Raw genomic sequence first — 52,298 nt, forward strand, 5'->3', positions numbered from 1 at the left:
AAGGCACCGAAAATTAGCCAGACGGTAGAGTTACCAAACCCGCTCACCGCCCATTTAAAGGAGGCGCCCGCCAGCTTGAATTTCGGATCAGCCAGCTGTTCAGGGCTGAACAGCACCCACTGGCTGCACAGCGCAATGGCGACCACGCCGGTGAGACCGATCACCGCGCCCGGCAGCGGTTCGAAGATCAAACCGACGATCACGCCAACGAAGATAGCGAAATAGTGCCACGCGTAAGGAGGCAGGCCTTCCGGTACCGGAACAAACAGCAGCAGTACGGCGACGATGACGGGCAGTGCCATCATCAGCAGACGTTTTGCGTTTCCATTTGATGCCTGGTTCGCCACAGGGGGCGTTACAGCAGTTTTTGTATTCATAGTTTCACGTCTTAAGTTGTCAAAGATTCGGTCGTACTGAAAAACAAAATCACTTTCTTAAGTTTCTTTGCTTTTTTTAGTTATTAAAGGTGCGATTTTTTATTTTCAGTAATAGCAATTTAACGCTTTTATGGAGGCGCTAAATTAAAAATTGATGATGTTTTTATATTGCGCTTTTGGATGCCATAACTATTGATCGTGATCAAAAAAATAGAATTGCAGCGTTATTTTTATGCTTTTATTAATAACCACTCTGGCGTATGTGGGTATTCCCTTTTTTATTGGTTTATTTTATCATTTTTGTAACATTTTTATTTTCTGTGATTTTATATGTGTTTGTTTTGTTGGGTGTTTTTAGTTGTTTGGAAAAGTAGTTTTACCAATCATTCTTTAACGAATTTTAAATTATTGTGAATGGCTAAACGACATTTGCTAACACCAATGTGTTAATTGTGTTATTGCAGGGATTAAATAGTTTTTTAACTAACGTAATAACTTTAGAAAGTAAAAAAATCATTATATTAATATCATGACATCGGCAAATAACGACGAACTAAAAAATTAATCCGATAACGAATTCTTAATTTTAAAAAGTTTGGAGTTTCAATTATGAGCACTAACGAACGTATTCTTAGCCCCTTCACATTACCGAATGGCACTGAACTGAAAAACCGTTTGTTAATGGCCCCTATGACCACCTGCACCGGCTATTACGACGGCACCGTCACCAGCGAACTGGTGGAGTACTATCGTGCCCGTTCCGGAAGCATCGGCACCATCATTGTGGAGTGCTGCTTCGTCGACGATCTCGGTCTCGCCTTCCCGGGCGCGATCGGGATTGATAATGACGAGAAAATTGCCGGGCTGGCGAAAATCGCGGAGGCGATCAAATCCAAAGGATCTAAAGCCCTGCTGCAGATCTACCACGGCGGCCGCATGGTCGACCCGAAACTGATCGGTGGCCGTACGCCGGTTGGCCCAAGCGCTGTTGCCGCGCCGCGTGAGGGCGCAGCAACGCCAGTGGCACTGACTGGCGAAGAAGTCGAAGGCATGATCGGCAAGTTTGGTGAAGCGGTGCGCCGCGCCATCCAGGCCGGCTTCGACGGCGTGGAAATCCACGGGGCAAACACCTATCTGATTCAGCAGTTCTATTCGCCAAACTCTAACCAGCGCGATGACGAGTGGGGCGGCAGCCGCGACAACCGCGCGAAGTTCCCGCTGGCAGTACTGGATATCACCCACAAAATGGTGCGCCAGTACGCGGATGACGCCTTTATTATTGGCTACCGCTTCTCTCCTGAAGAGCTTGAAGTGCCGGGCATCCGCTTTGAAGACACCATGTACCTGCTGGAAAAACTGGCGGCTCGCGGCGTGGACTACCTCCACTTCTCCGTCGGCGCGACCCTGCGTCCTTCCATTGTTGACACCCAGGACCCGACGCCGCTGATCGAAAAATACTGCGCGATGCGTTCTGAAACGCTGGCTCAGGTACCGGTGATGGGCGTGGGCGGCGTGGTGAATGCCGCCGATGCCAATGAAGCGCTGGACCACGGTTACGACCTGATTGCCGTTGGCCGTGCCACCATCGCTTACCCGGACTGGACCGACCGCATCGCGGCCGGGGAAAACCTGGAGCTGTTTATGGACAGCACCCAGCGCGAGGCGCTGAACATTCCTGAGCCGCTCTGGCGCTTCTCGCTGGTGGAAGCGATGATCCGCGACATGAGCATGGGCGAATCGAAATTCAAACCGGGCATGTTTACTGAGAAGGTGCAGGACGACGCGAACGAGCTGGTGATTAACGTCAGTCTGGAAACGGACCGCATTGCAGACATCGAGCTGGCCTCTGGCCCGAGCGAAGACGTTGAGTTTGTCACCAGCTTTGAAGAGATCCGTACCCGCATTCTGGATGCCAACACCCCGCACGTGGATGCCATCACCGGCGCCACCAGCCAGAGCGAGGCGGTGAAGAAAGCGGTCTCTAAAGCGATGCTGAAATCCAGCAAAGCGCTGGCCGCGGAAGAGGGCGTTGACCCGAATGAAACCCGCAGCGTGGACGTGGTGGTTGTCGGCAGCGGCGGCGCCGGTCTGGCGGCGGCGATTCAGGCGCACGACGAAGGCGCGAGCGTGCTGATAGTTGAGAAAATGCCAACCATCGGTGGCAACACCATTAAAGCCTCTGCCGGGATGAACGCCGCAGAAACCCGCTTCCAGCGCGTGAAGGGCATTCAGGACAGCAAAGAGCTGTTCTACCAGGAAAGCCTGAAAGGTGGCGGCAACAAGAACAACCCGGAACTGCTGCACCGCTTCGTTGAGAACGCGCCGCAGGCAATTGAATGGCTGGCAACCCGCGGCATCATGCTGAACGACATCACCACCACCGGCGGGATGAGCATTGACCGTACCCACCGTCCAAAAGACGGCTCAGCGGTCGGCGGCTACCTGATCAGCGGCCTGGTGCGTAACGTCAACAAACGCAACATCGAGGTGATGCTGGATACCTCCGTCAGCGACATCCTCTTCGAAAACGGCGAAGTGACCGGCGTGCGCCTGACCACCGAAGAGAACGAAACCCTCACCGTGGCAGCGAAAAGCGTGATTGTCGCTACCGGTGGCTTCAGCGCTAACAGCCAGATGGTGGTGAAATACCGCCCTGACCTGGAAGGTTTCGTTACCACCAACCATAAAGGGGCGACCGGTGGCGGTATCGCGCTGCTGGAGCGCATCGGGGCAGGCACCGTGGATATGGGCGAAATTCAAATTCACCCAACCGTGGAGCAGAAAACCTCGTACCTGATTTCCGAATCCATCCGCGGGGGCGGGGCGATTCTGGTCAATCAGAAAGGGGAACGCTTCTACAACGAAATGTCGACCCGCGATAAAGTCTCGGCGTCAATCATCGCCCTGCCGGAGAAATACGCGTACATCGTCTTTGACGAGCATGTTCGCGCCAAAAACAAAGCCGCGGATGAGTACATCGCTAAAGGCTTCGTGACCAGCGCCAGCTCGCCAAAAGCGCTGGCGGAAGCGCTCGGCATGGATTACCACGCTTTCCTGGCGACCCTGGAACGTTACAACGGTTTCGTTGAAAAACAGCACGATGACGACTTTGGACGTACCACCGCGCTGCGTGCGCCAATCAATGAAGGGCCATTCTACGCCATTCAGATTGCACCGGGCGTGCACCACACCATGGGCGGCGTGACCATCAACACCGAAACCTGCGTGCTGGACAGCAACCACAACGTGCTACCAGGTGCGTTTGCGGCCGGTGAAGTGGTCGGCGGGATCCACGGCGGCAACCGTATCGGCGGTAACGCAGTGGCAGATATCATCATTTTTGGTACCCTTGCAGGACATCAGGCGGCTCTGCGTTCGAAAAAGATGTAAGGCACCTGCTTCCCAGGCCGGATACGCGCAGCGATATCCGGCATTTTCCCCGGCGGCGCGGAGCTTGCCGGGGCTACTTCTGAGGACTCCTGCCATGCCTGATAGCCATCGCGTTTACAGCTACTCCGCCGTTCTGATGGGCTCGCCCATCCTCCTGAAACTCTTCTCCCATGACGAAGCCCTCGCGTCCCGCGTGTTTCGTCTGATCAAACAGTACGAAGATCTGCTCACCGTTAACCGCGCGCACTCGCAGGTGATGGACATTAACCATGCGGCGGGCCAGCATCCGGTCACCGTCAGTCGGCCGGTGTTTGATCTGATCCGCTGTGCAAAAGCGGCAAGCCTGCTCAAGGACAGCGCCTTTAATCTGGCGATCGGTCCGCTGGTGAAGCGCTGGAAGATTGGCTTTCAGGGGGACAGTGTTCCGCCTGCCAATGAAATCGCGTCGCTGCTGGCGATAACCCGGCCCGAGGATGTTCTCCTTGATGAGGCCAGCAGCAGCGTGTTTCTGACCAGAGCGGGGATGGAGATCGATCTGGGGGCGATTGCCAAAGGCTATATCGCCGACCGGGTGCGGGATTACCTGCATAAAGAGGGCGCGGAGCTGGGGCTGATTAACCTCGGCGGCAACATTCAGACGTTAGGCTCGCCGGAAGGGGGTTGGAGCGTCGGGCTAAAAAAACCGTTCGCCGGAGATGCGCTGATCGGCACGATGATCGTTGAGAACGTGTCCGTCGTCACGTCGGGAACCTACGAGCGCTATTTTGAACAAGACGGCAAACGCTATCACCACATTCTTGATCCGCGCACCGGATATCCGCTGGACAACGAACTGGACAGCGTGACCATCATTTCCAAAGATTCCATCGACGGCGATATCTGGACCACGCTGATGTACGGCATGGGCGTGGAGAAGGGCTGTGCCGCGCTGCGTGCGCGCCCCGACATTGAGGCCATCTTTGTGACCAAAACAAAAGAAGTGGTGTTCTCTTCAGCACACCACTTCCGCTTTACCCTGCTGGATGATACCTACCGCGTTACTGACAGTATTGCTTGAGCAGGCCCGTTTGCTCCGGCTGGAGACGGTAGCGATACACCGGACGCCCGGTGGCGCCGTAGTGAATGCTGGTGAACAGAATATTGATTTGTGCCAGCCAGATCAGGTATTTGCGGCAGGACACGCGGGAAATATTGACCGCGTTTGCCAGATCGTCGGTGGAAAACTCCGTCTCCGGGTGAGCGTCAATCCACTGGCAAATCGTGCGCAGCGTTTGCGGCGTTAACCCTTTCGGCAGCTTTTTGCTGTCCGCCAGTTCCGGCGCCCCGCCGTGGATCAGCCGGTCGACGTCCGCCTGCTCGTAATACTGGTGCGACCCCATCAGGCTGTGCTTGGCCTTCCAGCCGTTCAGCGCCTCTTCAAAGCGCGGGAACTGGAACGGTTTAATCAGATAATCCACCACGCCGTAATGGATGGAGGTCTGGATCGTCGCGGCGTCGGCGGCCGAGGAGATCATGATCACGTCGATTGGGCGGCCGGATGCGCGAATCACGGGCAGCAGATCCAGCCCGTTATCCTGCTGCATATAGACATCCAGCAGCACCAGATCGACGGGCTGGCTGGGGTCATTAATGATGGCCTCGGCCTGGCTTAGCGTGGAGGCGACGCCGCAGCAGCTAAAGCCTTCAACACGGTTGACATACAGACGGTTGAGGTCGGCTACCATGGCGTCATCATCGACAATTAACACATTTATCACGCGATTTTCCTCTCGCTATCCCAGGGGATGTGAACAAAAAATTGGGTAAATACGCCGGGCTCAGACTCGACGGAGATATCGCCGCCAAGGTTCTGAATCTGCTGGCGAGCAAGGAACAGCCCAACGCCGCGGTTTTCACCTTTTGTTGAGAAGCCCTTTGTAAAAATAGACTCCAGCTGAGTGGGATCAATGCCGGGGCCATCGTCGCTGACTTCACAGCTGAGCCAGCCATTCTGATAATGCAGCAGCAGGCCGATCTCGCCCTCCTGCTGTCCTTCCATCGCGTCGAGCGCGTTTTCAATGAGGTTGCCCAGCGCGGTGATCAGCACCGCGACCTGCTCTTCACTTGCGGTATCCGGTATCTGGCTTTCATCCGCCAGCGTCAGGGTGACGCCCGCTTCTTTCGCCCGGTTGATTTTACCCAGCAGGAACCCGGCAACCACCGGGGATTTTACCTTGCTCTGTATCGTACCGATATCCGTCTGGTAATGATGTGCCGTCTGGAGAATGTACTCTTCCAGCTTGTCGTAGCGCTTAATATTCAGCAGGCCGAGTATCACATGCAGTTTATTCATAAACTCGTGGGTGTGGGCGCGCAGGGCATCAACGTAGTTAACCATGCCGTCCAGACGCTGCATCAGCTGGCTGACTTCCGTTTTATCACGGAAGGTGGTGATGGCGCCGATCACCCGATCCTGACTTTTCACGGGGACCATGTTGCACAGCAATAGCCGACCGTTGCAGCTGATCTCCTGATCCTGGCGTGCGACGCCCGTCTTCGAGACGTCACGAAGGCTGGCCAGCAGGGGCGCGCTGGTGTTTTCGGTCTGCTTGCCGGAGGGGAGAAGTAATATTTCTCTGGCGGTCTGATTAATCATCGTCACGCGCCCGTGTATATCAACGGCCAGAACACCCTCGCGAAGCGACTGCAGCATCGCCTGGCGCTGTTCGAACAGGGCGGAGATTTCGTAGGGTTCGAGCCCGAACAGAATGCGCTTCAGAACTCGCACCAGACCCCAAATCGCCATAGAACTCATAAAAATACTGAACAAAATGGTCCAGACGGCGTTTAGCCGCCCGCGAGCGATCTGCTCTTCAACCTTATTGAGGGAGATTCCGACGACCACCACGCCAATCTGCTCGTGCTGCGCGTCGTAGACGGGCGTAAAAACGCGCAGCGCTTCGGCGAGCGCGCCCCGGTTAACCGATACGTTCTCTTTGCCTTCCAGCGCGGGCGTTAAATCGTCACCGATAAAATGTAGCCCCAGCAGCGCCTCATTCGGGTGAGAGTAGCGGATCCCGCGCATATCAGTGACCACGGTGAACAGCAGATCGTTTCGCTTCGTCACCGCCTGGGCGATGGGCTGAATAATGTTCTCCTGCGGTGCCTGCATCAGGCCGCGCTGGATCTCGGGGCTGTCGGCGAGGGTGCGGGCAATGCCGAGCGCGGTGTCTTTGACATCATCGCGCGTTGCGCGGGTGATCTGCACCGAATAGAGCGCAAAAACCACCAGCAGAACTGAACCGATAATCGCGCACACCATCAGCGTGACCAGCGTATTGAGTTTCATGGGGCGCTTGCGCGTCGGAAGGAAAGGCTGCAAATCGCTCATCAATACTCCGCGATGATTAAGTAAGGGGGTAATTATCGCCGATGACGCGCTTTTCTTAAAGCCATGTAAAAGCGTGGATTTGGTCCTCTTTTCGTGACCCTCCTCGCATGTCATCTATATAAAACACTTTATAGTGTGTGGGTACTCATAATAAGGAGGCTGTTTATGAGCATTATGCTTACCGGTTCGGTCAAGGAAAGACGGCACGCCAGCACGATGAATATCGATAGATTGTCCACGCTGGACATGCTGAAAGTCATTCACCAGGATGATGCACTCATTTCTGCTGCTATCACCCCTTGTTTACAGACGATTGCCCGTGCGGTGGATAACGCTGCCGCGACCCTCAATCACGGTGGTCGCCTGGTCATTGTCGGGGCGGGGCCGTCTGGCCGTGTCGCGCAACAGGTTGCCGATGACTATGCGCCGGGCAAAACCCCTGTGATGGCCGTAACGGCACAAGAGGGGGAAGGGAGCTACGAGCGCGGCGTTTCCGACCTGCAGGCCATTAAATTTGGTGAACACGATATGATGCTGGCCGTGACCGTCAGCGGAAAAACGCCGTGGGTCTGGGGAGCGATGCGGCATGCATGGTCGCTGGGTTCGCCGGTCGCCGTGATTACCGGTGATGCGCAAAGTGAAGCCGCGCAGCTGGCGAGTATGGTTATAGCCCCCGAACTGGGTGCCGATGTGGTGGCCGGCTATCTCAACACCAAAGCGGGGATCGCGCAAAAAATGATCCTCTCGATGATCGCTACCGGGCTGGCCGTTCGAACCGGGCGCGTATACAGCAACCTGCGGGTGGATCTTGAGGCAAGCAACACCAAATGGGCCGAACGTCAAATCGCCATTGTAATGGAAGCGGGGGGATGCTCCCGGGCGGAGGCAAAAGCGGCGCTGGAGAGCTGTAACCATCACTGTAAAACAGCGGTATTGATGGTGCTGACAGGGCTGGATGCGTGGAAAGCTCATGAGCTGCTGGTGCAGAATAACGGGTTTATCCGCGTGGCGCTGCAGGAAGCGCCGTAATACGTACCGTTAAGAAATAAAAAAGGCCGCAGATGCGGCCTTTGATATTTTAGAGGTTAGAACTGGTAGGTCATGCCCACACCAACGATGTCGTCGGTGGAAATACCGTTGGCTTCGTAGAAGCTTTCATCGTTGTCCAGCATGTTGATTTTGTAGTCAACATAGGTAGAGAAGTTCTTATTGAAGCTGTAGGTCATACCCAGGTCGATGTAGTTAACCAGGTCCATGTCTCCATGCTGACCCTGAGGGTTACTGGCGTTGCCTGGATAGGTCATGTCCTTGCCCTTAGAGTAAACCCATGCAAGGGATGGACGCAGGCCGAAGTCGAACTGGTACTGTGCAACCGCTTCGAAGTTCTGAGTCTGATCCGCGATACCATAATCACCATAAGGCGTCATGTTGCGGGTTTCAGCGTACATCATCGCCAGATAGACGTTATTGGCGTCGTATTTCGCGCCGAGAGTCCACGCTTCAGCTGTTTTACCGCTCGCATAATGCGCGCTGTATTGGCCTGCCGCTTCCTGTTTGTTAGTACGGTCAGAAGAGGAATACGCCGCCCCCAGGCTCAGACCGGAGAGATCGCCAGAGAAGTCATAGGAGGTAGACATACCGAAGCCGTCACCGTTCTGGAAGCGTACATCTTTATGACCATTTTTCGTGCCTTCCTGGTCTTCTTGAGCAAACTGATCTTCATTTGCGCCCTGATACTGCAGCGCGATATTCAGACCCTCAACCAGACCGAAGAAATCACTATTACGGTAGGTAGCCAGACCGTTAGCACGGCCAGTCATAAAGTTATCAGTCCAGGTGTAGGAATCACCGCCAAATACAGGCAGCATATCGGTCCACGCTTCAACGTCGTACACGACGCCGTAATTACGGCCATAATCAAATGAACCGTATTCGCCAAATTTCAGGCCAGCGTATGCCAGACGGTTAAAGGATTTATCACCCGCGCCTTCGGTATCGTTAGCGTAGGTTTTATATTCCCACTGGCCGTAACCGGTCAGGTCGTTAGTGATCTGGGTTTCGCCTTTGAAACCAATCTGTACATAGGTTTCATCGCCGTCGTCGCCAGGGCTGTCAGAGAAGGTATGACGCGCGTCGACCTTGCCGTACAGGTCAACTTTGTTGCCGTCTTTGTTGTACATTTCAGCCGCATTTGCTGCGCCTGCCATTAATAACGCGGGTACAAGAATTGCCAGAACTTTTCTTTTCATTATATATTCCCTTTAAAGATAATTTATATGAATATATGTAATTACCCTCCGTAATTACAGGGTTGATACTATTCCAGGAGATGTGGTTTAGTTTCAAAAATAAATGTAATAAAATTCGATGTAATATTTCAAATTATTTCTATAAATCTCTTTATTTTTCCAGTGAATTAATTAATTGAATTTATAAGGTGTAATTATTATTAAATATTTCGCATTTCTATTTTTTAATTTATTTAATTTGGCTATGTTATAATTCATCCTCTTTTTAACAACAGGACATGACGATGGAACTGGCCCGGTGGCAGCATGGCTTTGAGCGCTGGCTCAAGGAAAATCATCAGAACGACGATACCGCACATGATATTTCGCATTTTCGACGGGTCTGGATGACGGCGCAAAAAATCATGGTTCACCACACGGTCGAGCCGCGGGTGATTCTGGCCGCATGCTATTTTCACGATATTGTCAGCCTGCCGAAAAATCATCCCGAACGCAGTCAGTCGTCAAGGCTCGCCGCGCGTAAGACGAGCGACATTCTGCGCCGCGACTTTCCGGACTTTCCGCCAGAGCATATTGCCGCCGTCGCGCACGCGATTGAGGCGCACAGCTTTAGCGCCGAAATCGCGCCGCAGAGTATGGAAGCCAAAATAGTGCAGGACGCTGACCGGCTGGAAGCGTTAGGTGCTATCGGCCTGGCGCGCGTTTTTGCCGTCTCGGGCGCGCTGGGCGTGCCGCTATTTGACGCGGACGATCCCTTTGCCGATGCGCGATCCCTCGACGATAGGGCATTTGCCCTCGACCATTTTCAGACCAAGCTGCTGCGTTTGCCTGATACAATGCAGACGGAAATGGGCCGCGAACTGGCACGTCACAATGCCGATTTCCTGATCCAGTTTATGGCGAAACTCAGCGCCGAATTACACGGCGACTGCCTCGGGCTGGATAGCCAGGTGCTGAGCCGCTTCCGTCGCAGTTTGCGCAACTGAACTGTGGTAATCTGTTCCCAGTCTTTACTCTCCGGTTAAAAGAATGCAGGAAAATCGAGCAGTGAAAGAGCCCGCGCCCGCGCAGGCTGAGAAATCAACGGCAACGGTGCAGGCCTTACTGCGCCAGCTGTTGGATATCTATGATGCTAAAACGCTGGCCAGTCTGCTGGTGGCGCACGGCGAAAGCCACTGGAGCCCGGCGATCCTTAAACGTCTGCTGACCAGCGAGCGAGCAGGGCGTCGCCTGAGTGAAGGCGAGTTTCGTTATCTGCAAAACCTGCTTCCGCGACCTTCTGCCGCGCACCCGAACTATGCCTTCCGGTTTATCGATCTGTTTGCCGGTATCGGTGGTATTCGGCACGGTTTTGAAGCTATCGGCGGACAGTGCGTATTTACCAGCGAGTGGAACAAGCACGCCGTGCGGACCTATAAGGCCAACTGGTACTGCGACCCGCACGAGCATCATTTCAACGCCGATATTCGCGATGTCACCCTGAGCCATAAAAGCGGCGTGAGCGATGAGGAGGCCGCCGAGCATATTCGTCAGACGATCCCCGCGCATGACGTGCTGCTGGCCGGCTTCCCGTGCCAGCCTTTTTCGCTGGCCGGCGTCTCCAAGAAGAATGCCCTCGGACGCGCCCACGGTTTCGCCTGCGATACGCAGGGAACGCTGTTTTTTGACGTGGCGCGCATTATTGACGCCCGTCGTCCAGCCATTTTTGTACTGGAAAACGTCAAAAACTTAAAAAGCCACGACGGCGGGAAAACCTTCCGCATTATCATGCAAACGCTGGATGAGCTGGGTTATGACGTGGCCGATTCAGAGGACATGGGCGCGGACGATCCTAAAATCATTGATGGGAAACATTTCCTGCCCCAGCATCGCGAACGTATCGTGCTGGTGGGTTTCCGCCGCGATCTCAATCTGAAGGGGGATTTCACCCTGCGGGATATTCCTTCTCTGTATCCCGAGCGCCGTCCTACCGTGGCCGACCTGCTGGAACCGGTCGTCGACGCGAAATTTATCCTGACCCCGGTGCTGTGGAAATACCTTTACCGCTATGCCAAGAAGCATCAGGCGAAAGGCAACGGCTTCGGTTTTGGGATGGTCAACCCGAACGATCCGCACAGCGTCACCCGCACGCTGTCTGCTCGCTACTATAAAGACGGCGCGGAAATCCTGATCGACAGAGGCTGGGACAAAGCGCTGGGTGAAAAAGATTTCGACGATCCGCACAACCAGCGTCATCGCCCACGGCGCTTAACGCCGCGGGAATGCGCCCGGTTGATGGGCTTTGAAACGCCGCAAGGCTACGGTTTCCGCATTCCGGTTTCAGACACCCAGGCGTACCGCCAGTTTGGTAACTCGGTCGTCGTTCCCGCGTTTGCGGCTGTCGCAAAACTGCTGGCTCCGCGCATCAGACAGGCGGTGGCGCTACGCCAGAGTGAGGCCGTCAATGACGGACGTTCACGATAAGGCCACGCGCAGTAAAAACATGCGTGCCATCGGCACGCGTGACACCGCCATTGAAAAGCGCCTGGCCGCGCTGCTGACGCAGGCAGGGTTTGACTTTCGCGTGCAGGATCCCGCCCTGGCGGGGCGTCCCGATTTCGTCCTCGACGCCTGGCAGTGCATCATCTTTACCCACGGCTGCTTCTGGCACCATCACGACTGCTACCTGTTTAAAGTCCCCGCGACGCGCACCGATTTCTGGCTGGATAAGATTGGCAAGAACGTCGAGCGTGACAAACGGGATCTTTCAATGCTTATTGCGCAGGGCTGGCGGGTGCTGATCGTCTGGGAGTGTGCGCTGAGAGGCAGACTAAAGCTGAACGATACCGATCTGCGCGAACGGCTGGAAGAGTGGATCTGCGGCGGCGGTCAGACCGCGCAGATCGACACGCAGGGTATTCACCTGCTTACGGTTTCTCCACCTCGCAAGGCGTGACCACCGGTTTTGCCGGCAGCAGATATTTGCCCAGCGTGACCAGCACGACGGCAAACACGATGATCCCAAGAGCAATCCATTCCACAGGCGAGAGCGTTTCTCCCCCCAGTCCCGTTCCGAGCAGCACGGCCACGACCGGGTTGACGTAGGCGTAGCTGGTGGCGACAGCCGGAGAGACGTTGCGGATCAGGAACATATAGGCGTTAATGGCGATGATAGAGCCAAACAGCGCCAGGTAGCCTACCGCGAGAAAGCCCGACAGGTCCGGCAGCGCGGTCAGCTTTTCTCCCGTCAGCGCCGAGACCAGCAGCAGGACAATCCCCGCGGCGAGCATCTCAATCGCACCGGCCATCATGCCGGTCGGCAGTTCGATACGTGACCCGTAGACGGAACCCAACGCCCAGCTCATCGAGCCGATCAGGATAATCACCGCGCCCCACGGATTCCCGCTCAGGTTGCCGCCGCTGTTGAGCAGAACAATGCCGGCCAGCCCAATCCCAATCCCCAGCCATTCCAGCTTGCGGGTGCGGATGCCGAAAAGACGGCTGAAGCAGAGGGTAAACAGCGGTACGGTGGCAACGACCACGGCGGCGATCCCGGACGGGACGTTCTGGTGCTCGGCAATCGTCACAAACCCGTTCCCCACTGCCAGCAGCAGCAGGCCGATCAGGGCGGCATTCAGCATCGGGCGCAGCGGGGGAAGCTTATGCCCGCGCAGCATCAGGAAGGCCAGCAGCAGGATACCCGCCGAAAGGAAGCGGATGCCCGCCATCATCAGCGGCGGCCAGCTTTCCACGCCGATGCGAATGACAAAGTAGGTTGAGCCCCAGATGATGTACAGCGAAAAGAGTGCCCCGATGAGCGGTAGTAATTGCCGGAAACGCATAATCCCTCACGACGAAATAAAAAGGTCGCTGATAGTAAACGCGAAAACTATCGCGCTGGCGAGCCCTTTAATTGTGTAGCTGATGTGAATTTTTTGTTGACGTAAGGTGCCTGTTTCCGGGTTTGCGCTTTTGCTCCATACTATTCACTTAATTACCAAAAAATGAAGGATTAAGATTTTGGCAGGAAGTAGCTTATTAACATTGCTGGATGATATAGCCACCCTACTGGACGACATTTCAGTGATGGGGAAACTGGCGGCGAAGAAAACCGCCGGCGTGCTGGGCGATGATTTATCGCTTAACGCGCAGCAGGTGAGTGGGGTGAGGGCAAACCGTGAACTGCCGGTGGTGTGGGGCGTGGCGAAAGGCTCCTTCCTGAACAAGGTGATTCTGGTGCCGCTGGCGCTGCTGATCAGCGCCTTTATCCCCTGGGCCATCACGCCGTTACTGATGATCGGTGGGGCATTTCTCTGCTTCGAGGGCGTGGAGAAGGTGCTGCACTCCTTTAGCGCGCGCAAGCAGAGCGATACGCCGGAGGTGCGCCAGCAGCGTCTTGAAGCGCTGGCCGCGCAGGATCCGAAAACCTTCGAGCGCGATAAGGTCAAAGGCGCCATTCGGACCGACTTTATTCTGTCTGCAGAAATCGTCGCGATTACGCTGGGGATTGTCTCTGACGCGCCGCTCCTGAATCAGGTCCTGATCCTCTCCGGCATCGCGATTCTGGTCACCGTGGGCGTGTACGGTCTGGTGGGACTGATCGTCAAGCTGGACGATATTGGCTACTGGCTGGAAGAAAAGTCGAGCGCGGTGGCAAGAGGTATCGGCAAAAGCCTGCTGGTGCTGGCGCCCTGGCTGATGAAGAGCTTGTCGGTGGTGGGCACGCTGGCGATGTTCCTCGTAGGCGGCGGAATTGTGGTTCACGGCATTGCGCCGCTGCACCATGCCATCGAACATTTCTCCTCCACGCAGGGGGCCGTTATCGCGGCGATTCTGCCCACGCTGCTGAACCTGGTGCTGGGCTTTATCATTGGCGCTATCGTCGTTGCGGCGGTTAAGCTGGTTGAGAAAATTCGCGGCACGTCGCACTAATTGTTACCGTCGGCAGGATGCAAAAAGACCATTCCTCGTCTAAATTGAAACAGTTTCACCCTGATACAGGAGGCAGGTATGGTCTTTTTGGTCAGTGATGAAGTTAAGCCTAAAAAGGGCGGCCCACGTATGATCGTCACTGGGTATTCCAGCGGAATGGTGGAATGCCGGTGGCACGATGGCTATAGCATCAAGCGGGAAGCATTCCGTGAAGATGAGCTTCAGCCGGGGGACGGGCAGCACAAACGGGACAAGGCTTAATCACATAACGCCCGGCTTTGCCGGGCGTTTTTATCTCAGGTTTCGGGTATAGAGCAGTAATCAGGGAGTGTGTGTGCAGCGCGATACCTTTGTTGTAAGACAAACTTTTTTGCAATGGCTGCATAAGCGTAGCAATCCGGGGCGGATTGTTAATCTCTGTTTTCTGATCGTTCTGGTGTTTTCCACGCTCCTGACCTGGCGTGAGGTGGTGGTGCTGGAAGAGGCGTACATCTCCAGCCAGCGCAACCATCTGGATACGGTGGCCAGTTCGCTGGACAGGCAGTTACAGAACAGCGTCGACAGGATGCTGTTATTCCGCCAGGGCATGCATGATGCAATCGAGACGCCGCTGGCCTTTGATGTCCTACAGGATGCGGTGTCACGCTTTAACACCGTCCGCATGCTCCCCACCTGGCAGCTCGCCGTTGATAAAAAGCGCACCCTTCCCATCAACGGGGTCTCGGATGCGTTCGTGGATAAAACCACGCTTCTGAACCGGGACGCTGAGCGCATCAGTCATGAAATTTCTGCCGCGCTCGAAGTGGGGTATCTGCTCAGGCTGGCGTCATCGAGAGCGCAAACGGAAGCGCGGGTGATCTACGTCTCCCGCGCCGGTTTTTTCCTTTCCACGGATACGCCGGATCGGGCGGGTGATATTACCGCCCGCTATTATAATCTGGTCACGCAGTCCTGGTTTACCCAGCAGTCAGAGCGTAACAACCGCGCCCGCGCCGTGCGCTGGTTTATCTCCACGCCTTCATCCTGGACCGGGGATGAACGCACGATCACCGCCAGCTTCCCCATCTATTTCGATCATTACTGGTACGGCGTCGTGGCGATGGATTTTACATTAGACACGATGCAGCGTTTGCTGACCGACGCGACGGAAGACCGGACGGAGGGGGAGTATCAGCTGTACGATACCCGCCTTAATATGATTGCTACCTCAGCCCACGCGGGAAGCCCGGTTAACCAGTTTGACGAACGCGAAACGGCGCAGATTGCCCAGGCGATTGAACATGATACCGGCGGCGGTATCCGCCTCGGGAGCCGGTTTATCACCTGGGAACGGCTCGATCACTTCGATGGCGTCGTCCTGCGGATCCACACCCTGCACGAAGGGGTGCAGGACGACTTCGGCAGTATCAGCATTGTGCTGGCGCTGCTGTGGGCGCTCTTTACCGCTATGCTGTTGATCTCGTGGCTGGTGATCCGTCGGATGGTGAGTAACATGTATACGCTTCAGCACTCGCTCCAGTGGCAGGCCTGGCACGATCCGCTGACCCGATTGAATAATCGCGGCGCGCTGTTCGACCGCGCAAAATTGCTGGCGGAAACCTGTCGTCAGCAGTCGCTGCCGTTCTCGGTGATTCAGATCGATCTCGACTATTTTAAAAACATCAACGACCGTTTCGGCCATCAGGCCGGTGATAAGGTGCTTTCCCATACGGCAGGCGTGATTGCCAGCGCGTTACGCAAGAATGACGTGGCCGGACGCGTCGGTGGCGAAGAGTTTTGTGTGGTTCTTCCCGGTCTTGGTCTGGAGGAGGCGAGAGGCGTCGCCGAACGCATTCGTTGCCGAATCAACAGTAAGGAGATCCTGGTGAAGAAGAGCACAACCCTGCGCATCAGCGCGTCACTGGGCGTCAGCAGCGCGGATGAAACGGGCAATTACGATTTTGAACAGCTGCAGTCCGTGGCGGACGCCCGGCTGTATCAGGCCAAGCAGAGCGGGCGTAACCGGGTCGTGTGGCGGGATCAGGACAGGAAATGATCCAGCCCCTCCTGCCAGCCCGCAGGCCCGGGCTGTTGGGTGTGATAGACCCGCGCGGGGTTATCGTCCCGTAGCGTGATGCCCTGGCGGTTAATCCCCTTGATCACCACCGCGAAGTCCATGCTGTCGAGCAGCGGCGCATCGTTGGGACCGTCGCCGAGCCCTAGCGTGGTGGGTTCTATGTCTTCCTGCTCGCGATACCGTTCAATCAGCCAGTTAACCGCCACGTCTTTACCGCAGCGGGCGTCCAGAATATGCCAGAAGCGCGCCCCCTGCAGGCATTGCAGGCCGCTGTGCGCCAGTTCCTCTTCAAACTGAAGCAAGTTCTCGTCGGTATCGCGCCAGATCAACGTGACGGAGGCTTCGTGCTTGCGGGCAAGCGTCGAACGGTAGCGCGTCAGTCCGGTCCACTCGCTAATAACGTGCTCATCCACATCGTCAAAGGTGGTGAATTTAAAGCCCGTCTGCAGGCGAATCTGCTCGATCCGCGGACGAATATCCCGGTGCGTCATCCCTCTAATCTGACGCTGGATATTGTCCCAGCGCACGTCAGGCTGAATCACCGCGCCGTTCTCGGCAATAAACGGCAGGCCTTCCAGCCCCAGATCATGCTGAATATCCAGCATCTCTGCCGCGGTTTTGCTGCTGCAGAGAATGATCGGAATCTGGTTATCCTGCAGCCTGTCCAGCCAGGGCATGGCGGGTTGCCAGTCATAGGTATGAATATCCAGCAACGAGCCATCCAGGTCGGAAAAAATCAGCAAGGTATCCCGCAGTGAAGGCATAGTGACTCCCGGTGACGGATGCGTTTCTCTCTAAGAAAATTCCTAAAAAATATCCGAATTGTTAACCGGAGAAATGAGAGTATTCCCTGGCAAACCCGCATTCGGCGTATGTTATTGCTCATAACCAAAAGCATTATGTTAAAAATATTATATTCATCCTAAGAATATATGCTTGTCAGACAAATTCGTTGGGGATAGTGTGGCATGTACATCAGATTTCCTGGTGTAACGAATTTTCAAGTGCTTCTTGCATAAGCAAGTTTTGATCCCGGTCATCCCCATGACCGGGATTTTTTTCGCCCTAACGATTGGCTTCCGACACGCTAAAGTCGTGAATATCGAGCTCGAAGGCCTCGGCCAGCTCGCGATAGGTGTGATAATCCCTTCCGTTGACAATGACGCGGTCCGAATTGTCGTCCGTGCGGCGCACTTCTGACTCGCTGATCTCATTGATGGCGGCCAGCAGGGCATCGACATCCACCTCGACTTCGCGCTTGATGGTATCGCTGTACTCTTTATCGGTCTTCATTGCGGGACTCCTCTTTCAACCTGCAAACGTGTCCAAGGTTAAGTATAGCCTGTGCATAAAAACGCCATTCACGCCGGGCGGCGATGTGCGTTTTTGCGTTTTGTTCTACACTGGCTCAAAACCAGAGGAGGAATGTATGAAGGTCAACGATCGGGTAACCGTTAAAACGGACGGTGGGCCGCGCCGCCCGGGTGTGGTGCTGGCAATTGAAGAGTTTAGCGAAGGTACAATGTACCTGGTATCACTGGAAGACTACCCGCTCGGCATTTGGTTTTTTAACGAACTGGGGCATCCGGACGGGATTTTTGTAGAGAAAGCAGACTAGCACGGCGTCGGGTAGCACATTGCGTGCCCGACACCCGCTGTAAAAGCAAAAATCTCTGGCCAGGCCAGAGATCAAAGGTAGGGTGCACAGGGTCTTTTCTTAAGCGACTAACGCATGTTGACGAAAATCCCGTTCGTCACATTATCGGTCAGGCGTACCACGTGGTAGATCACTTGCTTATTATGCGTTTTAATTTTCCGTTTAATATTTCCTTTGTGTGATGAAACGGTTTTCGCTTTAATATTCATCTGGTCGGAGATCTGAATAGTTCCTTGTCCCGCCATCCACATTCGCAGCATACTTGATTCAGTCCTGCTTAATGATAGGGTGGGTAAGTTAACCGCTCCTACATTTTTAACTTCTTTATTCAAATAATCACCCAAAATGTCATCCAGCGACTCGGGTTTAATCGATTTAGAACTGATCAATAAATTTTTACGGACCAACAAATACTCATCGAAATGGATATTCGCGATCGCCATAAAAACAATAAACAGGGTTTTTGGATGCTGATTAATGATTTGCTTAATGTGCTGACTGTTGGCTGGATCGTGAATGAAACAGTCCTCATTAATAAACACCACGCCTGGTTTTAGTTCGTCACAAGCGGCTGCGAGTTCGTCAACGGTGTGTGCATCGTTGATGTCTCTCTTTCTTACCCCTCTGCTTGCCAGGTACCCGGTTAACCCTAGCCGGGTGTAGCTGCATAAATCCATAATGATCGTTGACATGGCATACCCTCACTCAATGCGTAACGATAATTCACCATCTGCCTGAGAGCTCAAAACAGCCATACGGGATGGAAAAAAATAATAAACCTGTGAGCATGACAAAGACTTTCAGGCGGACTCACTATCCCGTAAAGTTACGTATAATTTGCCAGGAATCTTCTTAAAGTAAAGTAAATATTAAGTATTGTGAGGTGGTTAGAAACAATTAAACCGCGTCAGATATATCCTGGAAGATGTTTTTCGCGTTTTATTTTAGGAATATCCTCAGAAAGACAGTAACAACAGTGCGGGCTATTATTTACGTGGCAATTCGCTGACAATATCCGCTAACAGGTTGAATATCTCGCCGAATAAATGTTCACAGAAGGGAGCGATAAGTGGCATCAGTAATGACATTAATAAAATTCCGACCGTCAGCGTCAGCGGAAAACCAATGACAAACACCGAAAGCTGCGGTGCCATTCGGTTGAGTAAACCTAACGCCAGGTTGACGGTCAGCAGCAGGGTGATGATCGGCAGCGCCAGCATCAGCCCGTTGAGGAAGATCAGCCCCGCCGCGCGGGTGAGGGCCAGAAACGCATTGCTGTTCACCGGATTTTCGCCAATCGGCAGCGTATGGAACGTGTCCACCAGCATGGAGATAAGCCACAGATGGCCGTTGAACGACAGGAACAGCAGCATGGCGAGCAGATCGATAATGCGCGCCAGCACGGGCATGTTGAGATGACTGCCAGGGTCAACAAACGTGGCGAACGATAGCCCCATCTGCAGGCCAATCAGTTCCCCCGCGGTACGCACCGCGGCAAAGGCGAGCTGCATGGTAAAGCCAACGGCGACGCCAATCATCACCTGCTGCAGGGCCACCCATACCGCATTCGCCGAGAAGATCGGAATATCCACCGGCGGAAGAGACGGGGCGACGATAATGGAGATGATGATGCCCAGCCCCACTTTGACACGCTTGGGGATCGATTTCTCGCTGAGAATGGGGGCGGTGGAGATCAGCGCCATGATGCGCAGCATCGGCCAAAAATAGACGCCGAGCCACTGAACCCACTGGTCGCTGGTGAAGTGCAGCATCGTCAGGTCAGCCGATGATGTACGGCAGGTTGGTAAACAGGTTGCGCATATAGTCCAGCAGCAGGTTCAGCATCCACGGCCCGGCCACGATAATCGCCACGAACACGGCGATAATTTTCGGGATGAATGACAGCGTCATTTCGTTAATCTGCGTGGCGGCCTGGAGAATACTGATAATCAGACCGGTAACCAGCGCGACAAGCAGCAGCGGCGCGGCAACGGCAATCGCGATTTTCATCGCCTCCGTGCCCATCATCATGACCGATTCGGGTGTCATTGCCGTTCCTTAACTGTAGAAACTCTGCGCCAGCGAGCTGACCAGCAGCTGCCAGCCGTCGACCAGCACAAAGAGCATGATCTTAAAGGGCAGGGCGATGGTCGCGGGCGGCACCATCATCATCCCGAGCGCCATCAGGACGCTGGCGATCACCAGGTCAATAATCAGGAACGGAATAAAGATGGTAAAGCCAATCTGGAATGCGGTTTTCAGCTCGCTGGTCACATAGGCGGGCAGCAGAATACGCATGGGCACCGCTTCCGGTCCCTGCAGCTCGCCGGTGTTGGACAGGCGGGCAAAGAGGGCCAGATCGGCTTCACGCGTCTGACGCAGCATAAATTCCCGCAGCGGCTGCGCGCCTTTATCCAGCGCTTCCTGCATGGAGATTTTATCTTCGCTGAACGGCTGGTAGGCGTCGGTGTAAATCTTATCGATCACCGGCGACATAATGAAAAAGGTCAAAAACAGCGCCAGCCCGAGCAGAACCTGGTTTGGCGGAGCGGAAGGGGTGCCGAGCGCGTTTCGCAGCAGACCAAAAACGATGATGATGCGGGTGAAGCTGGTCATCATCAGCAGAATGGCCGGAATAAACGTCAGCGAGGTGATGAACACCAGCGTCTGAACCGGAAGCGACCAGCTTTGGCCACCGCCCGCGAGCGGGGTAGAAACCAGACCGGGCAGTTGCGCATAAACCGCGGGAGCAAACAGGCCAACGCCCGCAAGCGTCAGGGATAACAAACGGCGCATCAGGATCTCCCGGAACGCTTAAGCAAACTCTTCATGACGGACTGAAAATCCGCAGGGGCCTCTGCGCGCGCGTCCACCTCAACAGGGGCGGGCGGCAGTTTATGTAATACGTTGATGCTGGAGGCCGTGACGCCCAGGACCAGACGCGCGTCTTCCACCTCGACAATGACCACGCGTTCACGTGGCCCCAGCGTGCTGCTGGCACTGACTTTCAGGCCGCGGGTGCCGGCGGTTTTACCCGCCAGACCAAAGCGCTTCGCCAGCCAGGCGGCGATAAGAATAAAGGCAATAATACCGAACAACGCCCCGCTCACCTGGAGCAGAGGCGAGCCGGGGACGGCAGAAGGTTGCGATAGTGTTGCCTGGGTTTTCATGCTTAACGGCTCAGACGACGCATACGTTCAGACGGGGTAATGATGTCGGTGATGCGTACGCCGTATTTATCGGCAACCACCACTACCTCACCCTGGGCAATCAGATAACCGTTGATCAGAATATCCAGCGGTTCACCGGCCAGACCGTCAAGGGCGACCACGGAACCCTGCGTCAGGCGCAGCAGCTCTTTAATGGTCATCCGGGTGCGGCCCAGTTCAACGGTCAGCTTAACCGGGATGTCCATAATCAGGTCGATGTCCTGCAGCGTGCCGCTGACGTCACCGCCGCCGAGCTGCTGGAATACGGCATCCGCTGCGCTTTTGGCCGGGGTCGCTTTTTGCTCGTTTAACGCGTCAGCCCACAGATCGTCCAGTGCTCCGCTGTTTTCATCGGACGGATTGTTCATGTCACTCATTTGGGCTGTTCCTCATTCAGCGAATTCAAAATCGGGTTGATCAAGTGCTCAACGCGTAACGCATACTGACCGTTAATCGTGCCGTACTGGCTTGTCAGCACGGGGACACCATCCACATGGGCAATAATGCGGTCGGGTTTTTCTATCGGCAAAACATCACCGGGTTGTAATTTCAGGATCTGAGATAACCGCAGCGGGATATCGGCGAAGCTCGCCACCAGCTCAAGCTGCGAATGCTGGACCTGGCGGACCAGGTTTTCACGCCAGTTCTGGTCTTCGTTGCGGGAGTTCTCCAGCGGCGGGTTAACCAGCAGCTCGCGCAGCGGTTCGATCATGCTGAACGGCAGGCAGATGTTGAACTCACCGGTCAGGTTACCGATCTCCACGTGGAACGGCGTGTTAACGACGATATCGTTCGGGGAGGTGGTGATATTGGTAAATTTCACCTGCATCTCAGAACGGACGTACTCCACTTCCAGCGGGTTAATCGCTTTCCACGCGTCGCTGTAGGATTCCAGCGCCAGCTTCAGCATGCGGTTAATGACGCGCTGTTCGGTGTGGGTGAATTCGCGACCTTCTACTTTGGTCGGGAAACGCCCATCGCCGCCGAACAGGTTATCCACCGCGATGAACACCAGGCTTGGGGAAAACACCACCAGACCGGTGCCGCGCAGCGGCTTCAGATGAATCAGGTTAAGGTTGGTTGGCACCGGCAGGTTGCGGGCAAACTCGTGATACGGCTGAATGCGGATCGCACCGACCGTAATATCCGGGCTACGACGCAGCAGGTTAAACAGCCCCATACGGAACTGACGAGCAAAACGTTCGTTAATGATCTCCAGCGCCTGCAGACGTTCACGTACCACGCGACGCTGGGTATTCGGGTCATAGGGACGAATATCGCTATCGCCCCCAATACCCGGTTGCGGATCATCACTTTTATCGCTGTCGCCGTTGAGCAGCGCATCGATTTCTGCCTGAGAAAGAATACTGTCGCCCATGTCGTTACCGCAGAATGAAGGCTGTATACAGAACGTCAGTGACTTCCTGCTTAGGTTGGCCGTTTACCAGCGGGGTCGCCAGCGTTTGTTTAATGGCGTCGACCAGCTTTTGCTTACCCACATCGGTGGCCAGCGCCGAAGCGTCCTGACGAGAGAACAGCAGCAGAAGGCGGCTACGCACCTCCGGAAGATAATCATTCAGACGCGCGCGCGTGGCTTCATCCTTCAGGCGCAGCGTAATACCGACATACAGCACACGATCCGCGTCACCGAGGTTCACGGTGAAGGTGTCCAGAGGGAAAAATACCGGCGCCGGCGGTGGTGCAGGTTCGGCTTTGGCCGCAGCGGTCGAAGGTTCCTGCTGCATACGCCAGTAACTATAGCCCGCGGTAGCGCAGGCGGCGAGCGTGATCAACACCAGCAGCGGGATCCAGATGGAACGCTTACTTTTTTTGGTGATAGCGGAGTCAGTCATCTGATACGAGCTTCCTGTTTCGGTACAGCTTAATAAGGTGATTATCCCGTGTCCTGCTGTCGTCAAAGCGTGGAAAAGACGGGGATAATCACGCTACCTCTGGCGTTTAGGCGAAGATGTCTACGGCACTGTTACCGCGCGCGGCGGATTGCAGAGCGGCAGAGACAGGCAGTAACTCATCGCTCTCGTCATTAAAGCCGCCGGTGTTGCCGGAACGCGAAGCCTGGTGCTGCTGCTGGGATGAGGACTGCTGCTGCCCGGCAAAGCTCTCGCTGCTGACGCTGCTTTGCGCAAGCTGAATGCCGTTCTCCGCCAGTGAGGTTCGCAGGACCGGCAGCGCGGCTTCCAGCGCCGCACGGACATGGCTGTGCGCAGAAACCATCTGCAGCTGCGCCTGGTTATCATCCAGCTTAAGCGAAATTTGCACCTGACCCAGATCTTCCGGGTGCAGACGCAGCTCGGCCGTCTGCTGGCCCTGTTTAGTGAACAGGGTGATGTGCTGGCTTAGGGACTGCTGCCATTCATGCGTACCCAGAGGCTGGCTTAACACCGGCGCGGTGGCGACGGTGGCGGCCGTCTGACTGGTCGCATGGCTGGACATAATTGGTGCCAGGGTCGCCGTCGGTGAGGCTGAGGAGGAGGAACTGGCAAGCTCCTGCTTCTCTGCCGTTGCGGCCACGGCCGGCGTGGCCGGCGCGTTACCCGACAGGGCCGGGTCGCTGTTTTTCGCCTGGCTCTGATAAGGCGCAGCACTCTGGGCTTTATCATGGCTTCCCGGAAGCGCGTTCAGGGACGGCTGGCCCGCGCCGTTTTGCGTCAGCGCCGCTGAACTCAGCGTTGCGGTGGCGGACACACCGTCACTGCCTGCCGCTCGTGAGGTGCTGGTCTGCTGGTGCGGCAGCATGGCCATCAGCGCGCTTAACCCGGCCAGCTCCTCTTCGCTCAGCTCGCTTTTGCCGTCATCTTTGCTGTTGACCGCATTAAGCGTTTTCAGGGCATCACCCTTTGACAGCGGCACCAGCCCGGTTACCAGCGTATCAAGCGACGTAACGGGCGACGTTTCATCGCCATTCAGCGCAGTTTGACGCGAGAGCAGGTCGGCAATTTTGGCCTGCAGGGTGGTATCCCCTTTGGCGTCCTGAGCAACGTGGGACAGCTTGCTGCCGGCGGCTTTCAGGTCAGCCAGAGTCAGGGGCGCATCGTTGCCCTTGCCCGTCGCGTCCGACAGGGCGCCCGCAAGCAGCGCGAGAAAGTCCTGTGCACCGTCGGTGCCTTTTCCTGTCTGCGTACCGCCTGACAGGTCGCTGTCGCTCATCAGCAGTTGTTGCAGTGTGATCATTCCGGTTTCCTCATTGATGCGCGCTGGGCAAACTCATCCATTTTTTTCTGATCCAGGCGGTTTTCCGCCAGGGTCGTTGCCGCAATCTGTCGGTCCTGTAAGGTCTGCCAGGCCTGCAGTCGCTGCTTCTTCTCGCGCCAGAAATTCAGCGCGGTATCGACTTTCTGGGTCCACTGGTGAAGCTGCTGGCGATGCTGATCTATCGCCTTCTCCAGCGTCTGGATAAACTGCTGATAGTTAATCCAGCGCTGGCTTCCAATGCCCTGTGTCATATCGGTATTGAGGTTGGTGCGATATTCATGCTGATAGTCGATTAACATCTTCAACTGTTCTTCAGCCTGCTGGCACCCGCGTCGCATTGCGCCAAGCTGCAATGCGGCATCATCAACTTCTTTTTCAGCCAGATCTTTCAGCGTTGATAACGCGCTGTTTTGCGCCATGACCTTCGCCCTCCACCTGTGTTACACCTGCGGGAAAATCAGCTCCAGAGCCTGAATTGAATCTTCCCAGTCGGCACGTTCAAAAATGCCTTGTTGCAAAAATGCCTCCAGCTGCGGCCACAGGGTAATCGCTTTGTCGAGCATCGGGTCGCTGCCTTTGGCATACGCCCCTACGCTGACCAGATCGCGGTTGCGCTGGAAGCTGGAGAGGAGTTGTTTAAAGTTACGCACGCGGGCGTAGTGTTTCTCGGTTATCAGCGCGGTCATCGCGCGGCTGATAGAGGCTTCAATATCTATCGCCGGATAGTGTCCGGCTTCGGCCAGACGACGAGACAGCACGATATGACCGTCAAGGATCGCGCGCGCGGAGTCGGCAATCGGATCCTGCTGGTCATCGCCTTCGGTCAGCACCGTATAGAACGCGGTGATGGAGCCGCCGCCGCTGATGCCGTTCCCCGCACGTTCCACCAGGGCAGGGAGTTTGGCGAAGACCGAAGGCGGGTAGCCTTTGGTCGCCGGTGGCTCACCGATAGCCAGCGCGATTTCACGCTGCGCCATCGCGTAGCGGGTCAGCGAATCCATAATCAGCAGCACGTGCTTGCCGCGGTCACGGAAATCTTCGGCGATGCGGGTGGCATAGGCTGCCCCCTGCATACGCAGTAACGGCGACACGTCCGCCGGTGCGGCAATGACCACCGAGCGGGCACGGCCTTCCGCACCCAGAATGTTTTCAATAAAGTCTTTTACTTCACGACCGCGCTCGCCGATCAGGCCCACGACGATAACGTCCGCCTGGGTGTAGCGCGCCATCATGCCAAGCAGGACGGATTTACCCACGCCTGACCCGGCGAAGAGGCCCATACGTTGCCCGCGTCCCACGGTCAGCAGGGCGTTAATCGGTCGTACGCCGGTGTCGAGCACATGCTCGATAGGGGTACGCTGCAGGGGGTTAAACGGCTGGGTAATTAATGCGCCGGTTTCGGTGGTGTCCGGGGAGGGCAGCCCGTCGAGCGGCTTCCCGCTGCCGTCCAGCACGCGACCCAGCAGGGCAGGACCAAGCGGCAGCTGTTTCCCGCTTTGCAGCCCATCGCCGGACGTGTTTTTGGCATACACGCGCGCGCCGGGCAGAATACCTTCCACCTCTTCAAGCGGCATCAGGAACAGGCGCTGGCCGTTGAACCCGACCACTTCGCTTTCTACTTCACGCGTTTCCAGACCGTCCTGACGCTCAATCACGCAGGTCGCGCCCAGCGGAAGCTGCAGGCCGGTGGCCTCCAGGACCAGACCGGTGGCGCGCGTCAGCCGCCCATAACGACGAACAGAGGGCAGTTGCGCCATCTTCGTCTCAAAGTTGTCGAGCGTGGTGAGCCAGCGGGTGAGGCGTGCGGTCATCAGACGACTCCCGGTGCCGCCAGGCGACACAGTTCCTGCCAGCGGGTGGCGACGCTGGCATCCAGATCGCCTTCATCGGCAGAAACTTTGCAGCCGCCGTGATGTAACGACGGGTCGCCGCGCAGACGCCAGCCGTGCAGGTTTAGCGTCGCACCCAGGCTCTCTTCCACGCGCTGCAGGTCGTCCGGGTGGACGCGCAGCTGCGGCTTCCCGCTGAACAGCGGCTCCTGCTGCAGCAGACCCTGAATTTGTTTGATTAGCGCCGTGTTATCCACGACGGGCGTCTGGCCGATCACCTGACGCGCGGCTTCCAGCGCCATCTGCATCAGTCGCGAGGCGATCACGCTGTCCAGCGCGTCCAGCGTGTGCTGAAACTCGCTGACCAGCTGCTGCATGCGGGCATGGATCGGCGCCTGCTGCTGGCGCGCCTGATCGATACCGTGCTCTAACCCTTTCGCCAGGCCTTCCTGATACCCCAGCTCGTGGCCTTTCTGCCGGCCTTCGTTCAGACCGGCATTGTAGCCCTGCTCGTGCGCCTGCATTTGCAGCTGAGCCAGCATTTGCGCTTGCTGCTCCTCTTCGCTCAGCTCGGGCTGCTCGACGTCCGGGTCAAGCGCCTCGGTCGGGATCGCGGCTGGCGTGAACTCGGAGAGGGGAGGGGCCAGATCGTCCGGCGTCCAGCGCTTCCACGGCAGCTCATTAGACATAGGTGTCGTCTCCGCTGCCAATCACCATCTCGCCGGTTTCCGCCAGACGACGAACGATAAGCAGAATGGCTTTCTGTTCGTTTTCCACCTGAGACAGACGAACCGGACCACGGTTGGCAAGGTCGTCGCGCAGGATATCGGCCGCACGCTGAGACATGTTGCGCAGGAACTTCTCGCGCAGCGGCTGCTCGGCGCCTTTGAGGGCGATAAGCAGCGACTCGGAATCCACTTCCTGGAGCAGGCGCTGGATGCTGCGGTCGTCCACTTCGACGAGGTTTTCGAACAGGAACATCTCGTCGATGATTTTTTGTGCCAGCTCGCCGTCGAATTCGCGAACCGCCGTAATAACGGCCTCTTCCTGCTGCGTTTTCATCAGGTTGATGATTTCTGCCGCCGTTCTCACGCCGCCCATTTTGCTGCGCTTGAGGTTCTGGCCGTCGAGCAGGTTGTTCAGCACCTCGGTCAGCTCCGCCAGCGCGGCAGGCTGAACGCCGCCGAAGGTGGCGATACGCAGCATCACATCGTGACGCAGACGCTCTTCGAACAGCGCCAGAATATCGGCCGCCTGACCACGTTTGAGGTGGACAAGGATGGTGGCGATAATCTGCGGGTGCTCGTCGCGAATAAGGTCGGCGGCACTCTGCGGTTCCATAAAGTTAAGCGTTTCGATACCGCTGGCGGTATCGCGCGTTTCCAGAATGTCTTCCAGCAGGCTGGCGGCACGCTCTTCGCCCAGCGCCTTGACCAGCACGGAACGCAGGTAGTCGTTGGCGTTGACGTTCAGCGCGGCAAACTGTTCGGCTTCCTGCTCAAACTCCGACAGCACTTCGGTCAGCTGCTTGTTGGAGATTTGACGCACGTTGGCCATCGCCGCACTGAGAATTTGCACTTCCCGCTGGGAGAGGTGTTTAAACACCTCTGCCGCGCGATCTTCGCCAATGGTCATCAGCAGGATGACGCTTTTATCGGTGCCCGTAAGCGTATTACTCATGTTCGTTACCCATCCACTGACGGATGACCAGCGCCACGACGCGCGGATCGTTATCTGACATTTCGCGAATGCGCTGGCTCATCACCTCGGCACCCATGCGCTGGTTAGCGCGGCGCTGCTGCATCTGTTCATCTTTGCTGAGGCGCACTTCAACCGCTTCTTCCGTTTCCTGACGCGCATTCATCTGCTCGCGAGCCGCTTTTTCGGCTTCAGCACGGCGCTGGAGCTGAGGACGAACGCCCTTGCGCCACAGCAGCCACGCGACAATCAGCACCAGCAGCCAGCGTCCTGCGGACATCAGCTGGTCGATAAACGCCTGCTGTTGCCAGAACGGCAGTTCACCGCCGGTCTCTTCCACCGAGTTGAACGGTGAGTTCACCACGTTGAGGGTATCGCCGCGCTTCTCGGAGTAACCCATCGCTTCACGGGTCAGGTTTTCAATCTGCTTCATCTGCTCGGCGGTCAACGGCAACGGTTTGCCATCCGCCAGCGTTTTGTAGTTCACCACTACCGCAACAGAGAGACGCTGAATATCGCCCACGTTCAGTTTAGTGTGGCGAATCGTCCTATCCACTTCGTAGTTCGTGGTTTCGTTACGGCTGCTGTTTCGTGGACCGCTGTTCGTCGCCGTTGAGGTGGTCTGCTGGTTACTCTGCTGGCCGTTCTGCTGATTGGCCGGCGGCGTAGAGATCGGCGCCGCGTTAGCCGGGGCAGGCTGGTTAGACAGCGCGCCCGGCACGCCGCCCGGGTTTGCGCCGCCAATCTGCTCGCTGGTGTTGATTTGGCGCGAACGCATCACCGCCTGCGCCGCATCGCCGTTCGGGCTGTACTGCTCTTCGGTTTGTTCTTTATTCGAGAAGTCGATCTGCGCGGTGACCTGCGCGTGCACGTTGCTGTTGCCCACCACCGGACCCAGGATCGCTTCGATACGGCGCTGGAGACGGCTTTCCACATCGGCGGCATATTTCAGCTGCGCGTCATTCAGATCGCGACCGGCGGTATTGGATTGCGTCAGCAGGTGACCGCTCTGGTCAACCAGCGTCACGTTACCCGGCGGCAGACCGGCCACGGCGCTGGAGACGAGATGCGTCACCGCGCTGATTTGCCCTTCGTCCAGCGCGCGGCCTGGCTCAAGGTTCACGGTCACGGAAGCCGAAGGTGATTTCTGTTCGCGGACAAATAAGGAAGGTTTTGGCATCGCCAGGTGCACGCGGGCACTCTTCACCGGGCCTAATGTTTCAATGGTGCGGGCCAGCTCACCTTCCAGCGCACGCTGGTAGTTCACCTGCTCGCTGAACTGGCTGATACCGAATTTTTCCTGATCCAGCAGCTCAAAGCCTACCGCGCCGCCCTTCGGCAGCCCCTGCTGGGCCAGGCGCAGACGCAGTTCGTGCACCTTATCTGCCGGGACCTCCAGCGCACCGCCATTATCGGCAAAGCGATAAGGGATGTTCATCTGGGTCAGCTGGGTGACGATGGCGCCGCCATCCTGATCGGAAAGGTTACTGTAGAGCGTCCGGTAATCAGGGCTTTTCGCCCACAGGACCATCGCTACAAGGATCGCAATTGCGGCAGCGCCTGCCACGATCAACGGGATTTTAGGATTCGCGCGAAGGCGGTTCATCCACTCGAGTGATTTATTCTGCGGCGCTGTCGATGCTGTTGCACTCATTGCGCACCTCTTAAATCCTGGTGGTTTACGTTATTCGTGTAGAGAAACAAAACTGACTCCCGGGTCGGCAAACACGACAAATGTTCCATATTGATGGCCCTGCCATTATTTGATGATTCGTGATTTTCTATGCGTCAAATAACCTGGTTTTTTCATGCTATTTACCGCCATTATCTTATTGACAAGCTGTTAGTCTTGACCGCGTAAAAAACCATCCAGGGGAGAGTCATGGCTATACAGGGCATTGAAGGGGTAATCAGTCAGCTGCAGGCAACGGCGATGACGGCCCGTAATCAGAATGTGGCAGATCAGCAGCCGAGCATCAGCTTTGCAGGGCAACTGCATGCCGCTCTTGACCGTATCAGTGATACCCAGACCGCAGCGCGCACGCAGGCAGAGAAATTCACCCTCGGCGAGCCGGGCGTGGCGCTGAATGATGTGATGACCGATTTGCAAAAAGCCTCGGTTTCCCTGCAGATGGGGATCCAGGTGCGTAACAAGCTGGTGTCGGCTTATCAGGAAGTGATGGGCATGCAGGTTTAGGTTGTCTAACCTAATGATATTTATAATTAATAATCATCCGATCCCACTGCGTGGGGCATGGATGGGGCAAACTCACTCAATTTCTGGTTGAGGATGAGTACCTGGTCCTGGTTGTTTTCAGCCATCCAGGATCCGTACACCCGGTAAACCATTTGCGCGTCGGTGTGGCCCATTTGCTTCGCGATGAAGTTAGGGTTAGCACCGGCGGCCAACGACCAGCATGCATACGTGTGTCGGGACTGGTATGCTCTGCGATAGCGAATCCCGGCGCGTCGCATTGCTGCCTCCCACGACTGGTTGATCGACCCCACTGCGTAATGATGCCCTGCACGGCCATTGCGCAATCCTTTTTGTGGGTTAAACACGAATGTGCACGGATGCACTTCTGTGCGACCAAACTCACGCAGTTTCACCTCTACCTGATACTGCTTACCCAGGCGGGTTAATTCGGCCTGGTTCTTCAGCACGTCAATAGCTGGCTGAATAAGGTTGATGATGCGGTTTGTCCCGGCCTCGGTTTTCGGAAGGGTAAACTCCTTCGTCAACGTGTGGTTTCGGCGGATCATCATCGTTCCTGCTTTCAGGTCGATATCTTCCCAGGCCAGCGACACCAGTTCACCGTGGCGCACGCCGGTGTACACTGCCAGCGACCACATGTTTTTCAACTGCTGGGTGGCGCAAGCGTTAATCAACCTGACAAACTCATCGCGGGTGAGCGGATCAGGCTCGCAACGCGAACGTTTGAGAAGGGCGATCCCGGTGAACGGGCTTACCTTCACATAACCACTTTCAGCAGCGAACTTGAACATGCCAGCCATGGTCTTCATGTAGTTGTTGACCGTTCTGACTGTCCTTCCCTTTACAGGCGTACGATGCCCCGCCTTCAACGTCTGATAACCGGTCAGCAATTCCTTCCTGATAAACAGCAGGTCTTCCTGCGTCACCGCAGAAACCAGCCTGTCCCCGCCGATCCGTGGCACCATATTGCGCGTTATAGATGTATAACGAGACATCGCGTTGGTGCTGATCTCCATGCGCTTCAATTCCAGCCACTTATTCGCCAGCTCCAGCACTGTGATTTCCTTGCTCTCCATCCCAAACTTTCTGAGGTTCGGTGAGTCCGGGAACTGGGCCGCGTAATTAAAGTTGCCGGTCTTTATCGAAAAGCACACCGACGCACGCAGCTCGCCAGCGACTTTCCTGTTTTTTGGTGTATCCGGCACGCCGAGGCTTTCACGCACCCGGCTGCCTTTATAGATGAACCATATGCGGAGCGTACCGCCATGATTCTCCACGCCTGTTGGGTATGCTGACTTAGCCATTATTCCCTCCTGACGTCCAAGAGCCCGCTAAGCATAAACGGATCTTCATTGGCGCGCACCCGGCTGTTTCTTTTTGAGGCTCTCAACCCACTGGTCGATCGCTTTGTGGTTATACAAGCACTCGCTGTTTTCCTTTGGGATGCTGTCCGGCGACATGTGGACGTACTCCCTGCCACATAGCCAGCTTTTTTTACGGGCCCGCGCTATCGTTCCCGGACGGAGCCCTGTCATTTTTACAAGCAGGTCTTCTGTCACCCACTCGCTGGGCACGATTTGAATAATTTCGCTCATGATCGCTCCTATGACATCGTTTTATAAAACTGCGGACCGTCAGGCGTGGCCGCGCGTAATTCTTTTTCCGGATGTACTGAATAATTTCGGTCGTCCCACCGCACCCAGAACTGGGGATGGTCGCCGTCCGGGTCCTGCAGGCAATCCACCACGCCATTAATGCCGCCGGTCTTCTTCTGGACTATTGCGCCCACATTAAAAGCAGCCATTGCACACCTTCCGGTTCGTGAATAAATGAGATGAGAGCTCCCAGCGCCATAAGTGCGGCGATGAGCCAGTTGATGGGGTTTGAATGCATGGTGAACTCTCAAAAAGAAGCCCGGCGCGGGGCCGGGCAAAAGGGATGACGTTGCAGTGCTTTCGCACCCAATAGCCAGCTCATAACTGGCTATCAGTTGCGTCATGTTTTGATGTGGAGGCGCGGCTCGCCGTCTTTCGGCTCCGGCCACTGGCGAGACATATTCACCTTTAGCTTTTCTTCCAGCGCCGCGGTGATTTGCTCATCTGAGATACCGGCTCGCCGCTGCGCGTCCCATAGCAGGAACTGCATATCAGCCCACTCGCTGAGGTCGCCAGGGTCGGCGGCAGCTTCCAGCGCCTCTTTCGAAAGGTGCTTCAGCGGTCCGACGGGGCCGACATTACCAAAGGTCTTTGCTGACCATTCAGCGTGGCGCCGCCGGATCAGGTTTCTGGTGAACTGTGATTTCTTCGATTCGTAAGGTTTCACGCTCTCTCCTCATGCCGCGCGCTGGGCGCGCAGCCTAAAATTACTTCCGCCAGGCGAAGCTAATCGGCTCCGGCGTAATCCACAGGTGGCGCATGTTTGCCACGTTCACCACATCAGAATCCCGCGGGTAAATCTCCACGGCATCCCGATCCCCATAGCCAACGGCTGACTTTATCTCCTGCAACGCATCCCAGCTGATGCCATCCTTCCACCGTCCCGAGCCGCCAATGCTGGTGGTGTTCACCGTTAGGCGGATGACGCCGTTCTCTTCCTGAAACTCCTGAACCAGAAAGTAAGAGTTAGCCCACACGTTGCTCCGCTTGGGGTCGTGGCATCGTACCGGCCACTGCGATTCCGGTACCAGCTTGAGTATTCCGATCACGTCTCATGCTCCTTAATTTTTTAATGTGCTCGCTCGCCTCCAGTTCGGCGCGTATCTGTGCCGCCTCACGGTGATCGAGGTGCTCAAAGTCATTGTTGAATCGGTCGATTGAAGCGGTATTGATCCGGCCTTGTCGCCAGTAGCGGACTATCTGTGATGTGCAACTGTGGATGATGACGGGCCAACCGTGCTGGTCAGCGTAAATCTGACCTCGTTGAATGAGTGCAAACATCACGCACCTCGCTGCTTCTTCCTCAGTTCGATAACACCCTGGCACTCCGCGCATGTCTGGCAGCCGGGAACGGCAGCGCGCCGCGGCTCGGGAATTGGTTCGTCGCATTCTTCACACGCTCAGCTGATACGGCGTTGCGGTTCACTCGGTGAGCGGAAAGGGCAGCGTTACTCTGAAGCTCTTCAATCTCTGCTGCTGTGTCGATGATGTCCATTGTCAATGCTCCCGGAACTGTCGGTTAATTCGGTTGAATGTGAACGCCAGCAATAAAAAAGGCCGCGATAGCGACCTGGTGATTTGCGATTTCATGGCTGTATCCACCCTTTACCTTTGACGTGCTGAATAACGCCAAGCTTCCTGAGCGACTGGAGTCGGCGGTCAAGAATGCGGAAGACGTCCATCGGGTGCTTTCCTTCTGCTTCAGCAATGACGAGGCACTCCTGCCTGACGGAAGGGCTAAATAGCTCCGAAAAAGAGGTTGGCTGAGCGCCGATAGCGCTTAATACTTCGCTATCCAGTTTCGCGTATTTGGTCACGATTCAACTCCGAAGCGGCGATTAAGCCGCCCTGTGTATACGACGAACTCCAGAAGGCTAACTCCCAGAGCTTCAATTTTCTTGTGATGCTTGTTGATGATGGGAGGCACCGTTTCGTTCCAGTTAGGCTTTGGCTTCTTGCGCATGGCCTGCTGGATTTCCTCGGTGCAGCGGCGGCAGGCGGTGCGGATGGCGTTGTCTTTTTCTGGCGTCATAACCCCTCCATGTAGGCCCGCACGAATTCAGCCGCAGCCTGTGCGTTTATGGCGTTCCCATAGCCTTTGAGTCGTCCGACGCGGTTGCTGCTTGCCACTCTGGCCACCCCGGACTCGACTCGTCCCAGTCGCGCGGCAGCCCCATCAACCAGCGGGAATGTGCCGGGTTCAACTGGACGCCATTTGCCATCTCGACAAAATAGCCAGTCCGCATCACGCCAAAAACCGTTAACCTCAAGGGTTGATCGCAATATTCCACTGTCACCGAAGCAAGTTGACTTCGTTGAGCCTGCCGTATGCTGCTCGGACTTCCCTTCGCTTGCCTCATGTTTAAATCGCTTACCTGAGGTGTTGGCCAGCCTGTTAGTCGAGCTGCTCCGGAGACGTGCTGTAATCCCCGTTTCGTTTCCGGCTGCGGATTCGTATTCGCAACAGGCGTGGGCCACCCAGTAAGCCCGCTCTCTGATGTGCGGCGCACCGACGCCCGCTGCCGCAAACGGCACAAGCCCGAAGGCGTATCCCATTCCTTCCAGGTCAGCTTGTACAAGGTCGAACCATGTGTTTGCGTTACCGCTTGCAACCTGTTCGCCAAAGACATGCTGAGGTCTGCGCTCGCTGATGAGGTGGAAGAAGTGGGGCCAAAGGTGCCGCTCGTCAGCAAACCCATCTCCTTTGCCTGCTGCGCTGAAAGGCTGGCACGGGCAGGAGCCGGTCCAGACTGGTTTATCGTCAGGCCATCCTGCGAGGCGCAGGGAATGAGACCAGACGCCAATTCCGGCGAAGAAGTGGCATTGCGTGAATCCTCGCAGGTCGTCAGGTGTGACATCTTCAATACTCCTTTCATCAACTTCGCCAGGTGCGATATGACCGCCAGCGATCAGGTTGCGCAGCCACTGTGCAGCGAACGGGTCGATTTCGTTGTAATAAGCTGCTGGCGTCATGCGGCCTCCGTTTTCACAACATCAATGGCGCATCCGGGCAGCAGTTCCACCGCGGAGGTGGCACACTGATTTCCCCAGTGATCCCAGCCTGGCGCCGCGCAGCGGCTAAACAGCTCAATGCGCAGCACATCTCCGTAAAGCAGTTCCAGTCGGTGGCGCACTTCCCACGGCTTTTCGCTGTGCGCGCCGAGTGGGCTGTATACCACCTGCTTAATCCCGGCGTGCTTACGTTCCAGCCCGGCGCCGCGGGTAGCTATCAGCAGGTCTTCGGTGTTGGCCCGGGTGTGGTTGCCACCGTTCATGCGCGTCTCGGCGTTAAGCAGATCGAGGAAGTCGTAAAAATCGCTGACTTCCCCCTCGGCCAGCGCCCTGTTGATGCGCAGCTCGGCGTTCTGGTTGAGCTTCACCCAGGTAAAGCCCTTCATCGTGCGAACGGTAAAGCCCCAGGCCTCGGCCAGCTCTATCGCCTCCTGGTTATGCGTGCCGGTGTACCACATTGCTAGCACCGAGTTTTCGGCAGCAAGTTCCCACACTGGCAGACGCTTGATGTCGATTAACTTCATAGTGGAGTAGTGGTCGGCTGCGGCGCCGTTGCTGATGGTGTTGCCGTAAGACCAGGGCGGATCTGCGTAAATAAGCGAGTATTTTCCGGTCATGGAATTACACCTCGAAAGCAAGTTGTGGCGTGAACCGATCGCGTTCTGCGTCGTAATTCAGCGAACTTGCAGAGTTAAAGGCTTCAATGCGCTCAACCAGCACCGCAGCGCTGGTTTCTTTGCTGGCTGGCGCGTAGGCTGATTTATCCCACGCCTTGTCGATTCCGATGTTGCGGGCCACATTTGTACTGTCGGCTGACGACAGCGGGATATGGCGGAAGATATCGGCGTTCAGCATGCGCAGGCCGTGAAGCTTTGTTATCGGATAACCGTTTATGTCGACAACGTGACGGATGAGATCGCGTAACTTTGCCCGACATGAGCGCGGGCGCTTCGCGTCGTATTCACCCATGCTGCCGATACATACGCGCGGAAATTCTCGGCACAGGCGGAAGAAACGTTCATCGGGCTCGTTCATGTGCCACACCGGAGCGCCGACTACTTTGCCGTGCGGCCACTCGGCGATTAACGCGTCGTTCTCTTCACTGGTCCCGCCGATCACGTCAGGGATAACAGCAAAAGCAAAGCGAGGGTGATTCATCCAGCGACCTACAAACGCGTAGTAGTCATTCCAGTTAACAACGCGCTTTTTCGTCCAGAAGCTGAATGCGCCGTTATCCAGCGCGAATGACTGGGTGACTTCGCTGGCCAGGGCTAATTGGCCGGGATTAGCGAAGGAAATGAAAGCGTGCCTGCCTTTCCATGCCTTCAGCGCGCATGTGTCCGGCGTGATTGGTCCACCATGGAAATGTATCAAGCTGCCTCCTGCCTTTCCCGATATTCCTCAGCGAGCCGCTGCGCCTTTAATGGATTGCTGACCACTTCACCCCATGGCATTAGCCAGCCGTTACCAATGAAGGGAAGGCACAGTGTGCCAACCCTGATATCGTCGTGAGCGTGAGTCATAGGATGGACTCCATTTCGTCGATGTAGAGGCCCTGAGCAATCAGGCGGCGACGGCGGGCGGCACGCGCTATGCACTCCTGCCGCCTGCCTTCCTGCGATTGTTCTATGGCGCGCCGGGTGAACAGGCGCGATTTACCCTGTGGCGTTACTACCTTTGGCTTTGTTACCAGGTCGAATGACCGGTCGCAGATTCCGTCCTTGTTGAGCCATTTTTCCGACTCAACGATCTGAGCTATCTGTCCGGATCCGCGGGTAATGCCGTTGGCGACCCGGTTAAACTCGATGAGCGTTACGCCAAACTTTTCAGCAATTTCGCTTCCGGTTACCGGGCGGCCGCGCGTCTGAATCATCCAGGTAACGCGCTCACGGAGGCCGGAGAATTGCCCGGTTCGCCCGGGCCTGCGATAGAAGGGTGTGCGTTTCATTTCCACTGCTCCCCGAACGTGAAGCCGATCTCTGCCAGCGCCTCGTCCATCTTCTCAATGAACTCCGGCACCATTTCGTTGAAATCGGTCATGTACTGCGGATCCCGCTCAACGACGACGTGGTGAATACCTTCGCGCTTCATGCGCGGGTCGTAGTTGGCAAAGAACCAGGCCTCTTTTCCGGTCACCCACATGCTGTACTGCACCTGGGCCATGTAGGTGGACTTGATGGCTTCGAAACCGCCGAGACGGAATTTCATAAAGTCTCGGGAGGTGAACGGGCATTTCAATTCGAGGCCGAACCCGTTACTGCACAGGCCGTCAGGGGAGCACGCGGTGCGCATGCTCTCGTCACGGAACAGGATCGGAGACTCCGTGACTTTTACGTCCGTGGTGAACTCGAAGAGGGCGCGGGCGTCTTCCTCGTACTGCTTGCCCCAGGCCAGCGCCTTGGCGTTAACCTCTGGCGCGACGCCGGTGCATACCTCTGCGAGCAGCGTGTGGGAATAGGACATTTTCATGTCTGTCCACTTCTTCCCAGATCGTGGCTTGGAGATGACGTTGTGCACTTCAGAGGCGGTGATAACGCCGAGGCGCAGCCGGTGCCACGCCTCATCGCCCTGTTGAATAGTGGTTACGTCAATGCCGGTCCTGGCATGGATAATTTCTGGTGTCATGCTACTGCCTTAGCCCTTTTCTGAAGGAAGCCAAATCCTTTCTGCGCCTCTTCTTCCGTGAGTTCTGACGCCTCGAGAATTTGCCGTTTGAAGATGTCGCTGCACAGTGGGAGGAAGTCTTTCTCCCAGTCTTTATCCAGAGTTGTTAAGAGATCGGTTATCGCCTGAAGGGTTTCTTCGCTTGCTGTTGGTGGAAGCGCTTCTGTGGTGCTGCGCGGCGTGACGTCACGGATATCTACGTCCAGTGATTTGCCTTCCATTTCTTCGGCGGTAGGCTGCTGTCCAATCTCAGGCCATGCCTTACGCAACGCCTGTGCTTCCGCGCATTTCGCCAGCTGTCCGTATGGGCGCTTTTTCCACATCGCGTTCGGCGCCGTGGTGTCGCGGCCGCCGGTGGCATAGTTCTCAATCCAGTATTCTTTGGCGCTGAACTCGACAATCTCTCCACTGGGCATGCGCTTGTAGACGGTGTATTTGCACCACTGAGGGAAGGTCACCTCGACACCAGTAAGCGTCTGAGTTACGTCGGGCCCGAACTCTGGCTCGCGGGCACCGGCATAATCGCCAGAACGGTCTGCCTGAATGCGGTAAAGCCCGATGCCCGGCATGACGACGTCGCGCCAGTCGCCTTTGCCTGTTTTCGAATCTTTGACGTACATCGGAACGAGGTGGACAGGTTTGAGCAACGGATCCAACTGGCGGGCGCGGCAGTAGTCAAGCGCCATCATTACCGATTCGTCTTTGGCGCCAGGGTAGATGCTGTTCTTCAGCGCGCTCCAGGTGGAGACGTCTACGCCCATCTCCTGAAGCGACGTCGCTGTGATTGTTAATTCGTTTGCCATCGTTAATCCCCTCAAAAATTAAAACGGGCAGCCGGTACGGTGTTCCCAGTCGTATTCCGCCTGGGCGTAAGCAACTGCCGAAATGAAATCGTTGTAGGCCTCGCCAGCTCTATCGCTGCGAAGTCCTTCGTATGGGCTGGAGTCAATCGGTACGGAGAAGTGGAAGAGGCCGGACGGCTCTTTTGGCATCATGTCGATGATTTCCCGCGCCCGGTCGCCGATCCACTTCTCTTTTTCGTCGGTGAGCTGCTGCTCAGCCCAGCGTCGATCTTCGATTCGGTCGTAAGTGAGGTATGCGTTCATGGCTGAACTCCTGAAATTTGGAAGTGCAGATACCGCCCGCGTAATGCCAGGCCGATCAGTTGAATAGGGGGTTAGACTGCTTTTCTATGCCACGGATAACCGATGGCAACCTTCATTTCGTCGTAGGCTGCCATCCACATGGCGCCATCACCGATAAACAGGGCAATGGCTGCTTTACTCTGCGCGGCGCGCAGCAGGTGATGATTGATCATGCCTTCACCTCAACCTGTTTCAGGAGGCCAGCGATATGCATCTGCCAGCGGTTCAGCGTCAGCTTGTCGCGCGGTGCCGATACCGACGTCAGCTGCCACTCGTTATCGTTGAGCTTTTTGGCGGTGTACTGCTTGCCGTTGTGGGTGACTGTCATGATGCCTCCCGGGCGCGAATCATTGCGTCGGCAATTAAAAATGACTGTTTAACTATTTCAGGCGCGGCTAATCCCCAAGTGTCAGGGTGAGAGCAGATTCCAGCCAAAGCCTTTGCTGCGAAGTAGTCGCGCACGGTTAAACCTCGACCTCCAAAATCTTCGCTATCCCATGAGTTAATTTCAGGGGTGCATACGCCTGATTGTGGAAACGCAGGACCGCCAGTTTTGTTACTCATAAATCCTCTTGGCCTTATCGCGGCGAACGGAACGGTTAATACAAGACTTCAACGCATTTATTCAGTGTTTCAATGGGCGGTGGATGGCCGCCGGTTGTCATAACTAAACAGGCTCTTTGAACCCGTTTGGGTATGAAAAAGCCGCTGGTTAAGCGGCTTGCTATTTGATAAATCGGACACCCTTGTTGATTAGCTTTTTCGCTTCCGTGGCGCTGATTTTGTCTATTGTTTCGCAGTCATCATTAAGTAACGCCTTGACGACAAACTTGCTGCGCGCATAGACAATTACCAAATCTGACCCCTGATTGGTGGTGGTTAGGTAGTAATTCATGGCCTTACCCTCTGTAGTTACCCGCTGATGCGGGAGAAATGCTTTATCAGTCCGCTGTAAACTGCTGAGCTACAACTCATCTCGAATCTGTGAGAGTGTGCTGATTGCCAGGTAATACCCGCGCCGATGCTCTTCTGTTTTGTACGCACGCATATCGTCTTTGATCGATGCTATTGCCTTATTTAGGACCTCAACTTGTGCTTCTTTAATCGCCTGTTTGCGTGGCTTCTGACGCTTCTTAGGAAGGTCTCTTAAACACGCCGGAATGTATTTCTGAGTCATAAAAAATCCTCTTGTGATTCAGCCCAGCCCACTCAGCCTCGAATGGGCTGGAATGAATCTGTTTGCGCTTCGCACCTCTCATCCCGCCAGTGTTGCCCGTTCCCACGCCTTTATCGCTCTCGCGAGGGGGTAGCCTCACACAGACCGGATCGCGCCCGGTGCTACGCCGCATTTTGTGCGTTGGGGTCTAAACAGGATTACTGAGTGCTGTTCCGACTTTGCATGTTGTTAAAAAGCAGGCGACTTGCTGTCCGCCGCTGGCTAACTTCGCTCAGCTGTCGATGTTTCGTTTCGATGGATTGATAATAGCGATGAGTATTGTTTATAGCAATACGTATTGATATTAAATAATAGCAATTGCTATTAATGCGTTGATAGCTAAAGGAATTTAATTTTGTAAAAGTTGCATGTTATGCTCATAAAAATCATTGTGAGGGCGGTCTTCATGGAACTGGATGATGAGAGAATTAATATGATGGCTCACGCTGCTGGTCGTGCGGTGATGGAGTTATGCCTGGCAGATATACCTGTGACTCAGCAAGCTATAATCGACAAGCTTGAGCAGTACCGAAAGGAAACCGGCAACGTGATCGGTAAAGGGATTAACAGAGATGCAGCGGAAATCGTGCGTAAAGGAAGGAAAGCAATTCAGTGAAGAACCCGGCCAGAAAGCCGGGATGGATAACCAAGTCGTTAATCAGCCCATCCTGATTTCGTATTAATCGCTGATTCGGCCATGGTGTATTTCTGAACCTTGTCATCCTTGAAGAGGATAGTTAGCTCTTTCTTGGTGCCGTTCGTTCCGTTATGGAAAAGGCCATAGAATGGAATGAAGCTAGTTCCATTTACTTTGACTTTTGCGAAGGAATACTTCCAAATCTCATTGCCGCCATCGGTATAGGACACTGCATCTGGTGAGCCAAATAAGCCCTTCACCTCCGCTTTCGTCGTTTTACCTTCTTGGATTTTGCTCTGGACGCTAGTCTCTGTTTCGTTTTTCAACTGCTGGTTACCAGAGGATGCGCAACCGACAAGAGTAACAGCCAAAGCAGCTACGATAAGGCACTTTTTCATTCCATTTCCTTTGCTGTGTGAGCTTCTAATAATGAAGCTAAAAATTTCTAACCGTGTTTTCTGTATGTTTGAGGCATGCTGCCAATGACTTTTCCGAATACGAGTATCCTGTTCATTTCTTCTTTTTCGATCGGTTCCCATGGGCGGTAAGTCTTGTTGTCGGAAATGACAAGCAGCTTATCTTTCATCTTCTGCAAGCGTTTCACGTGGGACGTGTCGTCGTATATGAAGGCGTAGATTCCATCACCATCGAAGTGTTGAACACTGATATCGACAAACAGCAAATCGCCTGGCTCAATGGTCCCGGACATGCTATCGCCGCGAACATTAATGATTCTGATCTGCTCAGCCTTTCTGCCATTGAACATCCGGCGAGCATCTTCCACTGAGTATTCCACGGATCTAAGCACCTCTACAAATTCGCTGTTGATGGCTCCAGGTCCAGCGCTTACGTAAAAGTCTAGCGCTTCAATGCGGAAGGTGTCAGTAGGCGCCGGCTCTGTTTTTGGCTGCGAAATTGCGGGCATTTGACCATCGTCACGCATCGGGCCAACTCCGGTTGAAAGCCACTCAGACCGAACGCCAAGCGCATTGGCGATCTCAACAATTTTAGTTGAGCCCCTGGCATTGCCACTGGTCAGCCTCCAGATGGTGGGCTGAGCAACGCCAGACGCCTTAGCTAAAGCGCCCTGAGACATGCCAGATAAGTCCATTGCCTGATTCAGGCGTTCTGCAAGAGTTTCTTTTTTCATGAGTTTAAATTTATACGCTTGCGTATTGTTGGTCAAAACACGTTTAGCTATTGCCTAAATCAATACGCATTGCTATTATCAATTCACACCAATACTCATAGGAATTGGAATATGACGAACAAAACCATCCAGCGCGCCATTGATATCGCTGGTAGCCAGAAGAAATTAGCCGACCTGTGCGGTGTAGCGCAGCCGACGGTATGGCGCTGGTTGCACGGTGGTGGCATTGATGCCCGCTATGTAATGAAGATTGTGTCTGCAACCAACGGCAAGCTTAAGCCAGCAGATATCCGCCCAGATCTCGCCCAGCTCCTTGGGGCGAATAACACAGCCGCTTAACGGCGGCCCTAACCACGAAAGGGAAAGCAATGCATTCACTTGCGTATCAACACAATACCGGAATACACCCGGGAGCGGTGATAAACCGCGCTCAACCTAAGGCGGCGCCAGACCACGAAAGGATCCGCGATGCGGTCCGGGCATGGTCGTCGGCGCTGGACAATCAGGACGTTGTTTCGGCGCTGATCATCAACGAATACCGGGAGCAGGGCGGCACCGCCATCAGCTTTCCGGAAGACATCAGCCGGGCGCGGCAGAAGCTATTTCGCTTTCTGGATAACCGCTTCGACTCTGAGCAGTACCGTGAGAACGTGCGCCAGCTGACACCCGCAATCATGGCCGTTCTGCCTCTGGAGTATCGCCATCGACTTCTTCCCGAGGACAGTTTCATGTCCCGCTTAGCTCGACTTGAGAAGGAAACGAGCGAGGCGAAAGTGGCCGTTGCGATGAACGCTCCGCGTCACCAGAAGCTCAAGGAACTCAGTGAGGGGATTGTAGAGATGTTCCGTGTCGACCCGGACCTGACCGCGCCGCTGATGGCCATGGTCACTTCAATGCTGGGGGTTATGTGAGAACTACAGAAATGGCGAAAGCCGGTCTGCGCGAACAGAGCCGACTTTCTGGTGCAACAAACGCTAGTCAATTGCGAGGTCATTATGACAAACGCTAATCCAAAACGCCAGGCGCAGGAGGTTTAACTGTGTCGAACGTCGCTTACGCAAATTTCGCGGCGCATTCCGCCGCCAGGAGCAACCGGATGGAGAACCAGAAAACCGGATTCATCCCGTTGTACCGGAGTGTTCTTAAGCAAACCTGGTCGAAGGACGTCTTCCTGCGCACGCTGTGGGAAAACCTGCTGCTGTGTGCTGCTCGCCAGCCATATACAGCAAACTTCAAGGGGCGCAAATGGCCGCTGCAAACCGGACAACTGGTCACCACCTCAGCCGATCTCGGGCTGAATTTATGCGACAGGGAAGGGAAGCCATGCAGTCGCCACGCCGTAGACAGGATGCTTGATGTTTTCGAGCGTGAAGGGATGATTTCTCGCTCCGGAGAGAAGCGAAAGGGCTCTGTGATAACCATCACAAATTACGCTGAATATGCTCAAAAAATGGACGATTTACCCGAGCGTATCACCGCGCATATCTCCGCGCTTAATGCCGAGCATGACGAATCCAGTAATGGCGCGGCTTCGGAAGGTTATGCCGCGCATAACGGAGCGCATTTACCCGAGCGTTTCACCGAGAATCATGAACAACAATGTAATAACAACAATAAAAACATTAAAAGATCTTCGTCCGAGAATTCTGACGAATCCTCTGACGCACGTCTGAAGAAATTTTTATCAGCTCATCCAGAAGCTGCGGTTTACACCCCATTCGGCGCGAAGTGGGGATCGGCTGAAGACCTCGAGATCGCTAAGTGGATTTCCTCCAGGGTGAAGCTGATTAACCCAACCTGCAAAGCCCCGGACATGACCTCCTGGTCTAACACCGTTCGCCTGATGCGCCAGATAGACAACCGGTCGCACCAGGACATCTGCGCGCTGTACGACTGGGCCAGCAAGCACCACTTCTGGCAGACCAACATCCTGAGCCCGGAAAGCCTGCGTAAGCAGTGGGACAAGCTGACGATGCAGCGCAATGCCGGATGTGAGCAGCGAGGCGGCAAGCCGGATCTGGACTTCAACAACACTGACTGGGCCTATGGGGTGATCCGATGAAATCTCTTGCAGAGCAGATGCGTAACCACGACCGCGAGCAGATGAGCCGCATGGCCCATAACCTGCCAGAGCAGTACCAGGAGCAAGCGCCGGTCGAGCAGGTGGCTCAGGTATTCAACAAGCTGTTCAACGAGCTGCGCGCAGCGTTCCCGGCCAGCATGGCAAACTTCCGCACCCAGGACGACCTGAACGAATTCCGCCGTCAGTGGCTGCTGGCGTTTCAGGAGAACGGGATCCACACCATGGCCCAGGTCGATGTCGGTATGCGAGTGGCTCGCAGCCAGGTACGCCCATTCCTGCCTTCGCCGGGTCAGTTCGTCGCCTGGTGCAAACAGAGTGGCGGGGCGCTGGGAATAACCGTTGACCAGGTGATCGCCGATTACTGGGACTGGCGTAACCGCTCGTTCGAATTCATCTCCAGCGAGCAATTTCCATGGTCGCAGCCGGTCATGTACCACATTTGCGTAGAATTGCGCCACCGCAGCACCGAGCGTCAGTTAACGCATGGTGAACTGGCACGCGAGGCAGGCTATCTGCTGGACATGTGGGAAAGGCGCGTCACCGAGGGTAAGCCAGTGCCGCCGGTACGCCGGGCTATTGCCGCACCAGCTGCCGAGCAAGGGCCGACGCCGATCCAGCTGCTGCTGGCCAAGTACAACCGCAACAAGTCGAACGGGATGGTGTGACATGAACATAACAATCCGTGAGCAGGTGCTGGCAGCCCTGCGCAACAACCCAGGGTTGAACAACGCCAAACTGGCAGGGCTTATCGGCATGGACACCAAAAAGATATCCGGAACGGTGAGCACGCTGCTGGCAGACGGCCTGATCCGCTGCGAAGGAAAATACGGCCAGCGCCTTTACAGCCTGACCAGCTACGGAATGCGCTTCGCCCCTGACACGATACCTGGCATGAAGCAGGGTAAGTCGGAGTTAATTCAGCGGACGGACACAAACGTGATCTGCCAGGAGTGCCGCAACAGCGCGGCGATGAGAAGGGTATTGATGGTTTGGGGGAGGGTAAGGGTATGAAAATCGAAGATATCAAAAACGTTGCGGTGTTCTTCAATATGAACGGCAATACAGTAGCGTTACGAATGGATGCTGAGCAGAAGCGGATCATCGCATTGATGGCGCTGAACACTGCTGATGCTCGGGCAGAACTGATTAAAGTGCCGCACATGACTTCACCAGCAGACCCAGCTCTGCAGGAGGCAGCCCAATGAGCTACATCGACAAACAGGCTGTGTAAGCAGTTGCTGCTCTGAAAGCTGGTGACACCCTCGGCTACGCTGATGTAGAAATCATAAAGCAGATAGCACTGACGCGAAGGCGCTGTTGGATGAGCTGAAAGCCAAATACATAATGTTTCCTAAGCTGTTTTAGCCTTTACTCACTACAGTTCAGCTTTCGATTACAACTCCTTGTCAACTATGAGTATAATCAAATGAAACCAATGTAATTCAAGCTAGTAGAATATGAACAAAAACGATCTTGAATCCTTATCTACTATCAGGTTTGATGAGGCTAAGTGCTTGCTAGATAATGGATTTTACCATGGGGCATACTATCTTTGCGGGTATTCTATAGAGTGCGCCCTAAAAGCATGTATCGCGAAAACTTTTCTTCAGCATGAATTTCCAAATAAGAAAATAGTGAATGACTCTTATACTCATGATTTATCACAACTTCTTAAAATTGCTAACCTGCATCAGACACTTCAAAACGACTTTAGGAGTGATAGCTCACTTGAGATCAACTGGACCATAGTGAAAGACTGGACTGAACAGTTTCGCTATGAGAACAACATAAGCCAAGCAATGGCCGAGCAACTGCGTGATGCGGTAGGTGACCAAACTTCTGGAGTTTTGAAATGGGTAAAAGCACACTGGTAGTCGGCAGAGAGTTGACAAAAGATATGGAGTTTTCAGGTCAATTCTTACTAAAAAAACTTAAAGCAGATAATCTAACTGTTGATGCCGCATTGTGGTTTTTTTATCCAGAAATATCATGGCGATATATACTGGTTGTGCGTGAACTCCCAGAGCTGGGTCCAGCCTATATTTATAAGAAAATCAGTGACATAAACAAAAATAGCTTGTCAAAAAAATATAAGCCAATCCCGTTAGAATTAATAGAGGCCAAGGGTGATACCGCTTATGTTTATAAGATGCTTAGAGGCTTTACTCGAATAATCGATGGTAGAGTTCGTATAACCAACTCTATGATGAATGGCCTTGAGATCGTTGATTCTCTTATCTATGAGTTGAAATGATTATCACTTCGAAATCTGTTTTGATTTTCTGAAATCAACCAGCCATAATCATGTCATCGGAGCCTGAACAACTCCGGTGACTTCTGCGCATTTAAGGGGACTTAAATGCGACCACAATCTGAACTCCTCACCTTTTCACAGATGCAGAAATGCACCTGCGATTTTCTGCATTCTGCGGTTTCCGTTAAGGAGGCCGTATGACTCTGCCAGTAGACGGTATCAAACTCCATCGCGGCAACTTCGCGGCCATCGGCCAGCAGATTCAGCCATTGCTGGATGCAGGGCAGTACTTCCGCCTGCAAGTCAAACCGTGGCGTGAGAAGCGCAGCCTGTCGCAGAACTCGCTCAGCCACATGTGGTACACGGAAATTAGCGAATACCTCATCGCCCGCGGTAAGACCTTCGCTACGCCTGAGTGGGTAAAAGACGCGATGAAACACACCTATCTCGGCTACGAAAGCAAGGACCGGGTAGACGTCGTGTCCGGCGAGGTAACCACTGTCCAATCCCTCCGCCATACGTCCGAGCTCGAAACCGGCGAGATGTACATTTTTCTGTGCAAAGTCGAAGCCTGGGCGATGAATATCGGCTGCCACCTGACCATTCCGCAGAGCTGTGAATACCAGCAGCTGCGCGATAAGCAGGAGGCCTGATGTCTATTCCACTTTCCCGCGTCATCACCAATGAAATCTTCCGCGTTCCGGCGCGCCGCCAGCGCAAGACCGCCGTTAGGCCGTCCGACATCCCGACACTGAAAGACTACACCGCCCGCCTGGTGGATCAGAAATGGCTGCGTCTCGCGGCACGGAGGAATCATGCGTAAACCCTCCCGCCGTAAGTGCAAAGTATGCGGTGAATACTTCGTGCCGAAATTCCATGACATCCGGATCCGCTGGTGCTGCCCGGAGCACGGAGCAATCCTCGCGATGCAAGAGCGCGAAAAGGAGAAGGTGAAAGCCGCGGCGAAGCGCATCAAGGAGCAGAAAGAGGCTGAGAAGGCCGGGCGCAAACGCCGCAAGGAACGACTGGCAGAGCTACGGCCTGCCGGTTACTACAAGGCGCAGGCTCAACAGGCTTTCAACGCCTATATCCGCGCGCGTGATGCTGATTTGCCTTGTATCAGCTGCGGCGAGACCAATCCACCCGATCTGCATGGCGGACAATGGGACTGCGGGCACTTCAAAACGGTCGGCGCTAACCCTGAACTGCGCTTTGAAGAGCGCAACGCCCATAAGCAGTGCAAATCGTGTAATGCCGGGGCTGGGAAGTACACGGCCAAAGAGGCGACGGTCGCGCAGCAATACGAAGCTGGCCTGGTCGCTCGTTACGGTCAGGAGTACGTCGACTGGCTCAACGGCACACACGAAATGACCAACTACCGCCGGGAAGACTTCATCCGGATCCGCGATGAGTACCGCGCCAAGCTCAAAGCACTGAAACAACAGGAGGCCGCATGAACCACGCCGACCTCCTCCAGTACCAGGAAGAAAGCGTTAAGCGCGCCAGCATGCCACCAGTAGCAAAGCACAGCCATACCAAAACCAATCAGCCACAGAAGGAAGCCGCATGAACAGTCAGCAACTGGAATACGTACGTCAGCAGCTCATTGTGGCGACCGCAGACCTCAGCGGGGCGACGAAAGGCCAACTGGTAGCTTTCGCCGAGAACGCGCAATTCACCGCGACGGCGCGCAGCCGGGGACGGAAAAAGGTATTCGACAAAGATAAGCAGCGCATGGTCAATCCGGACGGACCACCAATGAGTGGCAGCCAGTCCCGCGCAAAAGGATCCTCCATCGCGCTGGTTTGGCCGGTTGAGTTTGTTACCGCGTCATGGCGCCGCGCCGTCCTATCACTGGAAGAACACCAGAAGGCATGGCTGCTATGGAACTACAGCGAGAATATCCGCTTCGAGTACCAGGTGGCGATCACCCAGTGGGTCTGGGCAGAGTTCACGGCGCAACTAGGCGCGAAGAAGGTGGCCGGCAAGACGATGGAGCGACTGAAAAAGCTTATCTGGCTGGCAGCGCAGGACGTCAAAGCGGAGTTGGCAGGCCGTGAGACATACGAATATCAGGCACTGGCGGAGCTGGCGGGCGTAGCGAAATCTACCTGGACGGAAACGTATCTGCCTCACTGGCTGGCGATGCGTAACAGCTTTAAGCGGCTCGATAGAGGTGCACTTATATCCGTAACGCGATCACGTTCACAACAAAAGGCGACAAATTTAGATGTAAGTCTTGCAAAACCGAACTGAAACGCATATATTTCATGTAAATTTGATATCGTCGTCATAGCTTCGCAGGTCGGCAAAGAATAAACTGCCTCGGTTAAATTCCGGGGCTTTGTTTTTTGGTGGCTCACAAGTTGTAAAGTTCTCATGGATGGTTATTAAGGCTATCAGAAGCTTTAAAACAAAGTGTAGAATTCCATCCAACACAACTTCTTCTGGATAGGAATAGGTATGAGAATTACCGCTACATGTATGGAATGCTTTAAAGAGTTTGGTCGTCCTAGTTTTGAATTTTTCAGCTTACCTTACTATGAGAACCGAATTGCAGTAGTTCAGTGCTCGCATGGACACAAAAGCGTTCTCGTCCTTCAAAGCCAAAAGTTTGAAGTTCTCATGGAGTCAGGAGCTCAAGCCTTATTAAATGGGTTTACTTTAGAAGCCTGTGCAACTTTTTATGCGGCACTTGAAAGAACCTATGAATTTGCAATTTGTGTATTGATGAAAGCTAGGGGCGTGGATGATCAACAATACTTTCGTATGTTCAATGAGATGTCTCGGATGTCTGAAAGACAGATTGGTGCATTTATGACGCTCCACTTACTTGAGACTGGTATGCCGTACAAAATAGATAATGCACTTACAACGTTCAGAAACAGTGTGATTCATAAGGGAGAAATACCAGATCCTGATAAAGCGCAAGATTTCTGTTCTAAAGTATTCGCGAAAATCCTCGAGATAACAGAACTTCTTATATCAAGGCACCCCGAAATAGTGCAAGATGTTATTTTATTAGATATGCAGAAAAGAATATCTGAAATGAAAGAGAAACTTCCCATAGCATCATCAACTGGAACTATTTTCTTTAGTTTAAGCAAAAGTGAGAATAAGCATGACTTCGACGAGGCGATGGAAAGCTTCAAAGTAGCTATGCAAAAGTTAACAGTGCTTTGAAAGTTTTTTTATTTGTTGGCCTATTCCTTTAATTTTGAAATATAAGGAGCTATCTATCTGATAGCTCATCTATTTAATCCCCAGAGATTACCTACAAACACAGCGCATGGTTAATTTCAGCCCATGCGCTTGACCCTTTCAAAACACACAGCACCCGCTAACTACGCGAGGTGAGAGCATGTATCGCATGGAAAAAATAACCACTGGTGCTGCCTATGGCGCTTCAGCCGGGAGCATCCTCAACGGCATGCTGAATGCCTACAGCCCCGAGCAGTGGAACGCTATCGGCGTGCTGGTGGGTATCATCATTGCCGTACTGACGTATCTGACAAATCTCTATTTCAAGATCCGTGAAGACAACCGCCGCAGCAGGAGCCGAGATGAACCCGACACTCAGGAATAAGCTGGTGGGTGCCATTGTTGGCGGATCCGGAGCAATCACCATTGCTGCAGTAATGCTGGGCAATGCGGATGGACTGGAAGGGCGGCGCTATTACGCCTATCAGGATGTGGTCGGCGTCTGGACTGTTTGCGATGGGCACACAGGCACAGACATTCGCCGCGGTCACCGCTACACAGACAAAGAGTGTGACAACCTGCTAAAGGCAGATCTGCGAAAGGTGGCAAACGCCATCGACCCGCTGATCAAGGTTCGCATCCCTGAACCTACCCGCGCCGCGATTTATTCCTTCACCTATAACGTGGGCTCTGGTGCCTTCGCCAGTTCCACGCTGCTGAAGAAGTTGAACGCTGGTGATGTGCCGGGGGCATGCAAAGAACTGCAGCGCTGGACGTATGCCGGTGGCAAGCAGTGGAAAGGATTGATCACCCGGCGCGAGATTGAGCGTGAAGTTTGCGAGTGGGGCCAGAAATGAGCCGATTAACAGCCATCATCTGCGCTGTCGTTATCTGCCTGCTGGTTTCCATGGCCTGGGCGATTAACCACTACCGCGACAACGCCATCATCTACAAAGACCAGCGCGATAAAGCGACGGTCCGGGCAGAAACATCGGAGGCGATCACCAGCAATGTGATCACCACGATGAACCTCATCCGTGACATCTCACAGGTTACCCAGAATGCAAAGAACGAACTGGCTCAAAAGGTCGAAACGCGCATTGTCTACATCAGGCAGGCGCTTGAAGGCGATCCGTGCGCTAACCAGCTTGTTCCTTCTGCCGCTGCTGACAGCCTGCGGGAATACGCAGACAGTTTACGTACCGGCCCCAGTAGTGCCGATAAGCGCTGAACTGACAGCAGACACGCCGCTCCCCAGAATGGTGGTTCCGTTCACATGGCAGGCAAGTCTGGAGTTAAACGCTCAGCTCTACACGGCGCTGGGGAAGTGCAATCTGGATAAGGCGGCAATTCGGAAAATTGAAGAGGCGAGAAAAATAAATTGAAATCGAGAAATGAAAGTAGTAAAAGTCATTCATGCTGTGAGCAGTCCAGCTGAAGAAAAATCATCAAGTGTCAAAAAAAAATTCTGAGCCTCGGCAATCGCCGGGGCTTTTTTATATCCGCATTTCACCGCGCACCGCAGCGCATTCAAACCACGTCGAACCAAACCCTTTGAAATGAGCCTTTGAGGAAGTCAGTTAGTGCTGGCGAGCCTCGACGGGCTGATTTCCTATGCGGCAAAGGTTCATCTCAAAGAAAGGTACACGCTATGAATAATCCGTCAGTTATTCCGGCTTTCGATTTTCGTGAAATGGTCACGACTTTCGATAACAAGATAATCACCACATCACTCAAGGTAGCGGACTACTTTGGTAAGCGACACAAAGACGTTTTGCGCGCCATACGTAACCTGAAATGCTCCGAAGACTTCACCCAGCGCAATTTTGCGCCCATTGATTTCATTGATAAAAATGGTGATGTTCAGCCTATGTATAACATCACCCGCGACGGATGCATGATGCTCGTGATGGGATTCACTGGTAAAACAGCTGCCGCAGTGAAGGAGTGTTACATCAATGCCTTCAACTGGATGGCCGAGCAGCTAAACCGGCGCATGGCGATGGGTGAAGAATTGCAGCATCGCTACGCCATCAAAGAAACGCGCTCAAAGCTGAAAGGCACGATCGGAAGCCGTTTGATGAACGAGCGGAAGAAGGAAAAACGCGTGCTGAGGCTCGAACATGAGCACATCATGCAGGTTACGCAGCCTGAGTTGCTGATTAGCTAAGCCGGCCATTACAAAGCTCACCTGCTGGTGGGCTTGATAATGGAAAAACAGTGATGCCTATAAGTTTTGGTAATTAGAAAAAACCTCAGATAAGTGCTAAAAATTTTCCCAGTAAACAATGATGAGATGAAGAATGAAAATCCTGGGATTTGATGAGCACAGAACAAAACGTGGGAGTGGTGCATTAAAGTTCTTTGAGCTGGAGCGTGTACCAAGCAGTGACTGGGTAAAGATATTCGAAAGCCTGTTCACAAAAAGTGGTGATGAGGCGTGGGTTGAGGGGTATTGCATAGTAACGAACTGCCCAAGCAGTGACATAGCTGAAAGGCTAGTGCAGTTACAATCAAAGTGTGAAGAAGCAAACACAATATTCAGAACTAAGAACTCAACTCTTTGAACAGTAATCGCCGCCTCCGGGCGGTTTTTTGTTGCCATCACCATGGGCAGGCCCATCGTAATGGCTATAGCGGATAAATCGTAAATATACCCTGTAGGGGATAAGAGGCTTTATGTCCAACATTTACCAAATCACCCTTACAACCCAGACTGGCGAAACCTTCACGGGCAAGATGACTCGTCGTCAGCCTGAGCTGGTAAATGGCTTTGTGCCGCTGGCGACTGAAACGGGCCAGTGGCTGTATTTCGCTCCTGCCGATGTGAAGCGAGTGGAGTTCACGCCAGTACCGGCAGAGCAGACTGTACAGCCAGAAGAACAAACAACGGAGTAACGAATGAGCAAACCGGACTGGGAGGCCATCGAGACGGCGTACCGGGCCGGAGTGATGTCCCTCCGAGAAATAGCATCACAACACGGTATCAGTGAAGGCGCTATCCGTAAGCGTGCCAAGCGTGACGACTGGTCGCGTGACCTGAATGCGAAGATTCAGCAAAAGGCTGACGATCTGGTACGCAAGCAGGAGGTACGCAGGACGGTACG

The 52,298-nt window shown here is 54.6% G+C and carries 73 protein-coding genes and 4 pseudogenes (2 of these 77 only partly in view); 32 read left to right on the plus strand and 45 right to left on the minus strand.

What is annotated here, in order from left to right; genetic code table 11:
* Positions 1-377, minus strand: the beginning of a protein-coding gene (locus AA74_RS0121340) for an anion permease (protein ID WP_023325580.1). 1,132 nt of this gene lie to the left of the window's left edge; 377 of the gene's 1,509 nt are visible here — the first part of the coding sequence; it begins with the start codon at positions 375-377; the stop codon falls past the left edge of the window.
* Positions 378-986: 609 nt separating this feature from the next.
* On the opposite strand from AA74_RS0121340, the gene AA74_RS0121345 reads away from it, so the two are divergent.
* Together AA74_RS0121345 and AA74_RS0121350 are read left to right on the plus strand one after the other, a co-directional pair.
* Positions 987-3,767 (plus strand): flavocytochrome c, encoded by a 2,781-nt coding sequence (locus AA74_RS0121345; protein WP_023325579.1) that lies wholly within the window; start codon positions 987-989, stop codon positions 3,765-3,767.
* Positions 3,768-3,861: 94 nt separating this feature from the next.
* Positions 3,862-4,824, plus strand: a complete 963-nt coding sequence (locus tag AA74_RS0121350; protein ID WP_025913338.1) for an FAD:protein FMN transferase — start codon at positions 3,862-3,864, stop codon at positions 4,822-4,824.
* Here the strand turns inward: AA74_RS0121350 and dcuR are convergent.
* Together dcuR and AA74_RS0121360 are read right to left on the minus strand one after the other, a co-directional pair.
* Positions 4,805-5,524, minus strand: a complete 720-nt coding sequence (dcuR, locus tag AA74_RS0121355; protein ID WP_023325577.1) for a two-component system response regulator DcuR — start codon at positions 5,522-5,524, stop codon at positions 4,805-4,807. The two genes, AA74_RS0121350 and dcuR, sit on opposite strands and share 20 nt — an antisense overlap.
* Positions 5,521-7,137, minus strand: a complete 1,617-nt coding sequence (locus tag AA74_RS0121360) for a sensor histidine kinase (RefSeq protein WP_023293867.1) — start codon at positions 7,135-7,137, stop codon at positions 5,521-5,523. Before AA74_RS0121360 ends, dcuR begins: the two co-directional genes overlap by 4 nt.
* 165 nt (positions 7,138-7,302) lie before the next feature.
* Between AA74_RS0121360 and AA74_RS0121365 the strand changes: the two genes are divergently transcribed.
* On the plus strand, positions 7,303-8,166 hold the full coding sequence (locus tag AA74_RS0121365) for an N-acetylmuramic acid 6-phosphate etherase (RefSeq protein WP_025913340.1): 864 nt from the start codon (positions 7,303-7,305) through the stop codon (positions 8,164-8,166).
* Positions 8,167-8,222: 56 nt separating this feature from the next.
* Here AA74_RS0121365 and ompC read toward each other — a convergent pair whose 3' ends face one another.
* Positions 8,223-9,386: a porin OmpC gene (gene ompC / locus AA74_RS0121370; RefSeq protein ID WP_025913341.1), complete on the minus strand. Its 1,164-nt coding sequence runs from the start codon at positions 9,384-9,386 to the stop codon at positions 8,223-8,225.
* Between the two features lie 284 nt (positions 9,387-9,670).
* On the opposite strand from ompC, the gene AA74_RS0121375 reads away from it, so the two are divergent.
* From AA74_RS0121375 to AA74_RS0121385, 3 genes are all read left to right on the plus strand, one after another.
* Positions 9,671-10,372: a phosphohydrolase gene (locus AA74_RS0121375; RefSeq protein WP_025913343.1), complete on the plus strand. Its 702-nt coding sequence runs from the start codon at positions 9,671-9,673 to the stop codon at positions 10,370-10,372.
* A 61-nt stretch (positions 10,373-10,433) separates the two neighbouring features.
* Entirely contained in the window at positions 10,434-11,849 is a 1,416-nt protein-coding gene (locus AA74_RS0121380; protein WP_025913344.1) for a DNA cytosine methyltransferase, read from the plus strand.
* Positions 11,830-12,321, plus strand: a complete 492-nt coding sequence (locus AA74_RS0121385; protein WP_025913345.1) for a very short patch repair endonuclease — start codon at positions 11,830-11,832, stop codon at positions 12,319-12,321. The genes AA74_RS0121380 and AA74_RS0121385 overlap by 20 nt, the downstream gene beginning before the upstream one ends.
* On the opposite strand, the gene yedA is transcribed toward AA74_RS0121385, so the two are convergent.
* Positions 12,293-13,207 (minus strand): drug/metabolite exporter YedA, encoded by a 915-nt coding sequence (gene yedA, locus AA74_RS0121390; protein ID WP_025913347.1) that lies wholly within the window; start codon positions 13,205-13,207, stop codon positions 12,293-12,295. The genes AA74_RS0121385 and yedA overlap by 29 nt on opposite strands.
* A 178-nt stretch (positions 13,208-13,385) precedes the next feature.
* On the opposite strand from yedA, the gene AA74_RS0121395 reads away from it, so the two are divergent.
* The 3 genes from AA74_RS0121395 (at position 13,386) to dgcQ (ending at position 16,332) form a co-directional block, all read left to right on the plus strand.
* Positions 13,386-14,297: a DUF808 domain-containing protein gene (locus AA74_RS0121395; RefSeq protein WP_008500306.1), complete on the plus strand. Its 912-nt coding sequence runs from the start codon at positions 13,386-13,388 to the stop codon at positions 14,295-14,297.
* 78 nt (positions 14,298-14,375) lie between these two features.
* Positions 14,376-14,558 carry a YodC family protein gene (locus AA74_RS0121400; protein WP_008500307.1) on the plus strand — a complete coding sequence of 61 codons (183 nt, stop codon included), beginning with the start codon at positions 14,376-14,378 and terminating at the stop codon, positions 14,556-14,558.
* Positions 14,559-14,631: 73 nt separating this feature from the next.
* Positions 14,632-16,332, plus strand: coding sequence for a cellulose biosynthesis regulator diguanylate cyclase DgcQ (dgcQ, locus tag AA74_RS0121405; protein ID WP_025913349.1), 1,701 nt, complete (start codon positions 14,632-14,634; stop codon positions 16,330-16,332).
* Here dgcQ and AA74_RS0121410 read toward each other — a convergent pair.
* Both AA74_RS0121410 and yodD read right to left on the minus strand, forming a co-directional pair.
* Positions 16,317-17,117: a mannosyl-3-phosphoglycerate phosphatase-related protein gene (locus AA74_RS0121410; protein ID WP_025913350.1), complete on the minus strand. Its 801-nt coding sequence runs from the start codon at positions 17,115-17,117 to the stop codon at positions 16,317-16,319. The genes dgcQ and AA74_RS0121410 overlap by 16 nt on opposite strands.
* A 301-nt stretch (positions 17,118-17,418) precedes the next feature.
* Positions 17,419-17,646, minus strand: coding sequence for a YodD family peroxide/acid resistance protein (yodD, locus tag AA74_RS0121415; RefSeq protein ID WP_013097742.1), 228 nt, complete (start codon positions 17,644-17,646; stop codon positions 17,419-17,421).
* 136 nt (positions 17,647-17,782) lie between these two features.
* Here yodD and dsrB point away from each other — a divergent pair, with 136 nt between their 5' ends.
* Positions 17,783-17,971, plus strand: coding sequence for a protein DsrB (dsrB, locus tag AA74_RS1000000123595; RefSeq protein ID WP_008500312.1), 189 nt, complete (start codon positions 17,783-17,785; stop codon positions 17,969-17,971).
* Between the two features lie 107 nt (positions 17,972-18,078).
* Here dsrB and rcsA read toward each other — a convergent pair whose 3' ends face one another.
* From rcsA to fliF, 14 genes and pseudogenes are all read right to left on the minus strand, one after another.
* Positions 18,079-18,702 (minus strand): transcriptional regulator RcsA, encoded by a 624-nt coding sequence (gene rcsA, locus AA74_RS0121425; protein ID WP_008500313.1) that lies wholly within the window; start codon positions 18,700-18,702, stop codon positions 18,079-18,081.
* Between the two features lie 287 nt (positions 18,703-18,989).
* Positions 18,990-19,782: pseudogene (gene fliR, locus AA74_RS0121430) on the minus strand (flagellar biosynthetic protein FliR); the annotation flags it as partial.
* 7 nt (positions 19,783-19,789) lie between these two features.
* Positions 19,790-20,059: a flagellar biosynthesis protein FliQ gene (fliQ, locus tag AA74_RS0121435; protein ID WP_008500315.1), complete on the minus strand. Its 270-nt coding sequence runs from the start codon at positions 20,057-20,059 to the stop codon at positions 19,790-19,792.
* A gap of 9 nt (positions 20,060-20,068) precedes the next feature.
* Complete coding sequence (fliP, locus tag AA74_RS0121440) at positions 20,069-20,806, minus strand: flagellar type III secretion system pore protein FliP (protein ID WP_008500316.1); 738 nt, start codon at positions 20,804-20,806, stop codon at positions 20,069-20,071.
* Complete coding sequence (gene fliO / locus AA74_RS0121445; protein ID WP_025913352.1) at positions 20,806-21,180, minus strand: flagellar biosynthetic protein FliO; 375 nt, start codon at positions 21,178-21,180, stop codon at positions 20,806-20,808. The genes fliP and fliO overlap by 1 nt, the downstream gene beginning before the upstream one ends.
* Positions 21,181-21,182: 2 nt before the next feature.
* Entirely contained in the window at positions 21,183-21,596 is a 414-nt protein-coding gene (fliN, locus tag AA74_RS0121450; protein WP_008500318.1) for a flagellar motor switch protein FliN, read from the minus strand.
* The gene (fliM, locus tag AA74_RS0121455; protein ID WP_008500320.1) at positions 21,593-22,597 is read right to left on the minus strand and encodes a flagellar motor switch protein FliM; all 1,005 of its coding nucleotides are present in this window, start codon (positions 22,595-22,597) and stop codon (positions 21,593-21,595) included. The genes fliN and fliM overlap by 4 nt, the downstream gene beginning before the upstream one ends.
* A 4-nt stretch (positions 22,598-22,601) precedes the next feature.
* Positions 22,602-23,072, minus strand: a complete 471-nt coding sequence (gene fliL / locus AA74_RS0121460) for a flagellar basal body-associated protein FliL (protein WP_021241388.1) — start codon at positions 23,070-23,072, stop codon at positions 22,602-22,604.
* Between the two features lie 106 nt (positions 23,073-23,178).
* A complete protein-coding gene (gene fliK / locus AA74_RS0121465) occupies positions 23,179-24,411 on the minus strand; it encodes a flagellar hook length control protein FliK (protein ID WP_025913354.1) in 1,233 nt (410 codons plus the stop codon).
* Positions 24,408-24,851, minus strand: a complete 444-nt coding sequence (gene fliJ / locus AA74_RS0121470; RefSeq protein WP_021241386.1) for a flagellar export protein FliJ — start codon at positions 24,849-24,851, stop codon at positions 24,408-24,410. The genes fliK and fliJ overlap by 4 nt, the downstream gene beginning before the upstream one ends.
* Positions 24,852-24,872: 21 nt before the next feature.
* Complete coding sequence (gene fliI, locus AA74_RS0121475; protein ID WP_008500325.1) at positions 24,873-26,243, minus strand: flagellar protein export ATPase FliI; 1,371 nt, start codon at positions 26,241-26,243, stop codon at positions 24,873-24,875.
* Entirely contained in the window at positions 26,243-26,950 is a 708-nt protein-coding gene (gene fliH / locus AA74_RS0121480) for a flagellar assembly protein FliH (RefSeq protein ID WP_008500326.1), read from the minus strand. Before fliH ends, fliI begins: the two co-directional genes overlap by 1 nt.
* Positions 26,943-27,941: a flagellar motor switch protein FliG gene (gene fliG, locus AA74_RS0121485; RefSeq protein WP_008500327.1), complete on the minus strand. Its 999-nt coding sequence runs from the start codon at positions 27,939-27,941 to the stop codon at positions 26,943-26,945. Before fliG ends, fliH begins: the two co-directional genes overlap by 8 nt.
* Positions 27,934-29,613 (minus strand): flagellar basal-body MS-ring/collar protein FliF, encoded by a 1,680-nt coding sequence (gene fliF, locus AA74_RS0121490; RefSeq protein WP_025913355.1) that lies wholly within the window; start codon positions 29,611-29,613, stop codon positions 27,934-27,936. Before fliF ends, fliG begins: the two co-directional genes overlap by 8 nt.
* A 228-nt stretch (positions 29,614-29,841) precedes the next feature.
* On the opposite strand from fliF, the gene fliE reads away from it, so the two are divergent.
* The gene (gene fliE / locus AA74_RS0121495) at positions 29,842-30,156 is read left to right on the plus strand and encodes a flagellar hook-basal body complex protein FliE (protein ID WP_008500329.1); all 315 of its coding nucleotides are present in this window, start codon (positions 29,842-29,844) and stop codon (positions 30,154-30,156) included.
* Between the two features lie 26 nt (positions 30,157-30,182).
* Here fliE and AA74_RS0121500 read toward each other — a convergent pair whose 3' ends face one another.
* The 22 genes and pseudogenes from AA74_RS0121500 to AA74_RS0121605 all read right to left on the minus strand — a co-directional run bounded on the left by AA74_RS0121500 (position 30,183) and on the right by AA74_RS0121605 (position 39,827).
* Positions 30,183-31,478: a site-specific integrase gene (locus AA74_RS0121500; RefSeq protein ID WP_025913357.1), complete on the minus strand. Its 1,296-nt coding sequence runs from the start codon at positions 31,476-31,478 to the stop codon at positions 30,183-30,185.
* Positions 31,479-31,523: 45 nt separating this feature from the next.
* Positions 31,524-31,769, minus strand: coding sequence for an excisionase family protein (gene xisR / locus AA74_RS0121505; RefSeq protein WP_025913358.1), 246 nt, complete (start codon positions 31,767-31,769; stop codon positions 31,524-31,526).
* An 8-nt stretch (positions 31,770-31,777) separates the two neighbouring features.
* On the minus strand, positions 31,778-31,978 hold the full coding sequence (locus tag AA74_RS0121510) for a hypothetical protein (protein WP_025913359.1): 201 nt from the start codon (positions 31,976-31,978) through the stop codon (positions 31,778-31,780).
* 197 nt (positions 31,979-32,175) lie between these two features.
* Positions 32,176-32,460: pseudogene (locus AA74_RS0121515) on the minus strand (DUF550 domain-containing protein); the annotation flags it as partial.
* Positions 32,461-32,536: 76 nt separating this feature from the next.
* Positions 32,537-32,878 carry a hypothetical protein gene (locus AA74_RS0121520; protein WP_025913361.1) on the minus strand — a complete coding sequence of 114 codons (342 nt, stop codon included), beginning with the start codon at positions 32,876-32,878 and terminating at the stop codon, positions 32,537-32,539.
* 1 nt (position 32,879) lies between these two features.
* Positions 32,880-33,110, minus strand: a pseudogene (locus AA74_RS01000000122410) (DUF4222 domain-containing protein); the annotation flags it as partial.
* Positions 33,110-33,324 (minus strand): annotated as a pseudogene (locus tag AA74_RS1000000122500) (TraR/DksA family transcriptional regulator). The pseudogenes AA74_RS1000000122500 and AA74_RS01000000122410, both read right to left, overlap by 1 nt.
* Positions 33,325-33,415: 91 nt before the next feature.
* Positions 33,416-33,646, minus strand: coding sequence for a hypothetical protein (locus AA74_RS0121535; RefSeq protein ID WP_006176201.1), 231 nt, complete (start codon positions 33,644-33,646; stop codon positions 33,416-33,418).
* On the minus strand, positions 33,643-33,861 hold the full coding sequence (locus tag AA74_RS0121540) for a hypothetical protein (protein WP_025913365.1): 219 nt from the start codon (positions 33,859-33,861) through the stop codon (positions 33,643-33,645). The genes AA74_RS0121535 and AA74_RS0121540 overlap by 4 nt, the downstream gene beginning before the upstream one ends.
* The gene (locus tag AA74_RS01000000122415; RefSeq protein ID WP_032667640.1) at positions 33,858-34,802 is read right to left on the minus strand and encodes a DNA cytosine methyltransferase; all 945 of its coding nucleotides are present in this window, start codon (positions 34,800-34,802) and stop codon (positions 33,858-33,860) included. The genes AA74_RS0121540 and AA74_RS01000000122415 overlap by 4 nt, the downstream gene beginning before the upstream one ends.
* Positions 34,799-35,458: an MT-A70 family methyltransferase gene (locus AA74_RS0121550; protein ID WP_025913368.1), complete on the minus strand. Its 660-nt coding sequence runs from the start codon at positions 35,456-35,458 to the stop codon at positions 34,799-34,801. The genes AA74_RS01000000122415 and AA74_RS0121550 overlap by 4 nt, the downstream gene beginning before the upstream one ends.
* 4 nt (positions 35,459-35,462) lie before the next feature.
* Positions 35,463-36,215, minus strand: a complete 753-nt coding sequence (locus AA74_RS0121555; RefSeq protein WP_025913370.1) for a hypothetical protein — start codon at positions 36,213-36,215, stop codon at positions 35,463-35,465.
* Positions 36,212-36,364, minus strand: a complete 153-nt coding sequence (locus AA74_RS0121560; protein ID WP_006809793.1) for a DUF1317 family protein — start codon at positions 36,362-36,364, stop codon at positions 36,212-36,214. The genes AA74_RS0121555 and AA74_RS0121560 overlap by 4 nt, the downstream gene beginning before the upstream one ends.
* On the minus strand, positions 36,361-36,789 hold the full coding sequence (locus AA74_RS0121565; protein WP_025913372.1) for a hypothetical protein: 429 nt from the start codon (positions 36,787-36,789) through the stop codon (positions 36,361-36,363). The genes AA74_RS0121560 and AA74_RS0121565 overlap by 4 nt, the downstream gene beginning before the upstream one ends.
* Positions 36,786-37,466: a lambda exonuclease family protein gene (locus tag AA74_RS0121570; RefSeq protein WP_025913373.1), complete on the minus strand. Its 681-nt coding sequence runs from the start codon at positions 37,464-37,466 to the stop codon at positions 36,786-36,788. Before AA74_RS0121570 ends, AA74_RS0121565 begins: the two co-directional genes overlap by 4 nt.
* The gene (bet, locus tag AA74_RS0121575) at positions 37,463-38,308 is read right to left on the minus strand and encodes a phage recombination protein Bet (RefSeq protein ID WP_025913374.1); all 846 of its coding nucleotides are present in this window, start codon (positions 38,306-38,308) and stop codon (positions 37,463-37,465) included. Before bet ends, AA74_RS0121570 begins: the two co-directional genes overlap by 4 nt.
* Before the next feature lie 18 nt (positions 38,309-38,326).
* Complete coding sequence (gamL, locus tag AA74_RS0121580; protein ID WP_025913375.1) at positions 38,327-38,611, minus strand: host nuclease inhibitor GamL; 285 nt, start codon at positions 38,609-38,611, stop codon at positions 38,327-38,329.
* A 71-nt stretch (positions 38,612-38,682) separates the two neighbouring features.
* Positions 38,683-38,823, minus strand: a complete 141-nt coding sequence (locus AA74_RS0121585; RefSeq protein ID WP_025913377.1) for a host cell division inhibitory peptide Kil — start codon at positions 38,821-38,823, stop codon at positions 38,683-38,685.
* The gene (locus AA74_RS1000000123600; RefSeq protein WP_023327240.1) at positions 38,820-38,978 is read right to left on the minus strand and encodes a hypothetical protein; all 159 of its coding nucleotides are present in this window, start codon (positions 38,976-38,978) and stop codon (positions 38,820-38,822) included. Before AA74_RS1000000123600 ends, AA74_RS0121585 begins: the two co-directional genes overlap by 4 nt.
* A complete protein-coding gene (locus AA74_RS1000000123525) occupies positions 38,975-39,214 on the minus strand; it encodes a hypothetical protein (RefSeq protein WP_025913378.1) in 240 nt (79 codons plus the stop codon). The genes AA74_RS1000000123600 and AA74_RS1000000123525 overlap by 4 nt, the downstream gene beginning before the upstream one ends.
* A gap of 160 nt (positions 39,215-39,374) precedes the next feature.
* Positions 39,375-39,545, minus strand: coding sequence for a hypothetical protein (locus AA74_RS1000000123530; RefSeq protein WP_155267979.1), 171 nt, complete (start codon positions 39,543-39,545; stop codon positions 39,375-39,377).
* 69 nt (positions 39,546-39,614) lie between these two features.
* A complete protein-coding gene (locus AA74_RS0121605; protein ID WP_025913379.1) occupies positions 39,615-39,827 on the minus strand; it encodes a hypothetical protein in 213 nt (70 codons plus the stop codon).
* Positions 39,828-40,272: 445 nt separating this feature from the next.
* On the opposite strand from AA74_RS0121605, the gene AA74_RS0121610 reads away from it, so the two are divergent.
* Positions 40,273-40,482 (plus strand): hypothetical protein, encoded by a 210-nt coding sequence (locus tag AA74_RS0121610; protein ID WP_025913381.1) that lies wholly within the window; start codon positions 40,273-40,275, stop codon positions 40,480-40,482.
* Between the two features lie 38 nt (positions 40,483-40,520).
* Here AA74_RS0121610 and AA74_RS0121615 read toward each other — a convergent pair whose 3' ends face one another.
* Complete coding sequence (locus AA74_RS0121615) at positions 40,521-40,901, minus strand: hypothetical protein (protein ID WP_025913382.1); 381 nt, start codon at positions 40,899-40,901, stop codon at positions 40,521-40,523.
* Positions 40,902-40,948: 47 nt separating this feature from the next.
* Positions 40,949-41,653, minus strand: a complete 705-nt coding sequence (locus tag AA74_RS0121620; RefSeq protein WP_025913384.1) for a helix-turn-helix transcriptional regulator — start codon at positions 41,651-41,653, stop codon at positions 40,949-40,951.
* Positions 41,654-41,764: 111 nt separating this feature from the next.
* Here AA74_RS0121620 and AA74_RS0121625 point away from each other — a divergent pair, with 111 nt between their 5' ends.
* The 20 genes from AA74_RS0121625 to AA74_RS0121730 form a co-directional block, all read left to right on the plus strand.
* Entirely contained in the window at positions 41,765-41,992 is a 228-nt protein-coding gene (locus tag AA74_RS0121625; protein WP_025913385.1) for a helix-turn-helix domain-containing protein, read from the plus strand.
* Between the two features lie 29 nt (positions 41,993-42,021).
* Entirely contained in the window at positions 42,022-42,564 is a 543-nt protein-coding gene (locus AA74_RS0121630; protein ID WP_025913386.1) for a toxin YdaT domain-containing protein, read from the plus strand.
* A gap of 185 nt (positions 42,565-42,749) precedes the next feature.
* The gene (locus AA74_RS0121635; RefSeq protein WP_025913388.1) at positions 42,750-43,715 is read left to right on the plus strand and encodes a replication protein; all 966 of its coding nucleotides are present in this window, start codon (positions 42,750-42,752) and stop codon (positions 43,713-43,715) included.
* On the plus strand, positions 43,712-44,401 hold the full coding sequence (locus AA74_RS0121640; RefSeq protein WP_025913389.1) for a replication protein P: 690 nt from the start codon (positions 43,712-43,714) through the stop codon (positions 44,399-44,401). The genes AA74_RS0121635 and AA74_RS0121640 overlap by 4 nt, the downstream gene beginning before the upstream one ends.
* A gap of 1 nt (position 44,402) precedes the next feature.
* The gene (locus tag AA74_RS0121645) at positions 44,403-44,747 is read left to right on the plus strand and encodes a winged helix-turn-helix transcriptional regulator (protein ID WP_025913391.1); all 345 of its coding nucleotides are present in this window, start codon (positions 44,403-44,405) and stop codon (positions 44,745-44,747) included.
* Entirely contained in the window at positions 44,744-44,941 is a 198-nt protein-coding gene (locus tag AA74_RS0121650) for a hypothetical protein (protein ID WP_025913392.1), read from the plus strand. Before AA74_RS0121645 ends, AA74_RS0121650 begins: the two co-directional genes overlap by 4 nt.
* Positions 44,942-45,193: 252 nt before the next feature.
* Positions 45,194-45,610 carry a HEPN domain-containing protein gene (locus tag AA74_RS0121655; protein WP_025913393.1) on the plus strand — a complete coding sequence of 139 codons (417 nt, stop codon included), beginning with the start codon at positions 45,194-45,196 and terminating at the stop codon, positions 45,608-45,610.
* Positions 45,589-45,990 carry a hypothetical protein gene (locus AA74_RS0121660; RefSeq protein ID WP_025913394.1) on the plus strand — a complete coding sequence of 134 codons (402 nt, stop codon included), beginning with the start codon at positions 45,589-45,591 and terminating at the stop codon, positions 45,988-45,990. The genes AA74_RS0121655 and AA74_RS0121660 overlap by 22 nt, the downstream gene beginning before the upstream one ends.
* A 197-nt stretch (positions 45,991-46,187) precedes the next feature.
* Positions 46,188-46,643: a YbcN family protein gene (locus AA74_RS0121670; RefSeq protein WP_025913395.1), complete on the plus strand. Its 456-nt coding sequence runs from the start codon at positions 46,188-46,190 to the stop codon at positions 46,641-46,643.
* Positions 46,643-46,813, plus strand: a complete 171-nt coding sequence (locus AA74_RS01000000122425; protein ID WP_032667641.1) for a NinE family protein — start codon at positions 46,643-46,645, stop codon at positions 46,811-46,813. The genes AA74_RS0121670 and AA74_RS01000000122425 overlap by 1 nt, the downstream gene beginning before the upstream one ends.
* Entirely contained in the window at positions 46,806-47,447 is a 642-nt protein-coding gene (locus tag AA74_RS0121680) for a recombination protein NinG (protein ID WP_025913397.1), read from the plus strand. Before AA74_RS01000000122425 ends, AA74_RS0121680 begins: the two co-directional genes overlap by 8 nt.
* A gap of 109 nt (positions 47,448-47,556) precedes the next feature.
* On the plus strand, positions 47,557-48,246 hold the full coding sequence (locus tag AA74_RS0121690; protein ID WP_025913398.1) for a bacteriophage antitermination protein Q: 690 nt from the start codon (positions 47,557-47,559) through the stop codon (positions 48,244-48,246).
* Between the two features lie 207 nt (positions 48,247-48,453).
* Positions 48,454-49,173 carry a hypothetical protein gene (locus AA74_RS1000000122505; RefSeq protein ID WP_050437755.1) on the plus strand — a complete coding sequence of 240 codons (720 nt, stop codon included), beginning with the start codon at positions 48,454-48,456 and terminating at the stop codon, positions 49,171-49,173.
* 178 nt (positions 49,174-49,351) lie between these two features.
* Complete coding sequence (locus tag AA74_RS0121700) at positions 49,352-49,576, plus strand: class II holin family protein (protein WP_001752682.1); 225 nt, start codon at positions 49,352-49,354, stop codon at positions 49,574-49,576.
* Positions 49,554-50,048: a lysozyme gene (locus tag AA74_RS0121705; RefSeq protein WP_025913402.1), complete on the plus strand. Its 495-nt coding sequence runs from the start codon at positions 49,554-49,556 to the stop codon at positions 50,046-50,048. The genes AA74_RS0121700 and AA74_RS0121705 overlap by 23 nt, the downstream gene beginning before the upstream one ends.
* On the plus strand, positions 50,045-50,422 hold the full coding sequence (locus AA74_RS0121710) for a DUF2570 domain-containing protein (RefSeq protein WP_025913403.1): 378 nt from the start codon (positions 50,045-50,047) through the stop codon (positions 50,420-50,422). The genes AA74_RS0121705 and AA74_RS0121710 overlap by 4 nt, the downstream gene beginning before the upstream one ends.
* A gap of 420 nt (positions 50,423-50,842) precedes the next feature.
* Positions 50,843-51,361: a Rha family transcriptional regulator gene (locus tag AA74_RS0121720; RefSeq protein ID WP_025913405.1), complete on the plus strand. Its 519-nt coding sequence runs from the start codon at positions 50,843-50,845 to the stop codon at positions 51,359-51,361.
* 133 nt (positions 51,362-51,494) lie between these two features.
* Positions 51,495-51,758 carry a hypothetical protein gene (locus tag AA74_RS1000000123200; protein WP_045335933.1) on the plus strand — a complete coding sequence of 88 codons (264 nt, stop codon included), beginning with the start codon at positions 51,495-51,497 and terminating at the stop codon, positions 51,756-51,758.
* A 112-nt stretch (positions 51,759-51,870) separates the two neighbouring features.
* A complete protein-coding gene (locus tag AA74_RS0121725; protein ID WP_025913406.1) occupies positions 51,871-52,089 on the plus strand; it encodes a hypothetical protein in 219 nt (72 codons plus the stop codon).
* 3 nt (positions 52,090-52,092) lie between these two features.
* A protein-coding gene (locus tag AA74_RS0121730; protein WP_025913407.1) for a hypothetical protein crosses the window boundary here: on the plus strand, positions 52,093-52,298 show its 5' end (the start). It continues 445 nt past the right edge of the window; the window shows 206 of its 651 coding nt (coding positions 1-206); the start codon lies at positions 52,093-52,095; the stop codon falls past the right edge of the window.

The organism is Enterobacter sp. 5-4, from assembly GCF_000612205.1.
GTDB classification, from domain to species: domain Bacteria; phylum Pseudomonadota; class Gammaproteobacteria; order Enterobacterales; family Enterobacteriaceae; genus Enterobacter; species Enterobacter roggenkampii.

What these genes read in the sequence shown, in the direction of transcription:
- fliN (WP_008500318.1), bottom strand. Translation starts at nt 21,596, where the DNA reads ATGAGTGACATGAACAATCCGTCCGATGAAAACAGCGGAGCACTGGAC.
- AA74_RS0121700 (WP_001752682.1), top strand. Translation starts at nt 49,352, where the DNA reads ATGTATCGCATGGAAAAAATAACCACTGGTGCTGCCTATGGCGCTTCA.
- AA74_RS0121625 (WP_025913385.1), top strand. Translation starts at nt 41,765, where the DNA reads ATGACGAACAAAACCATCCAGCGCGCCATTGATATCGCTGGTAGCCAG.
- AA74_RS0121385 (WP_025913345.1), top strand. Translation starts at nt 11,830, where the DNA reads ATGACGGACGTTCACGATAAGGCCACGCGCAGTAAAAACATGCGTGCC.
- AA74_RS0121705 (WP_025913402.1), top strand. Translation starts at nt 49,554, where the DNA reads ATGAACCCGACACTCAGGAATAAGCTGGTGGGTGCCATTGTTGGCGGA.
- fliL (WP_021241388.1), bottom strand. Translation starts at nt 23,072, where the DNA reads ATGACTGACTCCGCTATCACCAAAAAAAGTAAGCGTTCCATCTGGATC.
- AA74_RS0121345 (WP_023325579.1), top strand. Translation starts at nt 987, where the DNA reads ATGAGCACTAACGAACGTATTCTTAGCCCCTTCACATTACCGAATGGC.
- AA74_RS0121725 (WP_025913406.1), top strand. Translation starts at nt 51,871, where the DNA reads ATGTCCAACATTTACCAAATCACCCTTACAACCCAGACTGGCGAAACC.
- fliM (WP_008500320.1), bottom strand. Translation starts at nt 22,597, where the DNA reads ATGGGCGACAGTATTCTTTCTCAGGCAGAAATCGATGCGCTGCTCAAC.
- AA74_RS0121550 (WP_025913368.1), bottom strand. Translation starts at nt 35,458, where the DNA reads ATGACCGGAAAATACTCGCTTATTTACGCAGATCCGCCCTGGTCTTAC.
- rcsA (WP_008500313.1), bottom strand. Translation starts at nt 18,702, where the DNA reads ATGTCAACGATCATTATGGATTTATGCAGCTACACCCGGCTAGGGTTA.
- fliO (WP_025913352.1), bottom strand. Translation starts at nt 21,180, where the DNA reads ATGAAAACCCAGGCAACACTATCGCAACCTTCTGCCGTCCCCGGCTCG.
- gamL (WP_025913375.1), bottom strand. Translation starts at nt 38,611, where the DNA reads ATGAACGCATACCTCACTTACGACCGAATCGAAGATCGACGCTGGGCT.
- AA74_RS1000000123525 (WP_025913378.1), bottom strand. Translation starts at nt 39,214, where the DNA reads ATGAGTAACAAAACTGGCGGTCCTGCGTTTCCACAATCAGGCGTATGC.
- AA74_RS0121360 (WP_023293867.1), bottom strand. Translation starts at nt 7,137, where the DNA reads ATGAGCGATTTGCAGCCTTTCCTTCCGACGCGCAAGCGCCCCATGAAA.
- AA74_RS0121375 (WP_025913343.1), top strand. Translation starts at nt 9,671, where the DNA reads ATGGAACTGGCCCGGTGGCAGCATGGCTTTGAGCGCTGGCTCAAGGAA.
- yedA (WP_025913347.1), bottom strand. Translation starts at nt 13,207, where the DNA reads ATGCGTTTCCGGCAATTACTACCGCTCATCGGGGCACTCTTTTCGCTG.
- AA74_RS0121690 (WP_025913398.1), top strand. Translation starts at nt 47,557, where the DNA reads ATGAACAGTCAGCAACTGGAATACGTACGTCAGCAGCTCATTGTGGCG.
- bet (WP_025913374.1), bottom strand. Translation starts at nt 38,308, where the DNA reads ATGGCAAACGAATTAACAATCACAGCGACGTCGCTTCAGGAGATGGGC.
- AA74_RS0121670 (WP_025913395.1), top strand. Translation starts at nt 46,188, where the DNA reads ATGACTCTGCCAGTAGACGGTATCAAACTCCATCGCGGCAACTTCGCG.
- AA74_RS0121410 (WP_025913350.1), bottom strand. Translation starts at nt 17,117, where the DNA reads ATGCCTTCACTGCGGGATACCTTGCTGATTTTTTCCGACCTGGATGGC.
- AA74_RS0121655 (WP_025913393.1), top strand. Translation starts at nt 45,194, where the DNA reads ATGAACAAAAACGATCTTGAATCCTTATCTACTATCAGGTTTGATGAG.
- AA74_RS1000000123600 (WP_023327240.1), bottom strand. Translation starts at nt 38,978, where the DNA reads ATGACAGTCACCCACAACGGCAAGCAGTACACCGCCAAAAAGCTCAAC.
- AA74_RS0121710 (WP_025913403.1), top strand. Translation starts at nt 50,045, where the DNA reads ATGAGCCGATTAACAGCCATCATCTGCGCTGTCGTTATCTGCCTGCTG.
- AA74_RS0121500 (WP_025913357.1), bottom strand. Translation starts at nt 31,478, where the DNA reads ATGGCTAAGTCAGCATACCCAACAGGCGTGGAGAATCATGGCGGTACG.
- AA74_RS0121640 (WP_025913389.1), top strand. Translation starts at nt 43,712, where the DNA reads ATGAAATCTCTTGCAGAGCAGATGCGTAACCACGACCGCGAGCAGATG.
- AA74_RS01000000122415 (WP_032667640.1), bottom strand. Translation starts at nt 34,802, where the DNA reads ATGACGCCAGCAGCTTATTACAACGAAATCGACCCGTTCGCTGCACAG.
- fliK (WP_025913354.1), bottom strand. Translation starts at nt 24,411, where the DNA reads ATGATCACACTGCAACAACTGCTGATGAGCGACAGCGACCTGTCAGGC.
- xisR (WP_025913358.1), bottom strand. Translation starts at nt 31,769, where the DNA reads ATGAGCGAAATTATTCAAATCGTGCCCAGCGAGTGGGTGACAGAAGAC.
- fliP (WP_008500316.1), bottom strand. Translation starts at nt 20,806, where the DNA reads ATGCGCCGTTTGTTATCCCTGACGCTTGCGGGCGTTGGCCTGTTTGCT.
- AA74_RS1000000123530 (WP_155267979.1), bottom strand. Translation starts at nt 39,545, where the DNA reads ATGAATTACTACCTAACCACCACCAATCAGGGGTCAGATTTGGTAATT.
- AA74_RS01000000122425 (WP_032667641.1), top strand. Translation starts at nt 46,643, where the DNA reads ATGTCTATTCCACTTTCCCGCGTCATCACCAATGAAATCTTCCGCGTT.
- AA74_RS1000000122505 (WP_050437755.1), top strand. Translation starts at nt 48,454, where the DNA reads ATGAGAATTACCGCTACATGTATGGAATGCTTTAAAGAGTTTGGTCGT.
- AA74_RS0121605 (WP_025913379.1), bottom strand. Translation starts at nt 39,827, where the DNA reads ATGACTCAGAAATACATTCCGGCGTGTTTAAGAGACCTTCCTAAGAAG.
- AA74_RS0121610 (WP_025913381.1), top strand. Translation starts at nt 40,273, where the DNA reads ATGGAACTGGATGATGAGAGAATTAATATGATGGCTCACGCTGCTGGT.
- AA74_RS0121660 (WP_025913394.1), top strand. Translation starts at nt 45,589, where the DNA reads ATGGGTAAAAGCACACTGGTAGTCGGCAGAGAGTTGACAAAAGATATG.
- AA74_RS0121720 (WP_025913405.1), top strand. Translation starts at nt 50,843, where the DNA reads ATGAATAATCCGTCAGTTATTCCGGCTTTCGATTTTCGTGAAATGGTC.
- AA74_RS0121680 (WP_025913397.1), top strand. Translation starts at nt 46,806, where the DNA reads ATGCGTAAACCCTCCCGCCGTAAGTGCAAAGTATGCGGTGAATACTTC.
- AA74_RS0121635 (WP_025913388.1), top strand. Translation starts at nt 42,750, where the DNA reads ATGGAGAACCAGAAAACCGGATTCATCCCGTTGTACCGGAGTGTTCTT.
- fliE (WP_008500329.1), top strand. Translation starts at nt 29,842, where the DNA reads ATGGCTATACAGGGCATTGAAGGGGTAATCAGTCAGCTGCAGGCAACG.
- AA74_RS0121400 (WP_008500307.1), top strand. Translation starts at nt 14,376, where the DNA reads ATGGTCTTTTTGGTCAGTGATGAAGTTAAGCCTAAAAAGGGCGGCCCA.
- fliF (WP_025913355.1), bottom strand. Translation starts at nt 29,613, where the DNA reads ATGAGTGCAACAGCATCGACAGCGCCGCAGAATAAATCACTCGAGTGG.
- AA74_RS0121645 (WP_025913391.1), top strand. Translation starts at nt 44,403, where the DNA reads ATGAACATAACAATCCGTGAGCAGGTGCTGGCAGCCCTGCGCAACAAC.
- AA74_RS0121565 (WP_025913372.1), bottom strand. Translation starts at nt 36,789, where the DNA reads ATGAAACGCACACCCTTCTATCGCAGGCCCGGGCGAACCGGGCAATTC.
- AA74_RS0121350 (WP_025913338.1), top strand. Translation starts at nt 3,862, where the DNA reads ATGCCTGATAGCCATCGCGTTTACAGCTACTCCGCCGTTCTGATGGGC.
- fliH (WP_008500326.1), bottom strand. Translation starts at nt 26,950, where the DNA reads ATGTCTAATGAGCTGCCGTGGAAGCGCTGGACGCCGGACGATCTGGCC.
- AA74_RS1000000123200 (WP_045335933.1), top strand. Translation starts at nt 51,495, where the DNA reads ATGAAAATCCTGGGATTTGATGAGCACAGAACAAAACGTGGGAGTGGT.
- fliJ (WP_021241386.1), bottom strand. Translation starts at nt 24,851, where the DNA reads ATGGCGCAAAACAGCGCGTTATCAACGCTGAAAGATCTGGCTGAAAAA.
- AA74_RS0121560 (WP_006809793.1), bottom strand. Translation starts at nt 36,364, where the DNA reads ATGACTCACGCTCACGACGATATCAGGGTTGGCACACTGTGCCTTCCC.
- AA74_RS0121620 (WP_025913384.1), bottom strand. Translation starts at nt 41,653, where the DNA reads ATGAAAAAAGAAACTCTTGCAGAACGCCTGAATCAGGCAATGGACTTA.
- AA74_RS0121630 (WP_025913386.1), top strand. Translation starts at nt 42,022, where the DNA reads ATGCATTCACTTGCGTATCAACACAATACCGGAATACACCCGGGAGCG.
- fliG (WP_008500327.1), bottom strand. Translation starts at nt 27,941, where the DNA reads ATGAGTAATACGCTTACGGGCACCGATAAAAGCGTCATCCTGCTGATG.
- dsrB (WP_008500312.1), top strand. Translation starts at nt 17,783, where the DNA reads ATGAAGGTCAACGATCGGGTAACCGTTAAAACGGACGGTGGGCCGCGC.
- AA74_RS0121570 (WP_025913373.1), bottom strand. Translation starts at nt 37,466, where the DNA reads ATGACACCAGAAATTATCCATGCCAGGACCGGCATTGACGTAACCACT.
- AA74_RS0121615 (WP_025913382.1), bottom strand. Translation starts at nt 40,901, where the DNA reads ATGAAAAAGTGCCTTATCGTAGCTGCTTTGGCTGTTACTCTTGTCGGT.
- AA74_RS0121650 (WP_025913392.1), top strand. Translation starts at nt 44,744, where the DNA reads ATGAAAATCGAAGATATCAAAAACGTTGCGGTGTTCTTCAATATGAAC.
- yodD (WP_013097742.1), bottom strand. Translation starts at nt 17,646, where the DNA reads ATGAAGACCGATAAAGAGTACAGCGATACCATCAAGCGCGAAGTCGAG.
- ompC (WP_025913341.1), bottom strand. Translation starts at nt 9,386, where the DNA reads ATGAAAAGAAAAGTTCTGGCAATTCTTGTACCCGCGTTATTAATGGCA.
- AA74_RS0121365 (WP_025913340.1), top strand. Translation starts at nt 7,303, where the DNA reads ATGAGCATTATGCTTACCGGTTCGGTCAAGGAAAGACGGCACGCCAGC.
- fliI (WP_008500325.1), bottom strand. Translation starts at nt 26,243, where the DNA reads ATGACCGCACGCCTCACCCGCTGGCTCACCACGCTCGACAACTTTGAG.
- AA74_RS0121540 (WP_025913365.1), bottom strand. Translation starts at nt 33,861, where the DNA reads ATGACGCCAGAAAAAGACAACGCCATCCGCACCGCCTGCCGCCGCTGC.
- AA74_RS0121585 (WP_025913377.1), bottom strand. Translation starts at nt 38,823, where the DNA reads ATGATCAATCATCACCTGCTGCGCGCCGCGCAGAGTAAAGCAGCCATT.
- fliQ (WP_008500315.1), bottom strand. Translation starts at nt 20,059, where the DNA reads ATGACACCCGAATCGGTCATGATGATGGGCACGGAGGCGATGAAAATC.
- AA74_RS0121510 (WP_025913359.1), bottom strand. Translation starts at nt 31,978, where the DNA reads ATGGCTGCTTTTAATGTGGGCGCAATAGTCCAGAAGAAGACCGGCGGC.